Origin of the sequence: Mesorhizobium sp. B2-3-10, from assembly GCF_006442275.1 — a bacterium.
Classification (GTDB): Bacteria; Pseudomonadota; Alphaproteobacteria; order Rhizobiales; family Rhizobiaceae; genus Mesorhizobium; species Mesorhizobium australicum.
Genome location: NZ_VFVT01000008.1, coordinates 273971 through 321399, shown reverse-complemented (window position 1 = coordinate 321399; position 47429 = coordinate 273971). Strand labels below are relative to the sequence as shown.

Genomic DNA, 47429 nt, shown 5'->3' with positions numbered 1-47429 from the left:
CCGCCCGACAGCCCGATGCCGCCGATCACCGCCACCAGCACAATGTCGTAAAGCAGCGTCGAATTGACGACACGCGTGTTGATCGAATGCAGGCTGGCCGCGGTCAAAAGGCCGGCGATCAGGGCGACGAATGCCGAGAGCACGTAACGCAGGACCAGCATCGGCCGCACCGGAATGCCGATATTGCGCGCCGCGACCGGATTGTCGCCGGCGAAATAGATGTAGCGGCCCCATTTGGTGCAGCGCAGGAATAGGAAGAACAGGAACGCCAGCCCCGCAAAGACGAACACCTCGATCGGGACGTCGAGAAAGCGCAGACCGCCGAGCAGTTCCACCCAATGGCCCTGCGGCACCGGCACGGCGTCCTGCGTGATCAATTGCGAACGGACATAGCCGAAGACGAAGGAGCCGGTCGCCAACGTGACGAAGATCGCCGGCACATCGGCGTAGGCGACGAGAAAGCCGTTGAGCAAGCCGATGGCGAGCACGCCGGCCAGCACATAGGCGAAGGCGAGCCCGTCCGGCGTTCCGCTGTTGAGCAGTTGCAGGTACCAGGCGACCGACATGGCCATGATCGCAACCGCCGACAGGTCGATGCCGCGGCCGATGATGACGACAGCCATGCCCAGCGCCAGTATACCCAGCACCGAGACGGAGCGGATAATGGCGACCAGATTGTTGGCATCGATGAAGCCTGGCAGGCCTATAGCCGCGGCAACGAACAGCACCACCGCTATGGCAAAGACAATGCCTTCCTGATTCAGGCTTCTGAAGTTCAGCCAGCCGGCCATGTTCATTGTCTGCTTTCACCCCGCTGGCAGCGCTGCCACCCCTGGAGAGAAAGCTAATCGGCTCAACGCCGCTTCGTCAAATGAATCCGCGTTCAAAACGTAGGCTGGCGATGAGATTCGCAAAGTGGACGCATTGATTGCCGAGTCTGGCGCAATGCCCGGAAACTCCTGCACTTTTGACAATTGTTTGCACCGTCTCGGCGCTTGGCGAAGCACAACACCAAGGCGAAAGGCGAAGATGGAATTTAACCCTGCGATCTGGCGGAAAATTCGATTCAGTTCCCGGCAACGTGGCCGGAGACTTCGGCGCCGGCACCTCTCGGCAACACCAGGAAACGGAACGACGCCACCAGCCCGATGATGCCGATCAGCAGGAAGGCTGCTCGAAAGTCGACGAGGTCGAGCGCCGGCCGGTCTCGCGCGATCTGCGACAGGTTGAGGATCGCCGCCGCCACCGCGACGCCGAACAGCATCGCCACCTGCTGCAGCATCGAGGACAAGGTCGCCGCGGAGCTACGCTGCGCGGCGGCGATATCAGCGAAGGCCAGCGTGTTGAGCGCGGTGAACTGCATCGAGCGCGACAGGCCGGCGATCAGCATCAGCGCCATCACCAGCGGCTGCGGCGTCTGCGGCGAGATCGCCGCGCAGGCCATGATCGACACCGAGGCGATGATGCCGTTGACGACCATCACCGAGCGGAAGCCGAAGCGACGCAGCGTCGGCGTGGTCACCGTCTTCATGCCGAGATTGCCGAGGAAATAGGCCAGGATCATCATGCCGGCATCGACGGGCGATAGGCCGAAGCCGACCTGGAACAGCAGCGGCAAAAGGAACGGCGTGGCATTGATCGCCACCCGGAAGATGGTGCCGGCCGCAAGCGTCGAGATGGCGAAGGTCTGCACCTTGAACGAGGAGAGGTCGAGCAGCGGATGCGGCGCGCGGCGCAGATGCCGCACCGCTAGCCAGCCGACGAGGGTCCCCGCCGCGATCAGCCCCACCGTAGGCAAGGCCCCATCCTCCGGATGCGCGATGCGCTCAAGGCCATAGAGCAGGCAGGCGAGCCCCAGCGACGTCAGGAAAAACCCCGGCCAGTCGAGCGGCTTGGGATCGGCTTCACGATCACCCGGTATGAAGCGGGCGACCAACACCAGCCCGATCGCGCCGAGCGGGATGTTGATGAAGAAATTCCAGTGCCAGGACAGATAGGTGGTGATGAAACCGCCAAGCACCGGGCCGACCACGGGCGCGAAGAGCGCCGGCCAGGTGATCAGCGCCGTGGCGTTGAGCAATTCGGATTTCGACGCGTTGCGCAGGACCAGGATGCGGCCGACCGGCGTCATCAAGGCGCTGCCCAGGCCCTGCACGGCACGGGCAACGACGAATTCGGTCAGACTCCCGGAGAAGCCGCAGGCGAGCGACGCCAGTGTGAACAGCGCGATGGCTGCGAGGAAGATGTTACGCGCGCCGAACCGGTCGGCGAGCCACCCCGACAGCGGCACGAACACCGCCATGGTAAGCATGTAGACGGTGATGCCGAGGCTCATCGCCACCGCCGGCACGCCGAAGGAAGCGCCCATCTGCGGCAGCGACGTCGAGATGATCGTCGAATCCAGCAGCTGCATGAAGAAGGCGATGGCGACGATCAGCGCCACGCGCCGCGAATTCGTGGCTGTCTCGTGCAAGGCTTCATTTTCGGGAATGGACGTCATGTCGGGTCGGTTTCAACAACATTTAGCCAACTGCGTCCAGAGATGGACCAACAAACTTTCGTGTCGCATCGCCGCCTGTTATGGAATGAATGGGCCTCGGTCTTAAACAACAGGAACCGTGCGCGCATGAAGCCTATCTATATCGACTACCTCAACGCCCTCGACATCGAAGCGCTTGCCATGGCCGATGGCGAGATCATCGACGCCGTCGAGGCCGGGCTCGTTGCGCAAGGCAAGGGCCAGACGGTGATCGAGCCGCGTGTCCACCTCGAACCCGACCCATCCTTCCACGGCCATTTCAACGTCTTGCGCGGCTACGTCGCGCCGCTCGACACGGCCGGCGTGAAAATCGTTGGCGACTATGTCGACAACTATCTTCACGGCCTGCCCTCGGAATTCGGCATCCTCAATTTGTTCGATCCACGCACCGGCACGCCGCGCGCCATTCTCGACGCCACGGTCATCACCGACATGCGCACCGGCGCCGTCACCGCCATCGGCGCCAAGCACTTGGCACGCAAGAACGCGAAGGTGCTCGCCCATATCGGCGCGCGCGGCACTGCGTACTGGAATGTGCGCCTGCTCGACCATCTCTTCGATTTCGATGAGATCCGCGTCCATTCGCGTCGCCCAGAAAGCCGCGATGGCTTTGCCGCAAAACTCTCCGCCGACCTCGGCAAGCCCGTCACCGCGGTCGCCGACTGGGAGAGTTGCGTCAAGGGCGCCGACATCGTCGTCGAAGCCTCACGCCTGCCCGAGCCGCAGCCGCTGCTGAAGACAGAATGGATCAAGCCGGGCGCGCTTGTCGTTCCCTATGGCACGATGAGCGCGGTGGAGCTGTCGCTGACCGAGATCATGCAGAAGATGGTCGTCGACGACTGGGGCCAGTGCAAGGGCGGCAAGTTCGGCTCGCTGCGCGCGCATGTCGAGACCGGGCGGCTGAGCGAGACGACGCTGCATGCCGAACTCGGCCAGATCGCCGCCGGCCTCAGGCCGGGACGGCAGAGCGACGACGAAACCATCCTCTTCTGGCATCGCGGCCTGTCGCTGTCCGACATTGCGCTCGGCAAGGCGATGCTGGCCAAGGCGCAGGCGCAAGGCATCGGCCAAAGGCTGCGCTTCGCATGAGCGCGCTCGTCCTCACCGGGGCCGGCGTCAGTGTCGACGATGTCGCCGCCGTCGCCCGCGAGGCACGCAAGGTGGAGATCGGAGCCAATGTCATCGGCAGGCTGGAGAAGGCGCGAAAGGTGCTCGACCAGGCGGCGGCCTCCGGCCAGCAGATCTACGGCTTGAACACCGGGCTCGGCGCCAATCTTCGCACATCGGTCGAGGGTGACGCCAGCGCCTTCCAGCGCCAGCTACTCGAGGGCCGCAGCGGGGCGGTCGGCGAAGCGCTGCCCGTCGAGGCCGTGCGCGCCACCATGCTTGCCCGTCTGACAATGTTGTCGGCCGGTGGCTCCGGCCTGTCGCCCGCCGTGTTCGTTGCCTTGATCGAAGTCCTCAACGCCGGCGTCCATCCAGTGATGCCGTCGCTCGGCTCGATTGGCGCCGGCGACCTGGTGCTGATGACCGCGATCGCCCGCCTGCTGATCGGCGAAGGTGAAGCCGATTATCAGGGAAGGCGCATGCCAGCGGTCAAGGCACTGATGATGGCCCGCCTCGGCCCCATCGGCCTGGCGCCCAAGGATGGACTGTCGCTGATCAACGCTTCCGCCGTCTCCGCCGGCGGCGGCGCGCTTGCGGTCACGGACGCGCTGTCGGCTCTTGCCCAGCAGCACCAGGCCGGCGCGCTGACCATGGAAGGTTTCGGCGCCAACCGCACCATCCTGGACCCCCGCCTGCACATGGCGCGGCCCGCCGCCGGCCAGCAGGCAGCCGCCAAGGCGCTGCATGATCTTCTCGCCCGCGACGAAGCGCCCGCGCCCACCACCATACAGGACCCGCTGTCGATCCGCTGCATGCCCTCGATCCATGGCGCGCTGATCGAGGCGATCGGCCAGGCAAGACGCGCCGTCGAGACCGAACTCAATGCCGCCGCCGACAACCCGCTGGTTCTGAGCGACGACGAGCTGGTGCTGTCGACCGGCAACTTTCACACCGCTTCGCTGGCGCTCGCCTTCGAGACGCTAAGCCTGGCAATCGCTCAATGTGCGGCCGCCAGTGCCGCCCGCTTCATCCAGCTCACCGGCCCGGGCCGCAACGGCCTGCCCAAATACCTGTCGCCGGTCGGTGGCGCCTCGGCCGGTTTGGTGCCGCTGCAAAAAACGGTGACGTCGATCCTGGCTGCCATCCGCCACAAGGCCAATCCGGTGATGCTCGATTTCCTGCCGGTTTCGGAAGGCGTGGAGGATCACGCCACGCAGACGCCGCTGGTGGTTTCGAAATGCGCCGACATGATCGCGCTGTGGCGGCGGCTGATCGCCTTCGAACTGATGGCCGCCGCCCAGGCCGTGGATATGCGTCAAGGGTTGACGCCGGCGCCACGCACCGCAGCGGTTCAAACAGCCGTGCGCGGGCTCGTCCCAACCCTGAAGGAAGACAGGCCTCTCGGCATCTACGCCGAAGCACTCTACGCCGCGCTGACCGGCGGCACATGGCAGGCCTTATGCCGTTTCTGACATGCCATCAATATGCCGACGAAGGGTCATCAGAAAATTTTTTATTTGGGTAGAGATGCTTCTTCTGCCACTTCAGCCCATAAAACAGTGTTCCATGTATTCCGTTGACTTCAGTTTTCTTTTGTCGACCCTTATTTAAGGAATCCTGAAATCGTCTGCCTCTCTTACTTCCAACGCGCTTAAAGAAATCTTCAATGAATTCTATATCCTGACCGTTCGGAAACATCAATTCAAAGTCCTCATCCGACACTGCATAGATATTATACGCCGAATTGATGGCTCCATCGATCAATTGAACATTTTTCATTGACGCATTGCTCCCGAAAAATCGTGTGGCTCGGCCACAGGATACCAGCAAGCGACCTTACGACTGGCCTACCTTGTCCAGAAACAGCTTTAGCTCGGCTGGGTCCATATGCACGATGTGCCTGTCCTCGGGATAGGCGCCGCTGTTGACGTCGGCGACATATTCGGAAAATGCCGCCACCCGCTCCGCCTGAAGCCGATCGTATTCGGCGGCGAAATTGCGGTAGATTTTCGAGTGGCGCGGCATGTGGCCACGGTTCTGGCCAAGAATGTCGTCGGCGAACAGATATTGCGCGTCGCAGCCGGTACCCGCGCCCATCGACAGCATGATCAGCGAGGTGCGCTCCGAGATCGCCTTCGCCACCTCGACTGGTACCACCTCGATCTCAGCGCCGATCGCACCGGCAGCCTCCAGTTGCTTGACCGCTTCGAACACCTGCATCGCCGTATCGGCGGACTTGCCAACCGCCTTGAAGCCGCCGGTCCAGGTCGCGCGGGAAGGAATGAGGCCGACATGGCCTATGACGGGAATGGCATCGTCCGCCATCCTCTTGATGGTGGCGTAGCCCGCGCTGCAATAGACCGCGTCGGCGCCGGCCTTGTAGAGCCGGAAGGCCCAGCGCACGAAATCATCCGCGGTGCCGATCTCGAAGAAATTGTCGCCCGGCATGGTGAACAGGCTGGGCGCGGCATCGCGGTAGCGCGGGTTGAGCACCAGTTCGGGCGGCACCGAGACGATGTCGACCCCTGCCCGTTCGGCGGCCTCGGCCTCGTCCAGCGTCAGCACGCGCAGCATGGTCAGTTGACGCTTGCCCTTCATGGCGCGCAAATCGGCGACGGTCGGTCTCTTTCGGCTCATTAAAGCGTTCCCCTCTGTTGTTTGCCGTCGCGGTCGGATCGATTGATCATACCCCCGCTTCATATCTGGATCATCACCTTGCCGGCTTCGATCTTCACCGAATAGGTCGCGAGATTGACGCAGACCGGCGCGCCCTTGGCCTGGCCGGTCTTGTAGTTGAAGCGGCCATTGTGCTTGGGGCATTCGATGATGTCGCCCATGACAAGCCCGTCGGCCAGATGCGCCTTCTCATGCGTGCAAAAACCGTCGGTGGCGAAGAACTCGTCATCCGGCGACCGGTAGATCGCGAAGGTCCGCCCACCATGGTCGAAGCGGATGACATCCTCTTCCTCGACATCGTCCACCGCGCACGCTTCAACCCAATCGGCCATCTCTATCTCCTGCGGACATTCGCGGTCGCTACTCGGCCGCCGCCGACATATCGACCTGGTGGAACTCACCGCGATAGGGCCTGGCCGTCGGCGGCAGTTCGCGCTTAAGGTAATAGTCCTCGTATTTCAGCTGCCTGAGCAGGACCGGCCAGACCTCGCGGTAGGCGTGCCACATGGACGGATTGGGCTTCGGCAGATCGTGCTTGATCAGTTCATGCAGCCTGGGCAGCGCGTGATACGGCACCATCGGGAACATGTGGTGCTCCACATGGTAATTCATGTTCCAGTAGATGAACCGGCTGATCGGGTTCATGTAGACGGTGCGCGTGTTCAGCCGATGGTCGACGACATTGTCGGCGAGCCCGATATGCTGCAGCAGGCCAGTCGTCACCATGTGCCAGGTGCCGTAGAGGCGCGGCAGGCCGATCAGCACCAGCGGTATCCATGACCTCAGCGCGATCGCGAGGGCGATCGTCGCCACATAGATCGCGACATGCCAGCGGGCCGCGACCACGGCCTTATGCTGTTCCATCTCGGGGATATAGCTCTTCTCTTCGTCGGACAGCGTCCCGAATGCCTGCCGCACCAGCGTCGGCAGCGAATAGCGAAAGTCGAGAATGCCGGTGAAGGCGAGCGCCGCCTTCAACAGGTCCGGCGGACGCATGACCGCGATCTCGGCGTCGCGGCCGACGATGATGGTGTCGGTGTGGTGGCGGGCATGGCTCCAGCGCCATTGCACGGGATTGCGCATCAGCATGAACGAGGCGATGTGGTAGACGACATCATTCATCCAGCGCGTGCGAAAAGCCGTGCCATGGCCGCATTCGTGCCAGCGCGAGTCGCTCGACGAGCCGTAGAGCACGCCATAGACGAACAGGAACGGCACCACCCACCACGAACCCCAGAACAGGACGATACCCACGGCCGAGCCCAGGATCGCGACAATCCAGATGATGGTGTCGCGGATCGCCGGGCCGTCGGAACGCTGCATCAACTCCTTCATCGCCTTGCGCGGCACGTCGGTGTGGTACCACTCGGCCGAGGCAAGCCCGGTCTCGATCGCTGCCCTGGTGCTTTCGCCGACCAGGCTGTAGTCGCGCTTTTTCGCCATCGTCGTCAAATTGGCCTCCAATCGTCGCGCAGCGCTGGCAATCCGGTCCGCCGGCCGGAGGGCTTGCTTTGAATAAATGTCGCGCTCATGTCCTGCCGGCCAGTCTTGGAAAATTTTCTGAAGGCTGAGGATAATCCTGCTCGGGCTGCCGGGCGATATCCGCGATCCTGGCTTCGGCGCCAGCGATTTCCTCCTTGCCGTCGAGGACGCGGAACACCGCGTCGTAGGCCCGGCTTTCGCCATGCTCCAGCCAGATCATCTCACCGCGCTCGCGGGCAGCGAGATCGCCGAGCACATGGTGGGTCGATGGCTCTATCCCCAGAGCGTACTGCCCGGCCTGGAAATTCTGCCATTGGTAGGCACACGGCAACTGATCCTTGCGGGTCGCCACTTCGAAGCCGAGACCGAGCCGGTCGTTGACGACGGCCACCGGAACCTCGCCATGGGCGTCGGCGGCCATTTCGTGCTGCCAGACCTGCTCCCTGAAGTGCCGTTGCGGCGCCGGCGCGGTGCGATAGCCGACACTCTGCGCCTCGTAGCGCTCGCCGGCATGGCTGGCCCAGATGACGTCGCGGATCGGCGCCAGATAACGGGAGCCTTCGTCCAGCAAGGGATGGCTGACATTGACATGGTAGAAATACATATGCGGGGTGCGGTTGAAGCCGTGGTTGACGACATGGTCCGAAAGCCGGATCTCGTTACCCCCGACATCGGCTTCGATGCGGCGAGTGAGATGCAGATCCTCGCCAAACACCGCCGACTGCTGCACGATGCCTTCTGCCCACAGCACGCAGCGGTCGCCCTCCCAGCGCTCGCCATAGCCGGTCAGCCGCGCCGGGATGGTACCGACACGACCATGCAGCGAATGAAGCACCGTCTTCTTCCCCGGATAGTTGTAGCTCTCGGCCGGCACTTCTTCCCGCCCCAGAATGTGGTCGAGGCCGCAGGTGACGAGCAGGCCCGAGAAGGACCGCGCCCAGGCCAGCCCCGCTTCCCCTTCATAGTCGTGCAAGCCCGGATGGCGAAAGCCGCTCGGCGAATGCCAGCCGATCGCCTGGCCCTTGAAGTCGCAATCGGCGATGTCGAGCGCCCGGTCGACGAGCGCGGTGAAGCGCAGGCCCGAGCCGGTGCGGAATTCGAGCATGCGGATGCCGCGCTCCAACCCGTCGCCGAGCGTCATCAGCCGCACGCCCGCGAATTGCGACAGCTGGCCTGACCGCTCGGCCACTTGCCGGCGCGACAGCGTCTTGCCGTAAAGCTCTACCATGCGACGCCCTTCACTTTGCCCTCGCCTCCTTGAGCAAGGCCGACATGTCGGCGCCGGTGATGATGCTTTCCACGGTCAGGAGGTCGGTGTCGGCGACCGTCTGTTCGGCGACGATCTCGCCGCGCCGCATCACGACGATGCGGTCGGCGACCTGGAAGACATGGTGGATGTTGTGGGTGATGAGCAGCACCGAATGGCCGGCGTCGCGTACCTCCTTGACGAAACGCAGCACACCGTGGGTTTCCTCGACGCCGAGATTGTTGGTCGGCTCGTCGAGAATGATCACCTTGGCGGCGAACTGCATGGCGCGCGAGATGGCGATCGACTGCCGCTCGCCGCCCGACAGCGTCGAGACCAGCGCATCAGCGTCGAGTTTCTTCGAGATGCCGACGCGCTTGAGGAGTTCGGAAGCGGCTTTGCGCAGCTTCGCGAGATCGAGCGGCGCGAACACGCCGAGCCAGCCGAAGTTGACCGGCTCGCGGCCGAGGAAAAGATTGCGCGCGATGCTGAGATCAGGCGCCAGTGAGGTGTCCTGATGGATGGTCTCGATGCCGAGGTCCATCGCATCCCGAGTCGAGCGGATCGAAACCTTTTCGCCGCGTACAAAGATGTCGCCCCGATCGACCGGGAAGACACCCGAGATCGTCTTGATCAGCGTCGATTTTCCGGCGCCATTGTCGCCCAGCAGCGCCACCACCTCGCCTTCCCGCAGTGTCAGCGATGCGTTCTTCAGCGCGCGCACGCTGCCGAAGGATTTTTGCAGGTTCTGCAGCCGAAGTACTTCTTGCACCATCGTCAGCCCCTTGCGGCGTTCTTCTGCAGCAAAGCGTGCAGGATGAGCATGGCGAGGATGATGAGGCCGACAAAGATGTTGTAGGCGAGCCCCGGCACGCCGATCAGCACGATGCCGTTGCGGATGGCGCGCAGCATCAGCGCGCCGACGATGGTGCCGAGGATGGTGCCGCGGCCGCCGGTCAGCGCCGTGCCGCCCACCACCACCATGGCGATCACTTCCAGCTCATAGCCGGTGCCGGCCACCGGTGAGGCGGCCGAGATGCGGAAGGCACTGATCATGCCAGCAAGGCCGGCCAGCACCGAGGTCGCGATGAAAAGCCATATCTTGACCGTATCGGCCGGCACGCCGCGCGCCACCGCCGCGTTGCGATTGGAGCCGATGGCACTGATCCAGTTGCCGAGCTTGGCGTAACGCAGGATGTAGATGGCAAACAGCGAGAGGCCGATGAACCACCACAGCGAGGTGTAGAAGCGAAACGAGCCGATGTTGAAGCTGCCGGCGAGCAGCGTCACGAAGAAGCCGGGCTGGTCCCAGGATTTCAGCGGAAAGCCTTGCGTAATGTAAAGCGCTGCCCCGCGTACGACGAGCAACATCGACAGCGTCACCAGGAAGGAGGAGATGCCGATCTTGGTGACGATCAGCCCGTTGATCGCGCCGATCGCGATACAAAGCAGCAGCCCGGCCAGAAGCGCGACACCTATATCCACCCCGCCATTTTGCACCAGCAGCATCACCACCACCGGCGCCAGCCCAAACACCGCGCCGACGGAAAGATCGAATTCGCCTGCCGTCAAAAGCAGCGTCATGCCGAGTGCGATGATGCCGAGCTCGGGCAGGAACGCCATCATGTTGGAGATGTTGAGCGGCGACAGGAAATTGGCGTCGGCGACCGCGAATACCGCCAGCAAAATGAGGAGGATGACGAAGGAGGAGAATTGCGGCGAGCGCAGCAGGCGCGATCTGCCCTTCACCCCCGGCACTTCGTCTTCTGCGGCAATTGTCATGACTGCTTGAACCATGCTTGAAAAGACGCCCGCCGCTTTTCCGGCGGGCGCTGTTTTTCTCATTTCTTGTCGTAAAGCTTCAGAATCGGGTCGACGCTGGAGGCGTCGTAGAGACCGAAAGTGTGGATGTCGTAGCCGATCGGCTCGCCTGACGCGGCAAGCCCGAGCAGCGCCACCGGCATGAAGCCTTGCGCAGAGGGATATTGCCAGGCGGCGGCATTGACGAAGCCGTCCTTGACGGCTTGTGCCGTCTCCTTCGAATTGCCCCAGCCGACGACGGGGATCTTGCCCGCCGGCACGCCGGCGCCATCGAACACGCGCTTGACGCTGGCGGCAACGGAATCGCCGAGCGCGATGATCGCCGGCGGATTGTTGGCGACCATGTAGTCGGTCATCTTGGCGATGATGCCAGCCGGATCGGTGCCGCAATCGACCACGTCATATTTGATCCCCAACGGATCGAAAACGCTGGCGATGCCCTCGGTCTCGAGCTGCTGGTAACTGGCGCCGGGAACCTCGACCGGCAGGAAAACCTTGTCGCCCTGCTTCACCATCTTGTGGTCGACCAGATATTTGGCCCAGATGACACCCGCTTCTTTCAGGTCCGCGCCGACATAGGCCTGCCGCCCTGTCGCCGGATCGTCGGTGTTGAAGAACACGATCGGGATGCCAGCCGCCTTGGCTGCTTTCACCTCCTCCGTCCACAGGCCCGGCTGCGCCGACGTGGTGGCGATGCCGTCGGGCTTTGCGGCAAGCGCCGAGTTGAAGGCTTCCTTCTGCGCCGCCATGTCGCCGCCGCTGAAGGAAATCTTGCAGGTTACCTTGAGCTGGTCGCAGGCCTTGGTCGCACCGGCGTTCCAGTCGATCCAGAACGCATCCGACGGACCGCCATGCGACAAGAGATAGAAGGTCTTCTGGCCGTCCTGCGCCTGCGCCGCCGTGCCAAGGGCGACGCCGGCGAGCACTGTCGCGGCGGCCGCCAATTTCAATGCGAATTTCAACATTCTTTCCTCCCTTGTTTGAAGCCGCGCCGCCATGCACCGGTGGCGCGGCTAGCCGTCACAGGCCGTTCGCGCGGAATTTCCCGTCGAGGAATGTCTTTGCGCGCGGCACGTCGTCTTCCGACAGATGCTCGATGATCACCGGGATGTTCGGATGCTTTTCGGCCAGCCGCTGGAGGTAGAGGTCGTAGTTCAGCGAGCCAAGGCCGGGCGCCGGCAGTTCGATTTCGCCAACCCCGCGGAACGTATGGCTTTCCATCGCGTCGGCATCGCCGATGTCGGCGTGCTTCTCCGACTTGTCATCGCCCGAACGCTTGACGTCCTTGGCATGCGCTATTCTGATCTTGTCGGTCAGCGTGTCGAACACCTGGTTCAGGATCTGATCCATCCGGTCAATGTTGTGCGTCTCGAAATAATTGGTCGGGTCCATCAGCAAGCCGAGGCCTGGATGGTCGACCTGCGCGAACATCTTCACCGTCTCCTCGACCGAGCCGACGACGTTGTTGACATAGGTTTCGAGCAGAAAGACCGCGCCATGGTCGTAAGCCGTCTGGGCAAGATCGGCGATGACCTTACGGCATTCCTCAAAACCTTCCTCGGTCTTGTTCTTGGGGTGATGCACCCAGTCGGATTCGGTGTTGTAGGTGCCGGTCTCCGAGATCACGTAAGGGCTGCCGAACTCGCGCGCATTGCGGATGATCTCCTTGAGATAACCGACGCGTTTCTCGCGCTCGGCCTTGTCGGGATGGATGATGTTGGTGTAGCCCGACACGCAGCAAACAGGCAGGTTGTGGTCGCGGAAGACGTCGCGCACCTTCCTGGCCTTGTCCTTGGTGATCTGCCCGGCCGAAAGATCCACGTCCCTGAAATGCAGGTCGAGCTGGACCGTGTTGAAACCGAGCCCGCGGATCTTCTTTGCCGTCTCTTCGAGGCCGTACGGGAAATAGCCCGTGAAAATACCTGCCTGCATCATGATCTTGAATTCCTCCCTGTAAGCGATTCAGTTGCCAGCGATTTTCAGTTAATTCCGTTTGTGGAGATTTCGGAAAGCTTGACCGTGCGGCCCGATGCCATCGAGCGATAGCCCGCTTCGACCAGCGCCATGGTCTTGACGTTGTCGGCAACGGTGAGCGCCGGCGGCGTACCGGTCTTCACGGCGTGCTGCAGCTGCTCCATGACGCCGATGAAGGCATGCGGGAACCACATCGTCTCCCAGCTGGGAGTTACCCACTCGCCGCCGGTCGTTTCGGAGGACGCATAGGTCAGCGTCGAGGCGGCACCGGTCGGCCAGCCGATCGTGCCCTTGGCGACCCCCTTGGTGCCGTCGACGCGCCAGTTGATGTGCTGGTCGTCCTTGTAGCCCTGCTGGCGCGGACCGGACCACACATCCTCCAGCGACACGGCCAGCACGCCGGACGGGAATTTCAGCGTCGATACGGTGATGCCGTCGGAATGGTCGAATGTCGTGCGCGGATCCTTGCGCGTCAGCGTCGTGATCTCATCGGGATCGCCGAACAGGAAGCGCAGCACGTCAAGGTGGTGCACGCTCATATTGGCAAGCGTCAGCCGGTCGTAACCCTGAAGGAAGGTCTGCCAGTGCGGAATGGCGTGCATGTCGATCTGCGCGAAGACGATGTCTCCGAGCGCGCCACTGTCGATGAGCTGCTTCAACACGCGCATCGACTGGTCGTAGCGCATGTTCTGGTTGACCGAGAGTATCTTGCCGGCCTTCGCCGCCTCGTCGCGCAACTTGACGGCTTCCTCGACCGACAGCGCCAGCGGCTTCTGAGCCAGGATCGCCTTGATGTGGTTCTGCTTCAGCGCATGGCGGATCAGCGCCGGCTGCTGGTCCGGCGGAAACGCGAGGTCGATGATCTCGACATCTGCATCCTCGATCAGCTGTTCCGGGGTGTCGTGGACGGTCGGGATACCCCAACGGTCGGCGACCTTTTGCGCATTCGCCTTGGTACGCGAGGCGATCGCCACGACCGGAAAGCCAGCGTCCTTATAGGCGGCCAGATGGCATTCGGCCATGATCATGCCGGCGCCGACGCAGCCGATCCGATATTCCTTCGTGCGGACCTTCACATCCGGCTCGAAGCCCTTGCCTGTCATGCCTTCCTCCCGAAATCCTGTCCTTGCGGCCGCGTTCATCTTGCCAACGCGCCTCCGCCCTGTCCGAAATAATGCACGCGCGCCGGCTCGCAGGATATCGCCACCATCGCGTCGGGCCTGATGTCAGGCTGGCCGCGCAGCAAAGCCTTCAACCGCGCTCGCCCGGCGGCGAGTGTCACCACGGTATAGCCGCCAAGCGGCTCGACCTCGAACACCCGCGCCGGGCGGCCGGGGCTCTCCTTCTCGGTGTCGCTCCAGGGCCTGACCTTGATATCCTCCGGCCTCAGCCCGATCTCGACGGCGTCGGCCGGAGCCGTGCGATCGGCGATGCTGATCGCGCCTTCGGCGGCCTCGATGCCGCCCTCGCCTTGAACGGATTTGAGGATGTTCATGACAGGCGACCCCAGCAGCCGCGCCACGTAGGTGCTGGCCGGGCGATCATAGATCTCGGCCGGCGCGCCGATCTGCCGGATCCTTCCGCTTTCCAGTATGGCCATGCGGTCGGCGATCGACATCGCCTCTTCCTGGTCGTGCGTGACATAGATCAGCGTCTTGCCGAGCTCACGCTGGATGCGCTTCAGTTCGACGCGCGTTTCCTCGCGCAGCCGCGCGTCGAGCGCCGAGATCGGATCGTCCATCAGATAGGCGTTGGGGTCGCGCACCAGGGCGCGGGCGATCGCCACCCGCTGCCGCTCGCCGCCCGAAAGCAGTGCCGGCGGCTTGTGCAGGATATGGCCGATATGCAGCTTGGCCGCGACATCGGCGACGCGCCGTTTGATATCGACCTCGGCGACCCGGCGCTCGACCAGCGGGAAACGGACATTGTCGAGCGCGCTCATATGCGGGAACAGCGCCAAGTTCTGGAACACCATGGCGACATTGCGCTCTGCTGGCGACACCGTGTTGACGGGCTTGCCGCCGATGAGGATTTCGCCGGCATCCGGCGTCTCCAGCCCGAGCACCAGGCGCAGGATTGTCGACTTGCCCGACAGCGGCGGCCCGAAGAAGCAGAAGAACTCGTTGTCGTTGACAGTGAACGAGGCGTCGTCGACGGCGAGCATCGTGCCGTAGCGTTTCGTGACATTGCGGAAGACGATGTCGGCCATGGCTCAACCCGCTCTCATCGCAAGGCCGCTAACGGCGTCGAAGACCCGCACTGACGACGCCGCGGGTGCGACGACCGCGGTTTGCCCTATCGACAGCCCGACATCATTGTCGAAGACCGCTTTCACGGCGCCGTCGCCCTGGCCGAGGTGAACGATGGTGCGCGCGCCGATGCGCTCGACGAAAGTGACAGGCATGGCAAGCCCGCGTCCATTCTCCGCCAGGGCTACCTGTTCCGGCCGAAAGCCGTAGAGCACCTCCCCGCGAGCACCGCGCACGCTGGCCGCCAGCTCATCCGGCAATGGCGGCGAGACCCCAAGCGCCCCGAGATCGACGACCAGACTCCGGTCGCTCTCCGCAGGTCGGCCCTTGAGCAGGTTCATGCCCGGCGCGCCGATGAAGCGGGCGACGAAGACATTGGCCGGATTGTTGTAGACCTCGAGCGGCGTGCCGACCTGCTGCAGCACGCCGTGGTCCATGACCGCGATACGGTCGGCCATGGTCATGGCTTCCAGCTGGTCGTGCGTGACGTAGACCATGGTCTGCTTGAACTGGCGCTGCAGCTGTTTCAGCTCGGTGCGCATCACCGCGCGGAAGGCGGCGTCGACATTGGACAGCGGCTCGTCGAGCAGGAAGATCGCCGGCTCCATGATTGCCGAGCGGCCGATCGCCACGCGCTGCAGTATGTTGACCGACAGCCGGTCGGCCTTGCGGTCGAGCAGCGGCGTCAGTTGCAGCAGCTCGGCAATCGTGCCGACGCGACGATCGATCTCGACCGTGGCGGCGCCACGCATCCTTGGCCCGTAGGCAAGGTTCTGGCGCACCGTCATATGGGTGAAGATCGCGTAGTTCTGGAACACGAAGCCAACCCCGCGCCGGCCCATCGGCACGCCGGCCATGTCGCGCTCGCCAAACAGGATCTTGCCGCTGGTCGGCTCTTCCATTCCGGCAATCATGTTCATCGTCGTCGACTTGCCGCAGCCTGAAGGCCCGAGCAGAGCCATGAACTCGCCATCGGCGATATCGAGGTCCATGGTCTTCAGCGCCGTGAAGTCGCCGAATGTCTTGGTGAGGTGCTTGAGCTGGATCGTGCTCATGCCGCCACCTGCCTTGCCCGGGCCATGCGCTTCATGGCGAACACGGCGACGATGGAGAGCACGACCAGAATGGCGAGCGCGATCGCCGCCACATAGCCCCAGATCAGATCCTGCGTGGTGACCTTGTAGATGTAGACGGAGATCGTTTCGGTGGCGACGCCGGGGCCGCCGCCGGTCATGATGTACAGCGTGTCGAAGATCTTGAAGTTCTCGATCACCCTTATCGCCAGCGCGATGATGATGATCGTCTTCATCTTCGGCAGCACGATGGTGGTAAAGCGCTGCCAGGGATTGGCGCCGAGCAGCGTTGCCGCCTTGATCTGGTCCTCCGGCACTCCGACCAGGCCGGCCAGCAGGATCAGGAACATCAGCGGCGTCCACTGCCAGATGTCGGCGATCATCACCGCGATCAGCGCCAGTGTCGGATCCGACAGCCAGGCAATGGTGACTTGCGTGCCCGTGATTGCCGACAGGATGTCGTTCACCGGGCCGCCGGACTGGAACAGCATGAAGAACATGTAGCCGGCCACCGCCGGCACCACCATCATCGGCATCAGCAGGACCGAATAGAAGATGCGCTTGCCCGGAAAATCGTCGGCGAACAGCGTCGCCAGCGCCAAGCCTAACAGGAACTCGGCCGGCACGCAGACGACCATCACGATGACCGTGCGCTTCAGCGCACTCCAGAAGCGCGCGTCGGCGGCAAGGTCGGTATAGTTGGCGAAGCTGTTCCACATCTCCCAGGCGTTCCACCAGCCAAGGCCCGAGAGTGGCGACCAGTCGGTGACGCTGATGTAGAGCTGCATCAAGAGTGGAAAGGCCGAGATGAACAGCACCAGGATCTGCGCCGGCAAGGTCAGGCGAAAGCCCAACCGCATGCCTTCGTCGCGCAGCGCCGGCTTTGCGCGGGCGGCGTCCATCTCACCCTCCGAAATCGTCGCAACCACCGCGCTCATTGCTTGAGCGCTCCGAAAGTCAGCCCGCGCACCAGATGGCGCTGGATGGCGATGCCCATGATCACCGGCGGCACCGCCGCGATCAGCCCGAGTGCGGCCTTGGCGCCATAGAGCTGGCCGGTCATCGACGAGGACAGCGAGGCCATGTAGACGGGGATCGTCACCCATTCGCGCGTCGTCAGAAGCAGCGCGATCAGATAGTCCGACCAGTTGAGGATGAAGACGAACAGCGCAGCACTCGCCAATGGCGCGCGCATCATCGGCAGCGTGATGCGGGTGAAGACGCGCAGCCGCGAGCAGCCCTCGACCAAGGCGGCCTCCTCGATCTCGCGCGGCATGTCGTCGAAGAAGGTCTTCATCAGCCAGAAAGCGAACGGCAGCGTGACGATGCCGTAGATCAGCGCCAGCCCCCACCAGCTGTCGGTGAAATTCAGGAAGGCCCACATAATCATGACGGGGATCATGACGGCCATCGGCGGAAACAGCCTGAGCTGGATCAGCGCCAGCGGCAGGTTCTGGCCGGAGCCGAAGCGCGACAGGCCATAGGCGGCGGCGGTGCCCGCCGACATGGCGATCGCGGTGCCGAATACCGCCGACAGAAGCGACGATAGGATCGGCTTCAGCGCGGTGCGGTCGAGCGCGACGATCAGATTGTTGGTGGACTCGCCGAACACGAACTGGAAATTGCTGAGCGTCGGGTTCTTCGGCCACCATGTCAGGTCCGCTCCCGTCGCCGACCATTCGGCGATCGGCTTGAAGGCCATCGACACCATCCACAGGATCGGCACCAGCGTGACGGCCATCGCCGCGAGGATCGCGGCGTAGCGGAATATCTCGAAGGGGACGGAACGCTTCATCTGGCTGCTTTTGCTGGTGGCGTCGGTTGCGGAGGGGAAGAGCGGATGCTCCTCCCCTCCGGCTTTGATCCAGGGAGATGGATCAGCTGATCGGATCGAGAACGGTCGGCCATGCCTCCTTGTTGGTCCTGATGGCTTCGAGCAATTTGTCCTCGCCAATGCGCCGGGCGATCTTCTTCCACTCGGCTTCCGTGTCGGCCATCGCCTGCTCCGATGTCTTGGCCTTGGTCAGCGAGGCCATCAGGTTTTCGTCCAGCGCGTTGTGGAAGGCGGTGGCGCCGGGATAGTTGCAGGTCGGCACCGTGCGGGCGACCGTCTCGCGCACCACGTCCATGTGATAGGCGTGGTAGGTCTGGCGCACCAGCGGATCGGAGAAATCCGAAAGCCGGAACGGATCGAGATAGCCGCCGGGGTTGGCGCTCATCCAGGCATAGATGCGGGCCGAGCCTAGCCACTGCAGCAGGAGATAGGCGACCTCCTGGTTTTTCGACTGCGACGAGACCATGCCGGTCAGCGAGAACCACAATACGGAGCGGCTGATCAGTTTGCCGTCGATCTCGCGGCCGGGCGGCAGCATCGTGCCGATCTTGCCGGTGACCTTGGAATCCTTGTTGCCGGCATTGTCGAGGAATTTCGGCAGGTTGGAGAACGCACAGGTCATCGCCGCGCCCCCCTTGGCGAAATTGCCGTACTGCTCCGGCCAGCCCCACGAGATCGCATCCGGCGAATGATGGACCAGCGATTCGACATATTCGTTGGTGGCGGCGATGCCATGCTCGGAATTGATCAGCGGCTTGCCGTCGTCGCCGAACAGGAACTGGTTGGGCGAGGCCATCGACACATAGCGCTGATACCAGTTGGTGTAGCCCCAGCCCTGGTTGCGCAGGTCGGTGGAGCCGAACAGGCCCTTGTCCGGACGCTGGAAGAAAGCGGCGATATCGCCATGCTGCTTCCAGGTTTTCGGCGGCGCCAGATCGTAGCCGTATTTGTCCTTGAAGGCCTTCTTCTCGGCTTCGTCACCGAACAGGTCGGTACGGTAGACCCAGGTCTGGAAGTCGCCGTCCAGCGACACGCCATAGTTGGAGCCGCGATATTTGTTGAGCAGCGATACACCCTTGGCGCCGTCGACATAGCCGGTCTTGGGATCGTCCCATTCGGGTTTGTACTGGGCGACGAAGTCGTCGAGCTTGGCGATGCCGCCGGTCTCGGCGAGATCGCCAAGGCGATTCCACTCGGTCGAATAGATGTCGTAGGCCCCACCCTTGGTCGAGATGTCCTGCATGGTTTTGGTGAATTCCTGGCCGTTCGGCAGACCGACGATCTCGATCGGGATCCCGGTTTCCTTTTCCCACAGCTCCTTGATCGACGGCGCCCCGGCCGGAAAAGGCTGGGTGAGCTGGCCGATCGAGCCGTCCGACAGGCCAAGCACGATCTTGGCCGGCGCCTTGCCGGCGCCCTTCAAAGCCTTGGCGGCCTCGATGGCGCGGCCCTCGGGTGTGTCGGGACCGTATTGATAACGTTCGGCTCCGTCGAAGCCCGTCGGGCCGCCGATCATGCCAGGTGCGAGCGCATCGGCCGCGAAGGCGCGACCGGGACGAATGAATTGCGGAGCGATACCTGCAGCGGCCACGAACACCGCCGCCTTTCCTCCGGACGCCAGCAACCGGCGCCGCGAGATGCGGATCAAATCAGACATTGGAATTCCTCCCTCAGGCCCAATGTTTCCTCCACGAGCCCATGAGGGATATTGACGGCAGGATCGGAAGGCTGTCAACATCATTAATAATCAAAACACATCACAACATCGCATAGAGTGAGGAAATGCGTCATACCAAGGTTCATAGACCCCTCCGAATGCGTCGATTTGATGGGAAATGTGATCTCCCTTTCCGACACGATCGTGCCGGACGAGTTGATTTAGCTTGGCGGCTTGCGCATCGGCCAAGGCCGGATACATCATTTCCCATCAGAATCGCGGATCGCGGGGCGTTGGGCGCAATCAGCCGCCAGCCGGCACTGCGTCATCCCTGATGCATTGAGGAGATGAGACGGTGCGTTCCACCCTGACCGACATAGCCCGGGAAGCCGGCGTCTCCGCCGCCACCGTCGACCGCGTGCTCAACAATCGCCCCGGCGTGCGGGCGCGCACACGCGAGATCGTGCTCGAAATGGCGCAGCGCCTCGGCTACATCGCCGAAGGCCCGAACGGGGCGCCGCCCAGGCCGGTGCCCGGCGAGGTCATCCGGCTCGACTTCGCGCTGCCGGCCGGCACCAATTCCTTCATCAAGATGCTGCACCGCCACATCGAGGCACAAGCCCTGGCGCGCCCCGATCTCGACGTCCATATCGCCACCATAGAGGGCTTCAATCCCGACCGGCTCGCCCGCCTGCTGCAGGATTTGCGCGGCCAGACGCAAGGCGTCGGCGTCATCGCGCTCGACCATCCGACGGTGCGCGAGGCGATCCGCTCGCTATCGGCCAACAACGTCAAGGTGGTGACCATCGCCTCCGACATCCTGCATGTGCCAAGGGTTGCCTATATCGGCATCGACAACCGCGCCGCCGGGCGGCTGGCCGGCTATCTGCTCAACCGTTTCATGGGCTCAGGCAGCCCCGGCAAGGTGGCGCTGTTTGCAGGCTCGCTGTCCTATCGCGGCCACGAGGAACGCGAGATGGGCTTCCGGCACATACTGACCGAGGAATCGCCCAATCTGGAGATCGTCGAGATGCGCGAAATGCTCGACGACCGCGAAAAGGCCTATTCGGAGGCGTCAGCCCTTCTGGAACGCCACCCCGACCTTGCCGCGATCTACAATGTCGGCGCCGGCAACACCGGCATAGCGCGTGCGCTGAAGGAACGCGGCCGTGCGCAATCCATGGTTTTCCTCGGCCACGAGGCGACGGACGGCACCAAGGAACTGCTGCTCGACGGCACGCTCGACGCCGTCATCGACCAGAACCCGCGCGTCGAAGCCCGTGAGGCGCTCAACATCCTGACCCACGCCGTCCGGGGCCTCCCCTATGAATTGCACCAGCCGAGGCTGCAGGTGATCTTCAAGGAGAACATCCCGGAGATTTGAGCGGTACTGATGAGCCGGGCGCGGTGCGGAGACGCCCGCTGGCTCGACCCTTCCGTCTACTGGACTGTGGCGACTTCCGCGGACGCGGCTTCGACAAAGCTCTTGTCGACCCATTTGCCGTAGTCGATCGATCCCTTGAGGAGCCCGGCGCCGGCCATGAATTTTTCTTCGGCCTTCAGGGCTTCGATCGCATCATCGGTGAGCTTCGGATCCTGATGGAAGGCGCCATCGGCATAGGTTTTGCGCACGGATTTCTCCGACGATTTGGTCGCCTCGACAAAGGTCTTGATCGTCTCGTCGGGATGGGCATCTGCCCAGCGCGAAATCTCGATGTCGACCTTGAGCAGCCGCTTGACCAGATCGGGATATTTCGCCGCGAAGGCGCCGTTGACCGAAATGACGTTCGGCACATTCCATTCCGGATGCGTGCTGGTGTCGTAGAGCAGACGCGCCTCGCCGGAGTCGACGAGCTTGGCCGCCGTCGAGTCGGTCTCGACGATGGCATCGATATCGCCGCGCAACAGGGCCGGGCCTGATGCCTCGAAAGGGAGGTTCAAACCCTCGACATCGTTCGTGGTCAGGCCGACACTGTTCAGCGCCTTGCTGAAATTGGAGTGCCGCACCGTGCCTGTGAGATAGGCGACCTTCTTCCCCTTGAGGTCCTGCAGCGTCTTCAGGGGGGAATCGGTCTTCACGACGATGGAGGACCCGCCCGCCCTGACATAGCTCGACAGGCCGATCAGCTTGACGTCGGCGCCGGACGCGGCGACACGCAGCGCCGGGTTGTTGCCGGTATAAGTGAACTCGATGGCGGCGGTGGCCAAGGCCGTCGTCGCCTCCGAGCCGCCGTTGAAGGTCACCAGTTCGACCTTGATTCCGTCCTTGGCGAATTCCTTCTCCCACCAGCCATCTTTCTGGGCGAGGATGAATTTGAGGTGCCCGGGCGCCGTGCTGCCGATGCGGATGACGTCGGGCTTTTCCTGCGCGAAGGCAGGCATGCCGCCAAGGCCGATCACCACCACAAGGGCGCCCTTCAGAAACAGCCGGCGAAATCCATCGAATGCGATGCTGGACATGGGAAAATCCTTCCTACTTGGAGCGAATGGCTTAAATGAGCGAAGGCTCGGACTGGCCCTTCCAGGCGGTCGCCCAGCGCTCGAACCAGACGAGCAGGTAGTTGACGGTCAGGCCGATGACGGTGAGCGTCAGGATGCCGGCATACATGTCGGCCGTTTCCATCATCAGTTGCGAGTTCTGGATGAGGAAACCGAGGCCGGATTTGCCCGCCAGCATCTCGGCGCCGATCACCGCGAACAGCGAGGATTTGACCGCCAGCCGCGCACCGGCGACGATCGAGGGAATGCTGGCCGGCAGGATGACTTTCCGGAACAGGTCGAAGTCAGACGTGCCCATCGAGCGCGCCGCTTTGATGAGCAGCGGATCGACCGACTTCACGCCGCTGATCGTGTTGACGAGGAGAAAGAACACCGAGGAGTAGAAGGTGATGGCCACCTTGGATTCCTCACCAATGCCAAGCAAAAGGATGAACACCGGCAGCAGCGCGAATTGCGAGGTGTTGCGTAGCGTCTGCACCAAAAGATCACTGACCTTCTCGAACAGAGAGTAGCGGCCCATGAGCAGGCCAAGCGGGATGGCCACCAACACGCCGAGCGCGAAGCCGATGGCCGCGCGCTGCAGGCTGATGCCGATATGCTCGACCAGTGCACCCGAGGCAAGCAGGTCCCACCAGGCAAGCAGCACCTCGCTCAGCGGTGGAAAGAAGATGCGGTTCAGCCAGCCGAGCCGCGGCGCAATCTCCCACAAAAGGAAGAACAGGCCGAGCAGCGGCAGGCCATAGACGAAGGTGCCACCATACGTCTCTTTCCTCCGGGCTTTGACCTCTTGGGCTGCGCCACGCGCCTTGATTGCAGGAATTTTTGCGGCAACGGCGGCCTCGCCGCGAAACCTGATGGCAGGGCCGAACTTTTCGGTCAGATAGGCCATGGTTCTAACTCCTCAATGGCCGAAGGCCGGCGACAGCGTCCAGTCCTTCTGCGCCCTGTTGACCTCGTCGCGCAGCACGTCCCAGACGCGAGCGCGATACGCGTTGAATTCAGTGCTGGCGCGGATGTCGCCGTCGCGCGGCCGCGGCAGGTCGATGTCGATGATCTCCTTCACCGCGCCCGGCCGCGCCGTCATCACCACCACGCGATCGGCCAGGAAGATCGCCTCGTCGATCGAGTGGGTGACAAAAATGACCGTCGTCTTGATCTTGCCCCAGATGCGCAACAACTCGCCCTGCAGCAGTTCGCGCGTCTGCTGGTCGAGCGCGGCGAAGGGTTCGTCCATCAGCAGCACTTCTGGATTGCTGGCGAGCGCGCGGGCGATCGCCACGCGCTGCTGCATGCCGCCGGAAAGCTGGTTGGGGAAACGATCCTCGAAGCCGGCAAGCCCGAACAGCGACAAAAGGTGCCTGGCCGTCGCCGTCCGCTCCGTCTTCGCCACGCCGCGCACTTCCAGCGCATATTCGATATTGGCGAGCGCCGTGCGCCAGGGAAACAGCGCATATTGCTGGAAGACGTAGCCGGTCTTGGGATCGGGACGCGTGATGCGCCCGCCGTCGAGTTGGACGTCGCCGCCGGTCGCCCGCGTCAGCCCGCCGATAATGTCGAGCAGCACCGACTTGCCCGAGCCGCTCGGACCGACCAGCGTGACAAACTCGCCCTTGCGGATGGCAAGATCGACGCCGTCGAGAACGGTGACGCGATCGGTCGCCTCGCCTTCGACAGTGACGAACTGTCCTGGTTTGAGCTGGAAGGTCTTGCTGATGTTGTTGACGACGATGCGGTTCATGTCTTGTCGCTTCCTATTGCGCCACGCGGATGCGGTGCGTCGGGTCGAATTCGGAGCCGCCGGCCTTGCCGCGCGTCCAGCCGAGTGCGCGGGCATAGGAGCCGAACAGAAGGCGCGCTTCGACCTCTGCCTCGGTGATGCCGGTTGGCCCTTCGGCTGCCTCGGCCACGTAAAGAGCGTCGGTCGGACAGTAGATTTCGCACAGGAAACAGGTCTGGCAGTCGTCCTGGCGAGCAATGACGGGCGCGCCATGCTCGGTCGCGTCGAAGACATTGGTCGGGCACACCTTGACGCAGATGTCGCACTCAATGCAGCGCGTGGCCGAGACGATCTCGATCATGACGCCAGCTCCGCCAGCCGACCGGGCGCCCCTTCTATGCGGAACTCGTCGACACCGGTGACGATCAAGCGATGCGCCAGTGCCGGATTCTTGCCCGGCAGGTCGACGCGGCGATGCATGCCGCGGCTTTCGGTACGGTGCAATGCCGCGGCGACCGACCAGCGCCCGACTGCGGCGATCGACGCCGCTTCGCGCGTGCGTATCCGTTCGGGCCCTTCGCCCCGCAAATGGTCGCGCACGTCGCGCCAGACGCTCTCCAGCCGCTCGCTGCTTTTCTCAAGGCGGCCACCATCGCGGAAGAAGTTTTTGTCGAGCGGCGTCACCTCGTTGCGCACCGCCTCAATGACCTCGCCTGCCGCGATACCGGCACGCGGCGCCGCCGCCGGACGCAGACCGGCCTGACCGAGCGGTTGTGCGGCGCCCCGAAACGCTTTGCCGCTACGCCGCTTCGCGTGGGTCGAAGCCCCTTTGCCTGCCCACCAGCCGCTGGCCAGCGCCCAGGAGGAATTCACGGCGCCGCCGCCCGACACGGCGCCGGTCACGATCTCGCGGCTGGCCGCATCGCCGGCGGCGTAGAGGCCGGGCACGCCGGTGGCGCAATCGTCGGACACGATGTCGATGCCGCCAGTGCCGCGCACCGTGCCTTCGGCGCGCAGCGTGATACGGAACAACTCGCTGAACGGGTCGATGCCGGCACGGTCATAAGGCACGAAGCAGTTCGGCTGGCCCTGGCGCAGCCAGCCCTGCAGCGCCGGTTCGGCCTGGTCCAGCCGGGCATGGACCGGGCCGTCGATCAGCGCGCGGGCCACTTCCTCCTCGCGGTCGCCGATGCCGTTGCGCAAAGGTTCGCCAGTAGAGCCCAGGATCGGCGAACCATCCTCGCGGTGGAACGAGGCCCAGCGGAAGGGCAATCCCTTGTTGAGCGAGGAGCCATAAGGCGCCAACGTATACTTGCCGGTGAATTCCATGCCAGACAGGCTGGCGCCGGCCTCGGCCGCCATCAGATAGCCGTCGCCGGTCAGCCCCGTGCCGCCGAGGATGCGCTCGCGAAAGGCACAGCCGCCGGTGGCCAGGACCACCGCGCCCGCCTCGACGCGCCAATCGTGGCCGGCCTGCCTGGCGACTCCGGCGGCACCAACGATGGCATCGCCGTCGGACAAGAGTTCCAGCGCGGGATGGTGGTCGAGCACGGTCACGCCGGCAAGCAGCACCCGGCGGCGCATGAAGCGCATATAATCGGGCCCACGCAGATTGGCGATGTAGAGCCGGCCGTCATCCTCGCTCGGGAAGGGATAACCCCATTCCGAGAGCCTGAGCAAATTGCGGTAGGCGGTGTCGACGCAGCGCAGCATCCATCGCTGGTCCGCGAGCTCGCCCGTGCGCTGCCAGCGCCGCTCGACCACCGCATGCCTGTTGTCGCCCGGGGGCACGCACCATGTGCCGGTGTTCGACGGCGCGGTCGCGCCGCTGGTGCCGAGATAGCCTTTGTCGGCCAACACCACCTTGGCGCCGCTTTCAGCGGCCGCCACGGCTGCCCAGGCGGCCGATGGGCCGCCGCCCAGCACCAGCACGTCGACCTGGAGCTGCAAGGCATCGGAAGCTGATTTTTGCGATTTGGGCATCGATGCTCGGCGAAGGAGTGTGAGGCGGCTGGCGTTATGCGGCGCGGGCCGCACCCGAGAACCATAGCGGCTCGTTCCCGGCGCTCCATTTGATGTTGCAGCCGATCGACGGCACTTGGCTTGCGGCGGGCCTGCCGCCCTCCAGCACCGCGTCGACGGCCGCGCGCAGATCAGCACCAGTCACCGGCCTGCCATTGCCCGGCCGCGCATCGTCGAACTGGCCGTGATAGGCAAGCCGCCGGTCGGCGCCGAACAGGAAGAAGTCAGGCGTACAGGCCGCGCCATAGGCTTTGGCCACTTGCTGCGACGCGTCCTTCAGATAGGGGAAGGAATAATCGAACTTTTCGGACTCCTCGCCTATCCGCGCGAGCGTCTCCTCGGGATGCTCTAAATGGTCGTTGGCGTTGATCGCTAGCACCTGCAGGCCCTTCGGCGCATAGTCCCTGGCGAATGCAGCAAGCTGCTCGCGGATCAGCACGACAAAGGGGCACCGATTGGAAATGAAGGCGACGAGCAGGGCCGGCTTGGCATCGAAATCGGCAAGCTTGTGCAGCACGCCTTGCGCGTCGGCCAACAGGAAATCGGCGGCCCTGGTGCCCAGCTCGATCGGGTTGGATTCGGTTTGCGGCATCGATGTCTCCGTTGCAGCGGTTTCATGCAGTTATTTATTCTATCAATTTAGTAGGATTATACGCCTGAGGGCGCGTCTGCGGTCAACCGGGCAGCTTAGAATATCGTGCCAATGTTTCAGGCCGCGCCGGCACGTTTGTTCGAGATGAGGCTGTGTTGGAAGAAACGCGATTTGGCCAGGGAACATGGCTCTGGCAGCGGCGACTTCAATCTGCAGCTCCCGCGCCAGCTTCAGGAACGCATGGTCCTAGACCTTGCGAACGACCGCCTCACCATCTGCCCCGATACCGATCGCGATCCGCTCGCCGGAAACAATGCCCCCAATGTCGCAAACCACCAGCGGCATGCTGATCGCGTAGAGGAACTCGGCGACGATGGCGCCAACGGCAAGGATCGGGTCCGGCCGTTCCAGAAGAATGCCGGCCGGCGCCGTGCCCCTGCGGATTGCCTCGGCCAAGACAGAGGAAGAAGACGAGGACCCTCGCCCGCTCGGCATGACCAGTATCTTGCCGGAGACATTCTGGCCAAGGCCTGGGTGCGAATGATCCGTTATATCGCCGGTCTCGGCCTCTATGCCGCCCCAGAAGCTGAGCGGTTGCGAGAACACCAGCGCCTCGCCCTCGGCCTCGCCTGCCAGTTGGAAGGTGCCGACGCGTCCAATGGCATCCACCGATTGCATCATGAGGCGCTCCGCACGACACGCCCGATAGCCGCGGAGCGGATGCAATCCTTCATCTCGGCGAAGGCGACGGTCACGCCGATATTGCCCGGCGCATAATGCGCCCATTTGCCGGAATTGGTCATCACCACGCCGTCGAGACGCTCGAGAATCGAGGTGACATAGGTGCAGGTGTCGGCGACCGGGACCAGGCCGAACACCTCCATGCCAGCCAATGCCCCCTCCTCCTGCAATCGTGTCAGCGTCGCGCGACCGGTATTGACATAGATCGGAATGCCCCTGTCCGGTGCGACCGCGCGCAGCAACGGCAGCAGGCGCATCCACTCCGCATGCGAGAAATGCGGTGTGCCCAGCGACACGGCCGCCAGCGGCGTCCCGTCGGGTACGCGCGACAGCCTGGCCAGCGCTTGACCGATATCGGCGCGCGTGATGCGGATCGTTGCCTCCGGCGCTTGTCCATGGAACGCCTCGTCGAGTGTTCCCGCTTCCGGCGTGATGCCGACCGCGTGGAACAGCGCCACCGCGCCGGTCGTTGCCGCCGCCGCGCCCAGCGCCTTCAACTGGTCCTCGTCGCGCGGTTGCGGCAGACCAACGATCACAGGAATGCGGTCCCCACTGGCTTGCCCGATGATCAGCCCGACGCCGACGAACAGGCTGTCGCTCGGCTCCCCGTCGGCAACATCCAGCTCGAACAGGATGCGGCCACGCCGGTTCCCGCTCAGATGCAGGCCCCAGGCCGGTGCGCGACCGGTCATGGCGCAGCACAGATCGATGAAATCGCCATAGCGGTTTGTGCGCGCGCCGATCACTGAATTGGCAAAGACGATGGCATTGGATTCGCCCCAGGCGATCTGCTGGCCGAATTCAGGCCGAAACCGCGTCTGGTAAGGGGCACAGGTGAAGGTCGCCTGGCAGCCAAGCTCCAGATGCGCCTTCATCAAGCGCCGCGCCGGCATTTCTTCAGCCGCCGGCATCTTGACCATGCCGGGATGGATGAGGTCGAACGAGCCGACATTGAGCGTCGTCGGCACCCGGACACGTCCGCTTCCCTCGACCAGCCGCTCGACGAAGTCGAGCCCTGCCTTGCCGTGATAGAGGCAACCGTCGATATGGGCGCCGGTGATATCGAGCAGGCCGCTGGCGCCAATCGCGTTGGAAAAGGCGACGAGGATTTTCATGGCGGCGGCCGCGGCTGGGCCTTGCTCGCCATCGAGCATGGACCGGTCGCGGGCCGTCAGGTCAAGCGTCATCAAAATGCTCCGGGCTTAATTTACGCCCGGCTATGCGTTCCTCATTGTCGGCGGTCTGGCAAGAGCCGAAACGAGGATCAGCCCGCCGCCGCAATCAGCACTGTGCTCTCCGGCGACCAGCGCAGCACCACATCCTGACGTTCCACCAATCTGTCGGCGCCAGTATTCTGGACGATGACCTTCAACGTCTGGCCGGCGCAGCCGCGAGGCGGAGCGAGCGCCCGGCTTCGATCAGCGAGTCGTCACCTCGAGGCCGAGGCGGAGCGAAGCCGGCAGCAGCGCCAGATAGAGGTTCTGCGAGAAGAAGACGGCGTAATTGCCCAGCGTGAACGCCCACGGCGTCCCGTCAGCGGCAGGTCGGTCATGAGGGAGAAAAAGACCATGGCGAAGGCGGGAAGACCGGAGGCAATCGCTTTGCAGAAGAACGAAAGCCCGCTCCGGGAACCGGAGCGGGCCTTGGAGGAGGATGAAGGGGTGGGACCCTCTCCTCTTGTTTCCACGGGGGGTGTGGACCGCAATCACCATACAGCCGTCCTGCGGGGCGCATGATCACAAGCCGGCCTGCTTCCATCACATTCCAGTGCACGCCGGCGCGGGTTCGCTCACGGGACCGCGACGCCGGCGACACAAGAGGAGCCGGCTAGATGCGTCCCAGGACGACAAGGATGATGACGATGATCAACACAAGTCCGAGACCGCCACCGCCATAGTAACCGGTTCCGTAGAACGGGCCACCGCCCAGACCGCTGAAGCCGCCGAGCAGCGCGAGGATTAGAATAATGATAAGTATCGTTCCGAGACCCATGGCCTTCCCTGCTCCTGAATGCGCGCTTTCGCGCTGGTTCAACATCGCGCCATTTCGGATGTCGCAAGGTATGAACGTTTTAGAGGGGCTGGCGTTCCGCTGGACTATTGCGACTACGGAACAGACAGCCCGCAACGCAGAAAGTCCGCCTGGACGGCGGGCTTTCCAACCGGCCGGAGGCCAGGAGAGTGCGGTCAGGCCTACGGCTGGTTCCGCAACCTCCCTCAACCTCAGCGGCGTGCGATCAGCAGGCAGAGCTGCCGCAAGTCGCGGTCATAGGTCCCTTCGCTGCTGAGGACATCGACGCAGCGCTTCTTCATGCGCGTCACCTGCGAGCTTGACATCTGGGCCACGACACCAGGAACGTTGGGGTGATTGGGATTGGATGGGTTGCTCGGGTTGGACGGATTGCTGGGATTGGTGCCGTTGCCGATGCCCGCGCCGACACCAATGCCACCGGCGCCGCCAACACTGGCGCCAAGCCCCGCATTGATGCCACCCGTTCCGCCAACATTGGCACCGAGCCCGGCGTTGATGCCGCCCGAACCACCGATATTGGCGCCGGCTCCTGCATTGACGCCATTGCTGCCGCCGATCGACGCGCCGAGCCCGGCGCTGACGCCCCTCGAGCCGCCGACATTGGCGCCGGCTCCGGCATTGACGCCACCGCTGCCGCCGACCGAGGCACCGACGCCGGCATTGATGCCGCCACCGCCGCCGACCGAGGCGCCGACACCGGCATTGACACCGCCGCTACCGCCAACCGAGGCGCCGACACCGACGCCAAGACCTGCTGCGTTTGCTGGCACGGACAGAACCAAGACTATTGCACTACCCGCCAACACGCTGGCGACTGTCTTGATGGTAAAGGCCATAACACTCTCCTGTTGTCGTTGCGCTAGGCAGTCGGCATGCAGCCGATTGCGATGGCAACTACGTCGAAGAGAGTTTTGAGTTTCAATTCACGCTATACATGTGAGCGACATGGTATTAACTGTCGAAACAAGAAAGCGGTAATGATAATAAAAATATAATATAGCTGTAGAAAATATCTAATGGCAGACGTTTGCAATGTCTATATTTTGAGGAATTTACGAGAAAAAACGATTTAGAGCCAGCTGTTGGAGAGCCGATGATTTGGTGCCAGGCTGCTTGCTACCGAACAGCCAGGATACAGCACCTCACCTGCGGAGCAGTTCCGGACCATTGGACGCTAAGGAGCCCTGTTGGCCAACCCTGGATCAAACAGGACCGGCCACTCTCGCGTGACAGTCTGGCCTTCAGAATATCCGGTAAAACAGCCTATAGCGCACGCGCTCCATATAAGAGCGGTACTCAGGCTCCGCGGCAAGCAAGGCCTCCTCGCGCAGAATGCGGTACACCTGCAGATAGGTGATAACCGCATAGACGGCGAGATTGTAGAAGGAAAACGCCGACAGCAGGTAGAGGACATGGCCGGTAAGGTAACCGGCATAGATCGGATGCCGCACCAGGCGGTAGGCGCCGCCGGTCATCACGCCGCGATTGGCGGGCAGGATGGCAAAGGAACGACCCAGCGACAGCTTTCCCCAGATGACGAACCACAGTGCCAGGAACTGCAGCGGCGCGGCGACATAGATGGGGATGATGGGGATGCCCGGTTCCATGGTGATCAAGGCGACACCAAAACTGGCGGTCACCGAAGCGACTACCGCAAGCGGGCTCCAGTCACGCGTCACCGGCCGCCGCGATAGCAGCAGCCAGGTAAAGGTGAGCGTCTCGGAAACCGCCACCAGCGCGATATTGAACCGGGTGGGATCCTGCACGAAGTGATACACGCCCCGGTACACAAACAGCCCCGCGCATGCGAGCGCACAAATGCGAAAGAAGCCTTCGCGCAAGTCGGCCAGGGTCTCGCGCTTGCGCGCTTCGGATATCATCCCGCCCTGGTTGACGCGCGGAAGCGTTTCGCTTTTTGGTGCAAGCAAGGCAAGAACCCCGATGATCCCTCGGAGGGACCTTTGCACGCAACCATTGCTGTGCGGTTAACCGAGAAGATCATATCGGCATCAGAAACGGCGACGGCGCCGCCGAAAGACATGCGAGACACAAGGCACGGCCGTGCAGATTGTCTCCGCTTCGAGGATCGCCAGGAATGGGTTTCGCCCGAGTTGATCCTCTCCTTAAGGGATTGGCCAGCTACCCCAGAAATGCGTTGCTGAAATACCTGGCGAAATCCGGGCTCTGCGGCAGAACCTTACCGTCGGTGTCGCGCAGAATGCCGGCGGCGAAGAGGTAGTTGCCGATCGCTTCCATCTTGGCAGGGTCCAACGTCCCGATGGCACCATTTTGCCCGCGTAGATAATTGCCCTCGAGCAGTGCCTTCAGCGAGGCGTGGACCAAGGCCGGATTCGTCAGGGCATCCTTGTTGGCGGCTATCAGCAGCGTGGCGGCCTCCCCTGGATGATCGACGGCGAATTGGTAACCGCGCCGCGTTGCCTGGATGAAGGATGACGACAATTCGGGGTTCGCCTGGAGATACGCTTCGCTCGAAGAGATAAGCGTGGTGTGCTCATCGGGGACGCCATGGTCGGCATAGACGAAACTGCGCTGCTTAACGCCCCTGAGTTCGGCTTCGACGCCCTCCCAGGTCGACACTTCCAGCGTGAAGTCGACCGAACCGTTGGCCAGCGCCTCGTAGGCGGAAGTGCCCAGCGTCACCGTCTCGAAATCGCCCTTGCCGCCGTCGTGACGGATGATGGTCGAGATCAGCGCGGTCTCCCAGGCGCTGCCGAAACCGCCATAGGTCAGGCCATCCAGATCTTTCGGGCTTTTGATGTCGCTGCGCGCGGCATTGAACACCAGCCGGCCTGTCTCGGACTGCACGACGGCATAGACGCCCTTCAGATCGGCCCCCGCGGTCTTCTGGGTGAACAGGCTGATGGTGCCGTTGATCCCGAAATCGGCGACATGGTTGGCGACAAGCGTGCCGGCACCGGTATCGCTGTACGGCAGGATGTCGACCTCGATGCCGGCTTCCCGATAAAATCCCTTATCGCGGGCGACGAACAGGCCGATGTGGTTGGTGTTGACCGTCCAGTCGAGGGCGACTGTGACCGTCCGCGTTGCCGCGAAGGAACGGCTCGATCCGGTGATCAGCGGTACGCTGCCGGCAAGGGTGAGCAGCAGGGCTTGCCTGCGCGTCAAGTCAATCATGGTCATGTCCTTTGGATGGCTGGGGGTTGAGCAAAATGTCGAGAATCTCGGCCTCGAGTGCCCCGGCCTGCCGCGTGGCCGCGCTGGCGGAATCGCGCGGGCGCGGCAGCGGCACCTTGATCTCGCGCACGACCCGGGCAGGCCGCGCGGACAGCACATAGATGCGGTCGGACAGGAACAGGGCTTCGCGCACGTCATGAGTGATCAGCAACGCCGTCCAGTGGTGGTGCCGCCACATCTGTTCGAGCCAGCGCTGCAGGGCCGCACGGGTCAGTGCGTCGAGCGCGCCGAACGGCTCGTCGAGCAGCAACATATCGCGTTCCTGCACCACGGTACGTAAAAGCGCCGTGCGCTGGCGCATGCCGCCCGAGAGCTGCGCTGGAAAGTGCCACTCGAAGCCGGCAAGGCCGAACTCGGCAATCAGCGGAGCCACACGCTTCCGTGCCGCCTTGCGGCTGACGCCTTGCACCTCGAGTCCGAGCGTGGTGTTGTCGAGGATGCGCCGCCACGGCATCAGCGCGTCGCGCTGCGGCATGAAGGCGAAATGCCTGCCGTGATCGTCGAGCGGCACGCCGTCGAAGAACATCTCACCCTCGCCATGCTCGGCGCCGGTCAGAAGCTGGAACAGCGTCGACTTGCCGGCTCCCGAAGGTCCAAGGATCGAGACGAATTCGCCGGCATCGACACGAAGCGAAATGTCGGCGAGCACATCGAGCCCGCCAAACGCCTTGCGAACATGCCGCAATTCGAGCCGGCTCATGCTTCTGGACCTTTTCCAGCGCCTTGCCTGCCAGCGGCTCGTTCCCAGGGCATGGCAAGACGCTGCAGCAGCATCGTCAGCCCGAACAGGACAAGGGTGAGCGCTGCGCTGACGCAGACGGCGGCGAGCACCAGGTCGGGACGGAAATTGTTCTTGGCGTTGAGCATGTAGATGCCCAGCCCTTTGGCCGCGCCTGCATATTCGGCGAAAATGGCGCCGACGACGGCATAGGTGATGGATATCCTGAGGCCAGCGAAGAAATAAGGCAGCGCCGAAGGCAATCGTGCCAGCATGAAGACACGCCAACGCCCTGCTCCCATGGCACGCAGCATCTGACCGATCTCCACCTCGGTAGCCTCGTAGCCCTGTACCAGCGCGACCAGCATCGGGAAGAAGGTGACCAGCGCCACCAGCACGATCTTGGGCGCCAGCCCGAAGCCGAACCACAGCACCACCAATGGCGCGATGGCGACCAGCGGCAAAGTCTGGCTGACTATGAAGATGGGAAACAGCGCTCGCCGCAAAGGCTGGAAGAAGTCGACCAGCATCGACAGGGCGAAGGCGGCACTGAGCGAACAGGCAAAACCGATCAGCGTGGCGCGGACCGTGGGAATGGCGTTGTCGACCAAGGCTTCCCGATTGAGCATCGCCTGTTCGAAGACGCGCGAGGGCGCCGGCAGAACCGTCGGCTTGATGCCGGAAATGTTTGCGTACAGTTCCCAGGCCACGAGCACCAAACCGATCGATATCACGGCCGGCGCTGTTTTTGCGGAGAAGCCCGCGACGTTACGCGGGTTGAATGACGATGAGACCACGAGCGGTTCAGACGGCGGTGGGACTGTTGGCCGAGACCGTGACATCGAGGGTTACATGGCCGGCGCCGGGCCCGAAGCGGCAGAAGGCTTCATCGAGGGCGGAGAAGATCGCGCCGGCATCGCCGCGCAGCTTGGTGCAGAAATTCTTGGAGCGATCGTAGACGCCGGACTGCTTCAGGAAATCTATGCAGCCATAGATTTCGTCCATGTGGTCGTCAGTGCCCATCACATAGAGCGAGAACTGCGCCGCCGCCGGCTGGCCAGTGGCCGGCGCGCCGCGCACTGCGGTGATGGCGGCTTGCTTGCGCGGGCCGAGTGGCCCGGCAGGTCCGCCGAACGTGTCGGAGCGGCAGATCGGGTCATCCGGCTCGCCTGGGCAGCCACGCGAAATGGTGGCTGACAGCACGCAATGCCTGCCGCTGCCAGACGCGGCCACAAAAAGGTCGCGCAGCGCAGGGAATAACACCTCGGGCGCCCCGACCAGCAAGGTCGAAATGTCGTCGGTCTCGATCCTGAGCTTGTCACGGTACGGATCGAGCGCGCCGAGCGCGCCCAGAATGATGCCGACGAAATCGTCGGCCATTGGATATAGAGAAACCTGTGCGCCTGAAAACATCGCCCGCCTCGCTCCGCTGGTATTACCCAGATCAGCTTCTAGGGTCTGTGGGCTTGCCGCCCCCGTCTCAGCCCCGACCGTACGGAGCACCCCTGTGGATAGGCGCGTTAAAGCATCATTCGGACGGTTGGGAAAGCTGTTTTTTTGGCAAGCCGCGCTAAAGCATTGCCCGAGCTCCAGGGCAATTGGACATCGCCGGCGCGGAAATTTGTCTGGAACCTTCGCCATTCCGAGGGGTTGTCCCACCAGTCGCTGGACGCGATTCCAGGACCAATTTTCCGTTCGGGATTGTGTCAAAACAAGAGATTGAGCGGTTCATGATTTCCGCGAAACCGTGCACCGTTCCCGGCGACGAGTTCACAGAAAATGGAGACAAATCATGTTCATGAAAATCCTCGCGGCTTCGGCCTTCACCATTGCCGTTGCAACATCCGCCATGGCGCAAAGCAATAGCGCGGCGGGCGCGGATGGGTCCGGCGGCAGCGGCAAGTCCGTCACTGTGGACCCAAGCACCCCGGCGCCCAGTACGATCGATCCGGGCGCGACCAACAGCACGACCACCACGCCGGGCGACATGAATTCCAATGCGGACAAGAATTGCCCGACCAACCCGCAGGGTGCACAGACGGACGCCAACGGCAACGCCACCGCGCCCACCGTGAATGACAACAACTGCGGAAAGTAGTTTGCCATCGCGATATGGGAACCGCGGACGCAGTTTCCGCGGTTCCCACTATTGGGATTCAGTGTCCGCGACTACTCGCTGGCGGCTGTGGTGCCGCTTCACTGCCCACCCGGCCAAAGACCCTTAATTCAGCGTACGGTTTGCCGGCCCGGGGGCGTGGGAACGAGGCGTATATTTTCATCAGCCGTTTGAGCAGGCGCCCGTAGGTGAGGTGCCGAACCCGGCCATTGGCAAGATCGAACTCCACCATCCCCCATCGCCTTAGGGGACCCTTTCCGGTTGGCGGACCCAGTCGCCTGACCTGGAAGGCCAGCCTGACCTTGCGGCCGGCGACATCCAGATAGATACCGGGTTTAGCGCCCAATACGTGCCACATCCGGGCAACGTGCCCGATCGACATGTCGGACGAAATCGCCATGTGGTCCCGCTCAAGTCGAGCCCAGACGAAATCACCGGCTGGCTGCCGCATCCCCGACACCAAATTCTTGCAATAGCCTGGCGCCACCTCACGCACCAACCGGCGCATCGCGCTCGCCACGCCGTCCACCATATCCCGCCGCGATGCCCAGTCTGCTTCGGTGAACGGCACTTGTCCGAGGATGTCGCCGTCGTCGAAATTGGCCGACATCTTATGCAGTGTCACGCCGCCATGGACGGCATGCTGGCCATCCGCGACAAGACGATGGAGAGGATGCGGCCCCCGGTAGTTGGGCAGCAGCGCCGGATGAAAATTAAGCCCGCCCTTGGGAAAGAGGTCGAGCAGCTGCTGCGGGATCAAGGTCGGGAAAGCGAAGCAGATCAGCACATCCGCGGCGACGTCAGGCAATTGCCGGGCAAGCTCGTTCCAGTCGTAAGGCCGGCGGAATTCGATCAGCTTTACCGGCGTGTTGCCGAGATGGCGCCTGAGCAAAAGCCGGCGCCTCAGCCTGCGCCGAAAATTGCCAATGCTGAAGCCTCTGGATGGGCGTTGAAAACCAGGCACGATGATCGCACCAACACGGTTTCCCGCCTCGATCCATCCGGAAAGCAGCGGCCCGGTATAAGCAGAAACATCCAGGATGAAAATTGCATTGAGTTGCCCGGCGCAGGCCGCGGGTTCGGAAGAAATCATCTTCTCAAGCCCAGCGGGGCAAGACGTAGCCTGCCCGCACCAGCAATTCGATCACCGTTACAACTCGGCCGGCCAGGCCCGAAAGCCGGCCTGGCCGGTCAGGCTGCCTTGGAAGAAAGCGGTCCCGCCGCAACACTTGAGAGTCTTTCCCGCTTCACCAACACCGGCTTTTCGTAGATCTTCTTCATGCTCATCCCCGATGATCGATCAACCCACACAGTTGGCCAGCAACGCAACGAACTGTCAACCGCCACGGCGGCCAACAGCCCCTATGCGTATGATCCTTGGCAATCGACGGGCGTTTATACCCCACCTGCTGCCAAAACGGCTGGTGAACCTTATGAAACCGCCTTTTCACGAACCGGCAGCTTCCAGCCTGGTCTGACGAAATGGCAGGTGTAGCCGTTGGGATATTTCTCGAGATAGTCCTGGTGCTCGGGTTCGGCCTCCCAGAACGCTCCGGCCGGCGCAAGTTCGGTGACGACCTTGCCGGGCCACAGGCCGGAGGCGTCGACATCGGCGATGGTGTCCTCCGCCACACGCTTCTGCTCCTCATCGGTGTAGTAGATTGCGGAGCGATAGCTCATGCCGACATCGTTTCCCTGGCGATTGCGCGTCGTCGGATCATGTATCTGGAAGAAGAATTCCAGAAGCTGGCGAAAGCTGATTTTCGCCGGGTCGAAGGTGATCTCGATGGCTTCGGCATGGGTGCCATGATTGCGATAGGTGGCGTTCGGCACGTCGCCGCCACTGTAGCCGACACGCGTGGCAAGGACACCCGGGAAGCGCCGGATCAAATCCTGCATGCCCCAGAAGCAGCCGCCGGCAAGCACTGCACGTTCGCTCGAAGTCGCCATGTCACGTCTCCTCAAAAGGCAATTCCGGGGAAGTGTAGCGGCTCTCCGTCGGGAATTGCGCGGCACAAACTTGGATAGTGCATAAATGGGCATTGATGCCAGCTTCGTCCAGTCAGACGAGCGGCCGTCCGGTTGTATTATAGGGGGATCGCACGACGCCGCTCACCCTAGCTGCGCGGATGCCGGGTCCGGCTGCTGGCGGCAGCCGGCACATATCGCGTGCCGGGCGGAATGACGGCAAAGCTGATCGCCACCGGCGGTGCCTCGCGCGACCAGTTGAAAAGAACGGTCTTGACCGGGATATTGTCCACCCACGCCAGAAATCTTGACGGCACGTGACGACCCGACCAGACCATCAGCATGCCGTGGTCGCGCAACCGCTGCCTCGTGATCCAGGGTGCAAACCGCATATCGAGATCGGTGAAGATAGACGGCTTGTCATAGGCGTTGAGGCCAGCCAGCATGGCAAGATTGGTGTCGCCACCGACGATGTCGAGCCGGCCCGGCGCCGCCGCGTGCCAGATTGCCTCGGCCTCGTCCGAGATCGGCCGCGCCGGCCAGCAGACGGCGTCCATGCGTCCACGCACATTGCAGTCCGTCCATCGGATCGCCCCATAGGCGCCCGACATGGCGACGATGCAGATGAAGGCGCAGATCGCCAACCTTCTCATCTCGACGGCACCGAGCCGGTGACCGAGAAAGGCGAGCGCGACGACGCCGACAAGATTGTACATCGGCGCGCCCCAGGCTTCCCCGGTGCCGGTGAACAACGAGACCACCATGATCAGCGCCGCCGGCCCAAGCCCCATCCAGCAGAGATAGACGAGCGTGTCGCGCTCGACCGGCACTTGCGGGGCTGGTGAGCGCCGCAATAGCCCTGATAGCGCCAACACCAGGAGAAAGCCGGAAAGGCCGGCCATCTGGACGCCGATATAATAGAGCCGCGCCCGATGCTCGCTCACCCATGCATCGCGGCCGGCGAAATAGGTCAACGGCAGGAAATCGATGCGGTAGAGTGCGATGGCAAGCGGCGCGGCGACGGCGAGAAACACAGCCAGGCCAAGCCATGGCCAGGGTGTCGCCAGCCGGCTGCGCGCACGTGGGTCGCACAGCAGCCAGAGGCCGCCGAAGGCAAGCAGCAAGCCGGTGGAGAACTTGGCGTAGAGCCCGACGCCCGACACCAATCCGAGCGCCAGCCACCAGCCCGGCCCGCCGCCGCGGCTGGCGCGCCACAGCAACCAGCAGATCGCCGCCCAGAACGGCATCTGCGCATAGTCGTGATTGAATTGCGGCGTCGGCCAGCCGAAGAAATAGACCGACGGCATCAAAAGCACGGCGGCCAGCGCTTTGTCGCGGCCGAGCGTGTCGCGAGCCAGCAGGCAGACCAGGACGAAAGTGGCCGAGATCGTCAGCTGGGCCAGCAGATATTGCGGCCAGCGGAACGATCCGGTCAGGAGATGACTGGTCTCGAGCAGCCAGCCGGGGAGTTGCGGATGCTTGTAGGTCAAAAGCACCCATTCGCGGCCCCACATGAAGCCTTCCACGACGTCGCCGGGCGGTGCGGGATCGATGAGTGTTGGCACCAGGGTCCAGCACAGGATCTGCACCAGGCACAAAAGTGCCAGCAAACCCCAAGGGTGCCGAAGCAGCGCGGACCAGACCAATGACGAGTCCAGGCCCACGGCAGGCAGTGCTGCCGGCACCCAACGATCCATGGAGTCGTCAATTCCCGCCATGCCGCGCTTAAATCACATCGCCCGGTTTGCCGAATAGCCCCAAGGTCAAAGCTTACAAAAAAGTATACTTGGGTGCCATTGCAATACCAAGATTGAGCGGGAATCTCGGCATTCTATTGCCCTCCCCGGGCAAAACAGCCCGCACACCTGATCCCACTTCAGCATCCCGGACATTCGATGCGTCACCAGCATGCCGTCATCCATCACCGCGCGCTCGACTTCTGGCTGGCACGCGCGGCTGTCCTCGTCATCATCTGCCTGCAGCTTCTGGTCATCAACGATCTTTCGTTCGGCCCTCGCTGGCTGGCGCCGGCGCTGGAGGCCGCCCTGCTGGTGCCCCTGTCCGTGGCCACCGCCTGGACGCAGGTCGCCACCCAGAAAGCGGTCGAGGAAGAGCACTGGTATCTCGTCGGCCGTTTTCGCGTCATGATCCGCAGAACGGCCCTGGCAATGACCGGCGTCGTCAGTGTCATGAACTGCGGCTCGCTGGTGCTGCTGGTGCGCGCTTTGCTGGCGGGACATGCCGGCAGCAGCGGCCAGACACTGCTGGTCGACGCGCTCAATATCTGGCTCACCAACATCATCGTTTTCGCCTTGTGGTTCTGGAGCACCGACCGCGGCGGGCCGCCGACCTGCGGACTGGTCAAACGCGCCCATGCCGATTTTCTGTTTCCGCAAATGACCCTGGACGATCGCGAGGTCCGCGACTGGCTGCCTGGCTTCGTTGATTATTTCTTCCTCGCCTTCACCAATGCGACGGCGTTTTCACCAACCGACACCTTGCCCCTTTCCCAGCGCGCCAAGCTTTTGATGATGGCGGAGGCGATGATCTCGCTGCTCACGATCGCGCTGGTCGCGGCCCGCGCCGTCAACATCATGGCCTGAGTACGGTTTTCCGACCTTGCGCCGAAGAGGAGCCGGGCCTCGTATCCGTGAAACGATGAGCGGCCCGAAGACGCAAAAAAGCCCGCCCCGGCGTGAGCCAAGGCGGGCTTTTGGTTCGATCGAGGCCTCAGGTGCCGGTCCCAAAGCAAGGCCGGCGGTCAGTCCTCCGGGGCTGGCCCGAACTTCCGCACGATCACCTCGAACAGAATATCCGAGAGGACGTCCAATTGGTTGACGGCGACACCGAAATCCTTGGGCAGCACGGACAGCACGATCTTCAGATACTGGTCCGGCTTGTCGGTCCGCACCTCGGCGAGGACACCGGCGCCATGCGCCTGAAAATCGGCCCGCACGGCGGCGAGGAAATCATCGCCCAATGTTTTCTTGGTCCGCTTCGGCCGGGGCGTCTTGGCGGATACCGGACTGGCAGCGGGCTTGCGCCTTGCCGCCCTGGCCTTGCGGCGCGCCGGCCCGGTTTCACCGGTCATGGGTCCGCGCCCCGACATTGACATCACCGGCGGCGGCCTTCGGCGGCGCCTGCCTGGCCCGCTTTTTCAAGCGGGCGGATTTCTTCCTGGCCTTTCCGCGCTTCGGCTTCGCGGCCTGTGCGGGCCTCGCCACAGGCCTTGCAGCCTTGAGCCGCGCCATTGCGAGACCTACGAGCTGTGCGCCGATACCGGCCTGCGGAAAGCAGAAGCCACCGGCCGCATCGCGCACCATGCCGATCAGCACGCCGGCGGGAACCTCCTCGACGCGGCCGAGGCGCGCCACAGGGCCGGCGCCCTCGAATTCGCCGATGGCGCTGACGATCTCGCGGCCGTCATCGCCGGTGATGATGCTGGCATAGCGGGGCATGGGATTCTCGCATCTCGCGGAAGCAGCGCTCTACGGCGCCACCGCATCGGCAGGCAATCCAACCAAGGACCAGAAATACAAAACCCGCCTCGGCGGCGGGTCGGTGGCGCAAATCAGCACCATGGATGGATTTATAGCATCGCTGCCCTCACCGGTCAATGCCAAATAGGAAAAAATTCACATTTCCGGGAGGCATGATCCCCGCCGCTGACATTTATCCGGCTATTCATGAACCGGCTCCTGTGAAATCATCAGCGCCAGCTCATGGAATGATTCCCGTCGCACGGCCTTGTGGGAGAGGACGATGGACAGACCAGCCATGGCATCCGTCTTCAGGATGCGGCACGCCCCGGCCACGGTTTCCGGTGTGCGCAGCACCGGCCAGGGCCAGGCCGATCCGGTCATCCGGGTGCACTCGCTTGGCGAAGCGATCCGCTTCGTCGCCAACGCTTACCCCAATTACGACATCGGCACCGTCGCCATAGACTGCGGCGACCCTTCGATCCCACGCCTCGGCAGCCTGGAAGTCAGGGCGCTTTGGCGCGAGTATGGCGAGCGCCTGACGCAGGAGTAGCACCCGACCGCCCACGATCGGCGCGCTGGTTCCCGCACGCCGGCCGGATCGGAAACGCCGCTGATGCGTTCCACTGCGATCAACGGAGGGAGAAATCCATGAACGTCGCCAACCTGCAACTCGAAGGCCTGCTGATGGCCGTCGCCTCGATCAACCACGTCCTGGTCAAAAAGGGGGTGCTGACGTCGGAGGAGATCGACATCGCGCTTCGCAAGGCCGAGGCGTCGGAAACCGGCGAGGAGCGATCGGACGGCATGTCGGCGTCGAACCGCGACGCTGTCAATTTTCCGATCCGGCTGCTGGAACTCGCCAACCAGTGCCAGCCGGAGGCCGACATGCCGTCTTTCTCGAAGCTGGCCCGCATGGTCGGCCAGATGAAGGAGCCCTACAACGATCAGATGTGAGGCTCCTGCCCCTGGCGGGCTCCTCATGCCGTGCCCCTGGCATGCTCATTACGCCCTGCCCGGCCATCCCAGGTTCAGCGCCAGAATTCTTCCCGGTCCGTGGACCGCCGCGAACAGCAGTCCGGCCAGGAACGAAAAATGGTCGACGAAGAAGCCGAACTCGGCCTGGTTGCCGGCCCAGTGGCTGGGTCCGTGGAAGGCAAAGGCGAGGAACAGCACGTAAGCCGCGGCGACCAGGGCGGCTTGGGTGAAGAAGGCGCCGCTGAGGAAACACAGCACCAGGGCAACCTCCAGGATTGCCGCGCACCATGCCAGGAAGAGCGGGAACGGAAAGCCCGCGGCCGCGATATACCCCGCCGTGGCCTCCATGCCCAGGAACTTGAAGGTCACCGCCATCAGGAAGACGGCGGCGAAGATCAGGCGGGCGACGAGAAGGGCCGCGGTCTGCCACGGCGATTGTGCGATTTGGGGCGACATGGTTGTTCTCCAGCTTCATCAGCCCCAAGGACGCACCGCCATGTGCCGATCCGACATGCCGGGCAAAAATTTTCACCGGTTCCGGTTTGACGCCCGATGCTATGGCAGCGCACCGCTCGAAGGAAGAAGCAAGACCGCTTACCGGCAGGCACAGCTTTAGAAATTCTTAATGATCCTGAAACTTGTCCGTAACCCTGATCGTGATATTGTTAGCCGGGGCTAATGCACAGCTATGTCTGGTGCACGATATGGGTGGGTGGGTTTTGGGCGCAAGCGTCAGGCTGGGGACGAAGTCCTATCTGGTCCGGACACCGGTTCTGGAGTGCGAAGGCTGCGGCGGCACCGGACAGGTTTTCCAATGCCCGCGCTGGACGAGTTCCAGCGGCCTTTGCTGCCCCGCCGGCACGCATCGCCGCGGCTGTCCCGGCGCCAGCGCGCGCTGCGCCCAATGCAGCGACACCGACAGCGCCGACCCGACCTCTTCATCGGCCTAGGCTGAACTGGCATTGCTCCGCGATGGAACCAGCATCGCCGATCCGTGTTATGTGTGACCGCGACATATAGGCGTCCGCGCGACCATGCGGCTTACAGAAAGTGAGGCCCGACATGCCTGACGACAAATCCAAGACCAAACAGGACCGCAAGCTGGTCTCGAGCGAGGAAACTTACGAGGTCGCGGCCTTCGCGCGCAAATACGGCATTCCGCAGAGCGAGGCCCAGACCATCATCAAGCGCTACGGACCCTCGCGCAAGAAGCTCGACAACCACATGGCCGCCCGCGGATAGAAGTAGCGGCCGCAAGGCGGCAACCAATTCGCCGGCATGGCGTTGAAGAATGCTGCGGGCCGCGTCAACCGGGCTCGGCGGTACGGTGAACAGGATGTCTTTTTCTCGGTTTCTCATCCTGGCCAACGAAATGGCAGACGAGCATCTGTCCCGCCCGGCCCGCGGCATGCCAAACTGACGGAGCCGGCCGTGGCTGGAGCAGCCCTATGGCAGGCAAAGCCAGGCTGGCGAAACGGAGGGCGCAACCATGTCCGACACAACACGCAGGACCGGCAGTTGCTTGTGCGGTGGCGTGCATTTCGTCGTCAACGGCCAACCGTCGCGGGTTGGCCTTTGCCATTGCAAGGATTGCCGCAAGGCGGGTGGTTCGGTTTATTCGGCCTTTGCCATCTGGCCGCGCGATGCATTCGAGACATCGGGCGAAGTCGCCAGCTACGGCACACGCAGCTTTTGCCCGACCTGCGGCAGCCGCGTCGCCTGGGTCGACGACAACGAGGCCGAGGTGATGCTCGGCAGCCTCGACGTCGCACCGACGGATCTGGCACCCCGATATGAATTGTGGACCGGCCGGCGCGAGACCTGGCTGCATGCCTTGCCCGACGCCGAGCAGTTCGAACATGACCGGCCGCAAGCACAGGATGTCGATCTGCCGGCGCCCAGGCCCTTGTCGGACGCCGTCGCGCGCGACTGAAAGCATGGTTAAAAATTGATTGTCCGGGCCTGGAACCCTCCCCTGTCGTCGACGTTATCCGGCGCTTCCTCGGTGCATGTCGACCGATGTGCATGATCATGGAGACGACCCGTTGAACGACAAGATGTTTCCCCGACCGATCCGCCTGAAATTCGCCCCCGAGCGGGAGCGCGTGGTGCGCAGCGCCTGGGAGGGGCTGGAATGCCTTGGCGACTGGCCGGCCGGACAAGGCCGCCAATACCGCGCGGCACTGCGCAGCTGCCGCGATGCGCTGGACGGCTGGACGCCGGCGGAAAAGGCGATGCGGGCGATGATCGACGCCGCGCGCGAGGCGCGCATCCTGCAATGAGGACCCAGTAGCAGGAGAAACCAATGGCCGGTTTGATGCTGTCGACACCGCTGCGGGTCAAGCCCCATGGCTCGGAGACGATCCGCGAGGTGGCCACGCTTCAGGACGCCAGTGAAATCCTGATCGACTGGCCACAGGCCAGGCGCGGCCCCTTCTACCAGACCGCGCGCGAAAAGATCGAGTCGGCCCTGGCCAACAATGAGGGCGCGGCACAGGCGCAGGAAGCCTTCACCGCGCTCTGCGATCACGCGGGCCTTCTGGTCAGGTAAGCCAAGGCACCCTGCAAACGAAAAGCAGGCGAACTCGCCTGCTTTCTTGTTGCGGAACCGCTTTCGGTCATTCCACTGGCAGATCGCCGTCCACGATCGGGTGGGAGGCCTCGAAGCCGAAGCTCTTCGGCGCCGTCAGCATCAGGACGATGACGATGGCAATAGAGGCAAGCAACGCGGCGGTACTGGCAACATCTCTCACGGCTCCATCCTTTCCAGATCCGGTTTTGCCACAGAAACGTTTCCTGGTCCGCGAAGTTCCTCCGCCTTCATGACAATGCTGCCGAACGATCTCTACTGCTTTGGCGGCTGGGGCGGCACTTCGCCCGGCTTGATGACCGGCGTCTTGCCTTCGTCGGGCGCCGGCGCGGCCATGCCCTGATCGCCAGTAGGCGGCGGTTTCAGCACGCCACCGCAATCATTGAGCTTCTCGCTCAGGTCGCCGTTGCCGGGCTGCTGCTTGCCGCCCTGATCCGTTTGTGCCCGGCATTTGTCGGCCTGCTGGTTCGGCGACTGCTGGGCTGCCTGTGCCGCTGCCGGCAATGCCAGGGCCAGCATCGCGGCGCATGACGCAATGACGAGGGATTTCATCTCGGCCTCCTTCGTTGAAGCCGCCCCACGGCGGCCTTCCGTTCACGGGGACAACGTCCGCCGGCCCAAAAGGTTGGCCCAAGGGATTGGGCAAGAGGCTTATGCGCGGGACCGGTCCGTCGCGGCCGGGGCGGCTTTTCCGTCGCCCTCCCCGTGGGGCGGCGGACGTGGTTCCTCCGGGATCGCCGTGGTCGGCGCAAAAGCCGGCGCTTGCGAAGGCGCCGCAACCAATCCCGTTCTCCAGCCGTTGCCTGTGCCGGAGGCCAGCCATGTTCGAGCATTTCCAGCCTATCGACGTCGACATCGAGGACGCCGGCATCTTCGTGCGCCGCGCCGGTGCCGGACCGGCGGTGCTTTTGCTGCACGGCTTTCCGCAAACCCATCTGATGTGGCGCGATATTGCGCCGCTGCTTGCCGATCGTTTCACCGTCATCTGCGCCGACCTGCGTGGCTATGGGCGCAGCGCCTGCCCGGCCTCGAGCGCCGATCATGCTCCCTATGCCAAGCGGGCCATGGCATCGGAGATGGTGGCGATGATGGCCAGGCTCGGCTTTACCAGCTTCATGGTCGCCGGCCATGATCGCGGCGGGCGCGTCGCCTACCGCATGGCGCTCGACCATCCCGGCCGTATCGAAAAACTCGCCGTGCTCGACATCGTCCCCACGGCCGACGCCTGGGACCGGGCCGACGCCCGGCTGGCCCTCGGCTTCTGGCCGTGGTCCTTGCTGGCACAGCCCGAACCCTTGCCGGAAAAGATCCTGGCGGGCGCCGCCGACGCCATCGTCGACAATGCGTTGGGTGGCTGGGGGTCGTCGCCCGATGTCTTTCCGGCCGGCATCCGCCAGGCCTATGTCGAAGCCTTGCGCGACCCCGCCCACCTCCACGCGATCTGCGAGGAATACCGGGCCGCGGCAACGCTGGACCGCGATCACGACCGGGCGGACAAAGCCGCCGGCCGGCGCATCGCCTGCCCGGTGCTGGCCTTGTGGAGCGGGCAAGGCGCGCTCGCCCAATGGTATGCCAGCGAAGGTGGGCCGTTGGCGCTCTGGCGGAACTGGGCCGACGACGTGCGCGGCCGCGCGATCTCGGGCGGACATTTCTTCCCGGAGGAGGCGCCCGCGCAAACGGCAGGTGCGCTGATCGATTTCTTCGGCGGGCTCAAGTCGGATGCCGGTTAGCCACCCGCCACCGGGCACCTCGGATCAGCCGGCTGGTTCCTCCGCTATATCCTCGCCCTCGGGCTCGCCGGGCCGGAAAGGATCGGGCATTCGCGGACATTCCTCGAACCGATGGTCGCGGCCGCCGCAGAAGGAGCAGCACATCGCCTCGCGGCCCTCGTTTCCGGGCCGCCATTGCGGTGTTTCGTAAGGTTTCCTGCCGTCCATGCCCAGCAATGCGCGACGCCTGATTTGGTTGCGCGGCGCGCCAACGCGCGCCCGGCAAGGCCCGTCGCGGAACCAACGGACACGATAGGGGGTTATGTGCGACAATGCATGCGGCCATTCCCCGGCGAATCCGGACTAGCCGCGTTCGCAATTCCGTCAAACCGAAGAGAAACCATCATGTCCGCTCGCGTTCCGACCCTGTTGATGGCCATGGCCGTCGTGCTCGCGGCGACCGGTCTGGCCGACGCCCGGCCCGACAGCCGCTCCATGGGCTGCGCTCAGATCCGGGCCATGATCCAGAACCACCGCGCCGTGGTGCTGACCACTGGCCCCAACACCTACGATCGCTATGTCAGGCAGTTCGGCAACGAGTGCGACTGGCCTGAAGTGCCGATGTCGGCCTATGTCCCGTCCCGCGACGGGGACTGCCCGGTCTATCGCTGCGAAGAGCCGGTCAACAATTTCCCGAATTGACCGCAAGCTGCCTGGGCGCCATAACGTGCCGGCTTTCCCGCTTCGTCTAATGGTAGGACAGCGCCCTTTGAAGGCGTGAATCGTGGTTCGAGCCCATGAGCGGGAACCAGGCAGCTGCAAGCCAACGAGTAGCCGGAACCAGATCGGGTAGCTCCCGATCCTCTCCGATCAATGATGCCGTGATCCGGGACAGGAACCGGCCGGTATCCGGGCAGGAGGAAGGTGGCTTCCTCCCTGGACCTCCGTCGCGATTGACGGCCAGGTAACGTTACGTTAACTTTAATTTAGCTTAAGCTAAACTAGGGGGATCTAATGAAGATGGTTTTCATTTGCCTGGCGCTTGTCCTCGCCGGCTCAAATGTCGCTGCGGCACACGAAAAGAAGGCGACCGTCACCGCCTCGAAGGCATGCGCCGGTCTGTCGATCAAGGCGGCGGTGGCAGCAAAATTGGACTGCACAGCAACCGGAACAGCAACATCGACCCCGACCGACGCAGCGAATGCCAAGCCGCGCCTTGGGTACCAAAACCCCTGGACCATGTCCTCGTTTGGCCTTTGATGTTCCCGGAATTCTGGCTGCCCAGAGGCGCGGAGACCGAAGCCGCCGGGCTTTTGATAAGGCGTGAGTGCGCCGTCAGATCTCGCTCCTGGCCTGTTCCCGCACGTCCTGAGCTTCTCGACAATCGGACCAACC

56 protein-coding genes, 1 tRNA gene, 2 pseudogenes and 1 riboswitch are annotated in these 47429 nt (G+C 63.4%); of the genes and pseudogenes, 16 read left to right on the top strand and 43 right to left on the bottom strand.

The window, feature by feature from the left end; translation table 11 throughout:
* Both FJ943_RS24035 and FJ943_RS24030 read right to left on the bottom strand, forming a co-directional pair.
* Positions 1 to 797 (bottom strand): ABC transporter permease (locus tag FJ943_RS24035; RefSeq protein ID WP_140725504.1); only part of this gene is annotated, 797 nt, incomplete at its 3' end.
* Positions 798 to 1066: 269 nt separating this feature from the next.
* Positions 1067 to 2500 (bottom strand): DHA2 family efflux MFS transporter permease subunit, encoded by a 1434-nt coding sequence (locus tag FJ943_RS24030; protein WP_140725501.1) that lies wholly within the window; start codon positions 2498 to 2500, stop codon positions 1067 to 1069.
* Between the two features lie 126 nt (positions 2501 to 2626).
* Here FJ943_RS24030 and FJ943_RS24025 point away from each other — a divergent pair, with 126 nt between their 5' ends.
* The gene (locus FJ943_RS24025; protein ID WP_140725498.1) at positions 2627 to 3628 is read left to right on the top strand and encodes an ornithine cyclodeaminase family protein; all 1002 of its coding nucleotides are present in this window, start codon (positions 2627 to 2629) and stop codon (positions 3626 to 3628) included.
* On the top strand, positions 3625 to 5118 hold the full coding sequence (gene hutH / locus FJ943_RS24020; protein WP_140725495.1) for a histidine ammonia-lyase: 1494 nt from the start codon (positions 3625 to 3627) through the stop codon (positions 5116 to 5118). The genes FJ943_RS24025 and hutH overlap by 4 nt, the downstream gene beginning before the upstream one ends.
* A 7-nt stretch (positions 5119 to 5125) precedes the next feature.
* Here hutH and FJ943_RS24015 read toward each other — a convergent pair whose 3' ends face one another.
* The 15 genes from FJ943_RS24015 to FJ943_RS23945 form a co-directional block, all read right to left on the bottom strand.
* On the bottom strand, positions 5126 to 5425 hold the full coding sequence (locus FJ943_RS24015) for a hypothetical protein (protein WP_140725492.1): 300 nt from the start codon (positions 5423 to 5425) through the stop codon (positions 5126 to 5128).
* Positions 5426 to 5482: 57 nt separating this feature from the next.
* Positions 5483 to 6283: a 3-methyl-2-oxobutanoate hydroxymethyltransferase gene (locus FJ943_RS24010; protein WP_140725489.1), complete on the bottom strand. Its 801-nt coding sequence runs from the start codon at positions 6281 to 6283 to the stop codon at positions 5483 to 5485.
* Positions 6284 to 6342: 59 nt separating this feature from the next.
* The gene (locus FJ943_RS24005) at positions 6343 to 6654 is read right to left on the bottom strand and encodes a MocE family 2Fe-2S type ferredoxin (protein WP_140725486.1); all 312 of its coding nucleotides are present in this window, start codon (positions 6652 to 6654) and stop codon (positions 6343 to 6345) included.
* 28 nt (positions 6655 to 6682) lie between these two features.
* Entirely contained in the window at positions 6683 to 7765 is a 1083-nt protein-coding gene (locus tag FJ943_RS24000; protein WP_140725561.1) for a fatty acid desaturase family protein, read from the bottom strand.
* An 85-nt stretch (positions 7766 to 7850) separates the two neighbouring features.
* Positions 7851 to 9032 (bottom strand): aldose 1-epimerase family protein, encoded by a 1182-nt coding sequence (locus FJ943_RS23995; protein WP_140725483.1) that lies wholly within the window; start codon positions 9030 to 9032, stop codon positions 7851 to 7853.
* 10 nt (positions 9033 to 9042) lie between these two features.
* Positions 9043 to 9825: an ATP-binding cassette domain-containing protein gene (locus tag FJ943_RS23990; RefSeq protein ID WP_140725480.1), complete on the bottom strand. Its 783-nt coding sequence runs from the start codon at positions 9823 to 9825 to the stop codon at positions 9043 to 9045.
* Positions 9826 to 9827: 2 nt separating this feature from the next.
* Positions 9828 to 10847: an ABC transporter permease gene (locus FJ943_RS23985; RefSeq protein ID WP_140725477.1), complete on the bottom strand. Its 1020-nt coding sequence runs from the start codon at positions 10845 to 10847 to the stop codon at positions 9828 to 9830.
* Between the two features lie 44 nt (positions 10848 to 10891).
* Complete coding sequence (locus tag FJ943_RS23980; RefSeq protein WP_140620622.1) at positions 10892 to 11836, bottom strand: substrate-binding domain-containing protein; 945 nt, start codon at positions 11834 to 11836, stop codon at positions 10892 to 10894.
* 55 nt (positions 11837 to 11891) lie between these two features.
* On the bottom strand, positions 11892 to 12806 hold the full coding sequence (locus FJ943_RS23975) for a sugar phosphate isomerase/epimerase (RefSeq protein ID WP_140718362.1): 915 nt from the start codon (positions 12804 to 12806) through the stop codon (positions 11892 to 11894).
* A 44-nt stretch (positions 12807 to 12850) separates the two neighbouring features.
* On the bottom strand, positions 12851 to 13948 hold the full coding sequence (locus tag FJ943_RS23970; protein ID WP_140725474.1) for a Gfo/Idh/MocA family oxidoreductase: 1098 nt from the start codon (positions 13946 to 13948) through the stop codon (positions 12851 to 12853).
* Positions 13949 to 13983: 35 nt separating this feature from the next.
* A complete protein-coding gene (locus FJ943_RS23965) occupies positions 13984 to 15054 on the bottom strand; it encodes an ABC transporter ATP-binding protein (RefSeq protein ID WP_140725471.1) in 1071 nt (356 codons plus the stop codon).
* A 3-nt stretch (positions 15055 to 15057) separates the two neighbouring features.
* Positions 15058 to 16149: an ABC transporter ATP-binding protein gene (locus FJ943_RS23960; RefSeq protein ID WP_140725468.1), complete on the bottom strand. Its 1092-nt coding sequence runs from the start codon at positions 16147 to 16149 to the stop codon at positions 15058 to 15060.
* Positions 16146 to 17105, bottom strand: coding sequence for a sugar ABC transporter permease (locus FJ943_RS23955; RefSeq protein ID WP_015317069.1), 960 nt, complete (start codon positions 17103 to 17105; stop codon positions 16146 to 16148). The genes FJ943_RS23960 and FJ943_RS23955 overlap by 4 nt, the downstream gene beginning before the upstream one ends.
* On the bottom strand, positions 17102 to 17962 hold the full coding sequence (locus tag FJ943_RS23950; protein ID WP_015317068.1) for a carbohydrate ABC transporter permease: 861 nt from the start codon (positions 17960 to 17962) through the stop codon (positions 17102 to 17104). The genes FJ943_RS23955 and FJ943_RS23950 overlap by 4 nt, the downstream gene beginning before the upstream one ends.
* Before the next feature lie 82 nt (positions 17963 to 18044).
* On the bottom strand, positions 18045 to 19658 hold the full coding sequence (locus FJ943_RS23945) for an extracellular solute-binding protein (RefSeq protein ID WP_140725465.1): 1614 nt from the start codon (positions 19656 to 19658) through the stop codon (positions 18045 to 18047).
* 355 nt (positions 19659 to 20013) lie between these two features.
* On the opposite strand from FJ943_RS23945, the gene FJ943_RS23940 reads away from it, so the two are divergent.
* Entirely contained in the window at positions 20014 to 21042 is a 1029-nt protein-coding gene (locus tag FJ943_RS23940) for a LacI family DNA-binding transcriptional regulator (RefSeq protein ID WP_140725462.1), read from the top strand.
* Positions 21043 to 21098: 56 nt separating this feature from the next.
* Here the strand turns inward: FJ943_RS23940 and FJ943_RS23935 are convergent, their stop codons facing one another.
* From FJ943_RS23935 to FJ943_RS23855, 17 genes and pseudogenes are all read right to left on the bottom strand, one after another.
* The gene (locus FJ943_RS23935) at positions 21099 to 22118 is read right to left on the bottom strand and encodes an aliphatic sulfonate ABC transporter substrate-binding protein (RefSeq protein ID WP_140725459.1); all 1020 of its coding nucleotides are present in this window, start codon (positions 22116 to 22118) and stop codon (positions 21099 to 21101) included.
* Positions 22119 to 22149: 31 nt separating this feature from the next.
* Positions 22150 to 23046, bottom strand: coding sequence for an ABC transporter permease (locus FJ943_RS23930; protein ID WP_140725456.1), 897 nt, complete (start codon positions 23044 to 23046; stop codon positions 22150 to 22152).
* Between the two features lie 12 nt (positions 23047 to 23058).
* Positions 23059 to 23895: an ABC transporter ATP-binding protein gene (locus FJ943_RS23925; protein WP_140725453.1), complete on the bottom strand. Its 837-nt coding sequence runs from the start codon at positions 23893 to 23895 to the stop codon at positions 23059 to 23061.
* A gap of 13 nt (positions 23896 to 23908) precedes the next feature.
* Entirely contained in the window at positions 23909 to 24235 is a 327-nt protein-coding gene (locus tag FJ943_RS23920; protein WP_015317062.1) for a ferredoxin family protein, read from the bottom strand.
* Positions 24232 to 25857 (bottom strand): FAD-binding protein, encoded by a 1626-nt coding sequence (locus tag FJ943_RS23915; RefSeq protein WP_140725450.1) that lies wholly within the window; start codon positions 25855 to 25857, stop codon positions 24232 to 24234. The genes FJ943_RS23920 and FJ943_RS23915 overlap by 4 nt, the downstream gene beginning before the upstream one ends.
* Before the next feature lie 34 nt (positions 25858 to 25891).
* Positions 25892 to 26488 (bottom strand): thioredoxin family protein, encoded by a 597-nt coding sequence (locus FJ943_RS23910; RefSeq protein WP_140725448.1) that lies wholly within the window; start codon positions 26486 to 26488, stop codon positions 25892 to 25894.
* 246 nt (positions 26489 to 26734) lie between these two features.
* Entirely contained in the window at positions 26735 to 27169 is a 435-nt protein-coding gene (locus FJ943_RS23905; RefSeq protein ID WP_181174617.1) for a DUF126 domain-containing protein, read from the bottom strand.
* Positions 27166 to 28416, bottom strand: coding sequence for an aconitase X (locus FJ943_RS23900; RefSeq protein WP_140725445.1), 1251 nt, complete (start codon positions 28414 to 28416; stop codon positions 27166 to 27168). Before FJ943_RS23900 ends, FJ943_RS23905 begins: the two co-directional genes overlap by 4 nt.
* A 77-nt stretch (positions 28417 to 28493) precedes the next feature.
* A pseudogene (locus FJ943_RS30270) lies at positions 28494 to 28610 on the bottom strand (spermidine/putrescine ABC transporter ATP-binding protein); the annotation flags it as partial.
* A 46-nt stretch (positions 28611 to 28656) separates the two neighbouring features.
* Positions 28657 to 28916, bottom strand: a pseudogene (locus tag FJ943_RS30265) (hypothetical protein); the annotation flags it as partial.
* 140 nt (positions 28917 to 29056) lie between these two features.
* Positions 29057 to 29221 carry a DUF3309 family protein gene (locus tag FJ943_RS23885; protein WP_023769518.1) on the bottom strand — a complete coding sequence of 55 codons (165 nt, stop codon included), beginning with the start codon at positions 29219 to 29221 and terminating at the stop codon, positions 29057 to 29059.
* Positions 29222 to 29451: 230 nt separating this feature from the next.
* On the bottom strand, positions 29452 to 30096 hold the full coding sequence (locus tag FJ943_RS23880) for a hypothetical protein (RefSeq protein ID WP_140725442.1): 645 nt from the start codon (positions 30094 to 30096) through the stop codon (positions 29452 to 29454).
* Positions 30097 to 30501: 405 nt separating this feature from the next.
* Complete coding sequence (locus FJ943_RS23875; RefSeq protein WP_140725439.1) at positions 30502 to 31140, bottom strand: isoprenylcysteine carboxylmethyltransferase family protein; 639 nt, start codon at positions 31138 to 31140, stop codon at positions 30502 to 30504.
* A 259-nt stretch (positions 31141 to 31399) separates the two neighbouring features.
* Entirely contained in the window at positions 31400 to 32416 is a 1017-nt protein-coding gene (locus FJ943_RS23870; protein WP_140725437.1) for an ABC transporter substrate-binding protein, read from the bottom strand.
* Positions 32409 to 33176, bottom strand: a complete 768-nt coding sequence (locus FJ943_RS23865) for an ABC transporter ATP-binding protein (protein ID WP_140718382.1) — start codon at positions 33174 to 33176, stop codon at positions 32409 to 32411. Before FJ943_RS23865 ends, FJ943_RS23870 begins: the two co-directional genes overlap by 8 nt.
* Complete coding sequence (locus tag FJ943_RS23860; RefSeq protein WP_181174616.1) at positions 33173 to 34036, bottom strand: ABC transporter permease; 864 nt, start codon at positions 34034 to 34036, stop codon at positions 33173 to 33175. The genes FJ943_RS23865 and FJ943_RS23860 overlap by 4 nt, the downstream gene beginning before the upstream one ends.
* Positions 33999 to 34607, bottom strand: a complete 609-nt coding sequence (locus FJ943_RS23855) for a YkoF family thiamine/hydroxymethylpyrimidine-binding protein (protein WP_140725434.1) — start codon at positions 34605 to 34607, stop codon at positions 33999 to 34001. The genes FJ943_RS23860 and FJ943_RS23855 overlap by 38 nt, the downstream gene beginning before the upstream one ends.
* A riboswitch (TPP riboswitch) is annotated at positions 34598 to 34711 on the bottom strand. It overlaps the preceding gene by 10 nt.
* 275 nt (positions 34712 to 34986) lie before the next feature.
* Here FJ943_RS23855 and FJ943_RS23850 point away from each other — a divergent pair.
* Complete coding sequence (locus FJ943_RS23850; protein ID WP_140725431.1) at positions 34987 to 35292, top strand: hypothetical protein; 306 nt, start codon at positions 34987 to 34989, stop codon at positions 35290 to 35292.
* A gap of 58 nt (positions 35293 to 35350) precedes the next feature.
* Here the strand turns inward: FJ943_RS23850 and FJ943_RS23845 are convergent, their stop codons facing one another.
* The 4 genes from FJ943_RS23845 to FJ943_RS23835 form a co-directional block, all read right to left on the bottom strand.
* Entirely contained in the window at positions 35351 to 36403 is a 1053-nt protein-coding gene (locus FJ943_RS23845) for a formyltransferase family protein (protein ID WP_140725428.1), read from the bottom strand.
* 98 nt (positions 36404 to 36501) lie between these two features.
* Positions 36502 to 36591 (bottom strand): putative RiPP precursor, encoded by a 90-nt coding sequence (locus FJ943_RS29835; protein WP_210161496.1) that lies wholly within the window; start codon positions 36589 to 36591, stop codon positions 36502 to 36504.
* A 150-nt stretch (positions 36592 to 36741) separates the two neighbouring features.
* Positions 36742 to 37260: a peptide-methionine (S)-S-oxide reductase MsrA gene (gene msrA, locus FJ943_RS23840; protein WP_140620653.1), complete on the bottom strand. Its 519-nt coding sequence runs from the start codon at positions 37258 to 37260 to the stop codon at positions 36742 to 36744.
* 167 nt (positions 37261 to 37427) lie between these two features.
* Positions 37428 to 38975, bottom strand: a complete 1548-nt coding sequence (locus FJ943_RS23835) for a glycosyltransferase family 39 protein (protein WP_246671929.1) — start codon at positions 38973 to 38975, stop codon at positions 37428 to 37430.
* Between the two features lie 198 nt (positions 38976 to 39173).
* Here FJ943_RS23835 and FJ943_RS23830 point away from each other — a divergent pair, with 198 nt between their 5' ends.
* A complete protein-coding gene (locus tag FJ943_RS23830; RefSeq protein ID WP_140725422.1) occupies positions 39174 to 39881 on the top strand; it encodes a hypothetical protein in 708 nt (235 codons plus the stop codon).
* 158 nt (positions 39882 to 40039) lie between these two features.
* Here the strand turns inward: FJ943_RS23830 and FJ943_RS23825 are convergent, their stop codons facing one another.
* Positions 40040 to 40369 (bottom strand): hypothetical protein, encoded by a 330-nt coding sequence (locus tag FJ943_RS23825; RefSeq protein ID WP_140725420.1) that lies wholly within the window; start codon positions 40367 to 40369, stop codon positions 40040 to 40042.
* A complete protein-coding gene (locus tag FJ943_RS23820) occupies positions 40359 to 40736 on the bottom strand; it encodes a hypothetical protein (RefSeq protein WP_140725417.1) in 378 nt (125 codons plus the stop codon). Before FJ943_RS23820 ends, FJ943_RS23825 begins: the two co-directional genes overlap by 11 nt.
* Between FJ943_RS23820 and FJ943_RS29715 the strand changes: the two genes are divergently transcribed.
* From FJ943_RS29715 to FJ943_RS23810, 3 genes are all read left to right on the top strand, one after another.
* The gene (locus FJ943_RS29715) at positions 40735 to 40905 is read left to right on the top strand and encodes a hypothetical protein (RefSeq protein ID WP_181174615.1); all 171 of its coding nucleotides are present in this window, start codon (positions 40735 to 40737) and stop codon (positions 40903 to 40905) included. The two genes, FJ943_RS23820 and FJ943_RS29715, sit on opposite strands and share 2 nt — an antisense overlap.
* A gap of 135 nt (positions 40906 to 41040) precedes the next feature.
* Entirely contained in the window at positions 41041 to 41310 is a 270-nt protein-coding gene (locus FJ943_RS23815) for a hypothetical protein (protein WP_015317042.1), read from the top strand.
* Positions 41311 to 41408: 98 nt separating this feature from the next.
* Positions 41409 to 41714: a hypothetical protein gene (locus FJ943_RS23810; protein ID WP_015317041.1), complete on the top strand. Its 306-nt coding sequence runs from the start codon at positions 41409 to 41411 to the stop codon at positions 41712 to 41714.
* A gap of 48 nt (positions 41715 to 41762) precedes the next feature.
* On the opposite strand, the gene FJ943_RS23805 is transcribed toward FJ943_RS23810, so the two are convergent.
* Positions 41763 to 42191 (bottom strand): DoxX family protein, encoded by a 429-nt coding sequence (locus FJ943_RS23805; protein WP_140620672.1) that lies wholly within the window; start codon positions 42189 to 42191, stop codon positions 41763 to 41765.
* Between the two features lie 606 nt (positions 42192 to 42797).
* Here FJ943_RS23805 and FJ943_RS23800 point away from each other — a divergent pair.
* From FJ943_RS23800 to FJ943_RS23785, 4 genes are all read left to right on the top strand, one after another.
* Positions 42798 to 42977, top strand: coding sequence for a DUF3606 domain-containing protein (locus FJ943_RS23800; protein WP_015317039.1), 180 nt, complete (start codon positions 42798 to 42800; stop codon positions 42975 to 42977).
* A gap of 247 nt (positions 42978 to 43224) precedes the next feature.
* Positions 43225 to 43668: a GFA family protein gene (locus FJ943_RS23795; protein ID WP_140725414.1), complete on the top strand. Its 444-nt coding sequence runs from the start codon at positions 43225 to 43227 to the stop codon at positions 43666 to 43668.
* A 112-nt stretch (positions 43669 to 43780) separates the two neighbouring features.
* Positions 43781 to 44017 carry a DUF982 domain-containing protein gene (locus FJ943_RS23790; RefSeq protein WP_015317037.1) on the top strand — a complete coding sequence of 79 codons (237 nt, stop codon included), beginning with the start codon at positions 43781 to 43783 and terminating at the stop codon, positions 44015 to 44017.
* A 23-nt stretch (positions 44018 to 44040) separates the two neighbouring features.
* Entirely contained in the window at positions 44041 to 44286 is a 246-nt protein-coding gene (locus FJ943_RS23785) for a DUF982 domain-containing protein (RefSeq protein ID WP_140716210.1), read from the top strand.
* Between the two features lie 67 nt (positions 44287 to 44353).
* On the opposite strand, the gene FJ943_RS30185 is transcribed toward FJ943_RS23785, so the two are convergent.
* Positions 44354 to 44488 carry a hypothetical protein gene (locus FJ943_RS30185; RefSeq protein ID WP_015317035.1) on the bottom strand — a complete coding sequence of 45 codons (135 nt, stop codon included), beginning with the start codon at positions 44486 to 44488 and terminating at the stop codon, positions 44354 to 44356.
* 92 nt (positions 44489 to 44580) lie between these two features.
* Positions 44581 to 44877: a hypothetical protein gene (locus FJ943_RS23780; RefSeq protein WP_140725411.1), complete on the bottom strand. Its 297-nt coding sequence runs from the start codon at positions 44875 to 44877 to the stop codon at positions 44581 to 44583.
* A 269-nt stretch (positions 44878 to 45146) separates the two neighbouring features.
* Here FJ943_RS23780 and FJ943_RS23775 point away from each other — a divergent pair, with 269 nt between their 5' ends.
* The 4 genes from FJ943_RS23775 to FJ943_RS23760 all read left to right on the top strand — a co-directional run bounded on the left by FJ943_RS23775 (position 45147) and on the right by FJ943_RS23760 (position 47294).
* Entirely contained in the window at positions 45147 to 46055 is a 909-nt protein-coding gene (locus tag FJ943_RS23775; RefSeq protein ID WP_140725408.1) for an alpha/beta hydrolase, read from the top strand.
* A 384-nt stretch (positions 46056 to 46439) separates the two neighbouring features.
* Positions 46440 to 46736, top strand: a complete 297-nt coding sequence (locus FJ943_RS23770; RefSeq protein WP_140618060.1) for a hypothetical protein — start codon at positions 46440 to 46442, stop codon at positions 46734 to 46736.
* A 35-nt stretch (positions 46737 to 46771) separates the two neighbouring features.
* Positions 46772 to 46845 (top strand) — tRNA-Gln (locus FJ943_RS23765).
* A 203-nt stretch (positions 46846 to 47048) separates the two neighbouring features.
* Positions 47049 to 47294, top strand: a complete 246-nt coding sequence (locus tag FJ943_RS23760; RefSeq protein WP_140716216.1) for a hypothetical protein — start codon at positions 47049 to 47051, stop codon at positions 47292 to 47294.
* Positions 47295 to 47429 lie beyond the last annotated feature (135 nt).

Excerpts from the sequence above, each read along its gene's own strand:
- FJ943_RS23865 (WP_140718382.1), bottom strand. The coding sequence starts at position 33,176 with ATGAGCCGGCTCGAATTGCGGCATGTTCGCAAGGCGTTTGGCGGGCTC.
- FJ943_RS23795 (WP_140725414.1), top strand. The coding sequence starts at position 43,225 with ATGTCCGACACAACACGCAGGACCGGCAGTTGCTTGTGCGGTGGCGTG.
- FJ943_RS23900 (WP_140725445.1), bottom strand. The coding sequence starts at position 28,416 with ATGACGCTTGACCTGACGGCCCGCGACCGGTCCATGCTCGATGGCGAG.
- FJ943_RS24030 (WP_140725501.1), bottom strand. The coding sequence starts at position 2,500 with ATGACGTCCATTCCCGAAAATGAAGCCTTGCACGAGACAGCCACGAAT.
- FJ943_RS23850 (WP_140725431.1), top strand. The coding sequence starts at position 34,987 with ATGTTCATGAAAATCCTCGCGGCTTCGGCCTTCACCATTGCCGTTGCA.
- FJ943_RS23800 (WP_015317039.1), top strand. The coding sequence starts at position 42,798 with ATGCCTGACGACAAATCCAAGACCAAACAGGACCGCAAGCTGGTCTCG.
- FJ943_RS23855 (WP_140725434.1), bottom strand. The coding sequence starts at position 34,607 with ATGTTTTCAGGCGCACAGGTTTCTCTATATCCAATGGCCGACGATTTC.
- FJ943_RS23955 (WP_015317069.1), bottom strand. The coding sequence starts at position 17,105 with ATGAGCGCGGTGGTTGCGACGATTTCGGAGGGTGAGATGGACGCCGCC.
- FJ943_RS23945 (WP_140725465.1), bottom strand. The coding sequence starts at position 19,658 with ATGTCTGATTTGATCCGCATCTCGCGGCGCCGGTTGCTGGCGTCCGGA.
- FJ943_RS23825 (WP_140725420.1), bottom strand. The coding sequence starts at position 40,369 with ATGACCGGTGAAACCGGGCCGGCGCGCCGCAAGGCCAGGGCGGCAAGG.
- FJ943_RS23935 (WP_140725459.1), bottom strand. The coding sequence starts at position 22,118 with ATGTCCAGCATCGCATTCGATGGATTTCGCCGGCTGTTTCTGAAGGGC.
- msrA (WP_140620653.1), bottom strand. The coding sequence starts at position 37,260 with ATGGCGACTTCGAGCGAACGTGCAGTGCTTGCCGGCGGCTGCTTCTGG.
- FJ943_RS23770 (WP_140618060.1), top strand. The coding sequence starts at position 46,440 with ATGTCCGCTCGCGTTCCGACCCTGTTGATGGCCATGGCCGTCGTGCTC.
- FJ943_RS23965 (WP_140725471.1), bottom strand. The coding sequence starts at position 15,054 with ATGGCCGACATCGTCTTCCGCAATGTCACGAAACGCTACGGCACGATG.
- FJ943_RS24015 (WP_140725492.1), bottom strand. The coding sequence starts at position 5,425 with ATGAAAAATGTTCAATTGATCGATGGAGCCATCAATTCGGCGTATAAT.
- FJ943_RS23780 (WP_140725411.1), bottom strand. The coding sequence starts at position 44,877 with ATGAAATCCCTCGTCATTGCGTCATGCGCCGCGATGCTGGCCCTGGCA.
- FJ943_RS23860 (WP_181174616.1), bottom strand. The coding sequence starts at position 34,036 with ATGTCACGGTCTCGGCCAACAGTCCCACCGCCGTCTGAACCGCTCGTG.
- FJ943_RS23915 (WP_140725450.1), bottom strand. The coding sequence starts at position 25,857 with ATGCCCAAATCGCAAAAATCAGCTTCCGATGCCTTGCAGCTCCAGGTC.
- FJ943_RS23760 (WP_140716216.1), top strand. The coding sequence starts at position 47,049 with ATGAAGATGGTTTTCATTTGCCTGGCGCTTGTCCTCGCCGGCTCAAAT.
- FJ943_RS23785 (WP_140716210.1), top strand. The coding sequence starts at position 44,041 with ATGGCCGGTTTGATGCTGTCGACACCGCTGCGGGTCAAGCCCCATGGC.
- FJ943_RS23975 (WP_140718362.1), bottom strand. The coding sequence starts at position 12,806 with ATGATGCAGGCAGGTATTTTCACGGGCTATTTCCCGTACGGCCTCGAA.
- FJ943_RS23995 (WP_140725483.1), bottom strand. The coding sequence starts at position 9,032 with ATGGTAGAGCTTTACGGCAAGACGCTGTCGCGCCGGCAAGTGGCCGAG.
- FJ943_RS24005 (WP_140725486.1), bottom strand. The coding sequence starts at position 6,654 with ATGGCCGATTGGGTTGAAGCGTGCGCGGTGGACGATGTCGAGGAAGAG.
- FJ943_RS23830 (WP_140725422.1), top strand. The coding sequence starts at position 39,174 with ATGCGTCACCAGCATGCCGTCATCCATCACCGCGCGCTCGACTTCTGG.
- FJ943_RS24000 (WP_140725561.1), bottom strand. The coding sequence starts at position 7,765 with ATGGCGAAAAAGCGCGACTACAGCCTGGTCGGCGAAAGCACCAGGGCA.
- FJ943_RS23775 (WP_140725408.1), top strand. The coding sequence starts at position 45,147 with ATGTTCGAGCATTTCCAGCCTATCGACGTCGACATCGAGGACGCCGGC.
- FJ943_RS23990 (WP_140725480.1), bottom strand. The coding sequence starts at position 9,825 with ATGGTGCAAGAAGTACTTCGGCTGCAGAACCTGCAAAAATCCTTCGGC.
- FJ943_RS23930 (WP_140725456.1), bottom strand. The coding sequence starts at position 23,046 with ATGGCCTATCTGACCGAAAAGTTCGGCCCTGCCATCAGGTTTCGCGGC.
- FJ943_RS23870 (WP_140725437.1), bottom strand. The coding sequence starts at position 32,416 with ATGATTGACTTGACGCGCAGGCAAGCCCTGCTGCTCACCCTTGCCGGC.
- FJ943_RS23910 (WP_140725448.1), bottom strand. The coding sequence starts at position 26,488 with ATGCCGCAAACCGAATCCAACCCGATCGAGCTGGGCACCAGGGCCGCC.
- hutH (WP_140725495.1), top strand. The coding sequence starts at position 3,625 with ATGAGCGCGCTCGTCCTCACCGGGGCCGGCGTCAGTGTCGACGATGTC.
- FJ943_RS23815 (WP_015317042.1), top strand. The coding sequence starts at position 41,041 with ATGGACAGACCAGCCATGGCATCCGTCTTCAGGATGCGGCACGCCCCG.
- FJ943_RS29835 (WP_210161496.1), bottom strand. The coding sequence starts at position 36,591 with ATGAAGAAGATCTACGAAAAGCCGGTGTTGGTGAAGCGGGAAAGACTC.
- FJ943_RS23985 (WP_140725477.1), bottom strand. The coding sequence starts at position 10,847 with ATGGTTCAAGCAGTCATGACAATTGCCGCAGAAGACGAAGTGCCGGGG.
- FJ943_RS24025 (WP_140725498.1), top strand. The coding sequence starts at position 2,627 with ATGAAGCCTATCTATATCGACTACCTCAACGCCCTCGACATCGAAGCG.
- FJ943_RS23905 (WP_181174617.1), bottom strand. The coding sequence starts at position 27,169 with ATGATGCAATCGGTGGATGCCATTGGACGCGTCGGCACCTTCCAACTG.
- FJ943_RS23925 (WP_140725453.1), bottom strand. The coding sequence starts at position 23,895 with ATGAACCGCATCGTCGTCAACAACATCAGCAAGACCTTCCAGCTCAAA.
- FJ943_RS23835 (WP_246671929.1), bottom strand. The coding sequence starts at position 38,975 with ATGGATCGTTGGGTGCCGGCAGCACTGCCTGCCGTGGGCCTGGACTCG.
- FJ943_RS23820 (WP_140725417.1), bottom strand. The coding sequence starts at position 40,736 with ATGCCCCGCTATGCCAGCATCATCACCGGCGATGACGGCCGCGAGATC.
- FJ943_RS23980 (WP_140620622.1), bottom strand. The coding sequence starts at position 11,836 with ATGTTGAAATTCGCATTGAAATTGGCGGCCGCCGCGACAGTGCTCGCC.
- FJ943_RS23970 (WP_140725474.1), bottom strand. The coding sequence starts at position 13,948 with ATGACAGGCAAGGGCTTCGAGCCGGATGTGAAGGTCCGCACGAAGGAA.
- FJ943_RS23885 (WP_023769518.1), bottom strand. The coding sequence starts at position 29,221 with ATGGGTCTCGGAACGATACTTATCATTATTCTAATCCTCGCGCTGCTC.
- FJ943_RS23845 (WP_140725428.1), bottom strand. The coding sequence starts at position 36,403 with ATGATTTCTTCCGAACCCGCGGCCTGCGCCGGGCAACTCAATGCAATT.
- FJ943_RS24010 (WP_140725489.1), bottom strand. The coding sequence starts at position 6,283 with ATGAGCCGAAAGAGACCGACCGTCGCCGATTTGCGCGCCATGAAGGGC.
- FJ943_RS23950 (WP_015317068.1), bottom strand. The coding sequence starts at position 17,962 with ATGAAGCGTTCCGTCCCCTTCGAGATATTCCGCTACGCCGCGATCCTC.
- FJ943_RS29715 (WP_181174615.1), top strand. The coding sequence starts at position 40,735 with ATGGGATTCTCGCATCTCGCGGAAGCAGCGCTCTACGGCGCCACCGCA.
- FJ943_RS23805 (WP_140620672.1), bottom strand. The coding sequence starts at position 42,191 with ATGTCGCCCCAAATCGCACAATCGCCGTGGCAGACCGCGGCCCTTCTC.
- FJ943_RS23875 (WP_140725439.1), bottom strand. The coding sequence starts at position 31,140 with ATGATATCCGAAGCGCGCAAGCGCGAGACCCTGGCCGACTTGCGCGAA.
- FJ943_RS23960 (WP_140725468.1), bottom strand. The coding sequence starts at position 16,149 with ATGAGCACGATCCAGCTCAAGCACCTCACCAAGACATTCGGCGACTTC.
- FJ943_RS23920 (WP_015317062.1), bottom strand. The coding sequence starts at position 24,235 with ATGATCGAGATCGTCTCGGCCACGCGCTGCATTGAGTGCGACATCTGC.
- FJ943_RS23810 (WP_015317041.1), top strand. The coding sequence starts at position 41,409 with ATGAACGTCGCCAACCTGCAACTCGAAGGCCTGCTGATGGCCGTCGCC.
- FJ943_RS23880 (WP_140725442.1), bottom strand. The coding sequence starts at position 30,096 with ATGGCCTTTACCATCAAGACAGTCGCCAGCGTGTTGGCGGGTAGTGCA.